The following is a 57,671-nucleotide window of genomic DNA, read 5'->3' on the forward strand; positions in this document are numbered from 1 at the left end:
ACTTCCATTCTGCTAGAGAATTAATTGTCTTTCAATCAGGAATGATTGCAAATACCTATTTTAAAATAATTGATAAATATAATAGATTATTCCTACCATAACAATAGATGGCAATAGATTACCGATTCGAATGGTCGTGATTTTCAGTAGGTTTAGACCAATTGCAAGAATAAGTAACCCACCGACAGCTGTTAATTCATTGATCATACCATTCAGAAATGACTCTGGAAGCATTCCTTCAATTTGGGTAGCTAGTAAAGCAATACTTCCTTGATAGACGACAACTGGGATTACCGATAAAATAACACCATAGCCTAATGTAGTTGTTAATACGAGGGCAACAAACCCATCAAGAATACCTTTCGTGATTAGTACCTCATGATCACCACGAATCCCACTATCTAATGCTCCAATTACTGACATCGCACCAATCACAAACACAAGTGAAGCAGTAACAAACCCTTGAGAAACACTAAAGTCACTATTTGTCGAATTTGTCGAGGTGAATTTACTACCAACCCAGTTACCTAAACGATTTAACCCGGATTCCAAATGAATTAACTCGCCTATAATGGCACCAGAGAGTAAACTTAATAAGACAACAATAATATATTCTGTTGATAATGCCATTTGAATTCCAATTAACATGACTGCTAGTCCAATCCCTTGCATAACCGTTTCTTTATATCTTTCCGGGATCTTTGTAAATAACAAACCAAATAAACTACCAATAATTATTAAAACACCATTAACTAATGTACCGTATAGTGCCATGTTATCCCATCTCCTATTATGTATCATCTAAATTCTAGTTCAAATAATCGCTATCATTTCTATTTGGTACATCTATTTGTTTCACGTGAAACAGTGGTATTATGTCTGTTTTACGTGAATTTATAGTAAAAGACTGACAACAGATTGTCAGTCTTTATAAACAAATCATATCCAGTTAGTTGCAAGCACTAGCACTGACAAACTAGCAATAGGCAGCCGTAACAAAAAAGCTTGTGATGAACACCTTTGCTTTATCGACCTAAAAATGGAATGATTACAGCGAGCTTCTATTACTCAAGTACGTCCATAATCCGCTGTAAATCGTCATCGTTATAAAACTCTATTTCAATTTTCCCTTTGCGTTTCCCTCGTTGAATAGAAACAGCAGTCCCTAAACGATTTCTTAAGTAAGATTCTCTTTCTTGAAGAAAAACATCTTTTTTGGGTTTCTCTTTTTTCTTCACTTGTTTATCATTCAGTTGAAGAATTAATTGCTCCACTTGCCTTACATTTAATTTTTCTCGCCTTATTTTTTGAATTAAAGGTTGTAATTTGCTTTTATCTTTTATTCCTAGCAATGCTCGCCCATGTCCCATGGATAATTCACCGTTATTAATATAGGCGATTACTTTCTCCGGTAATGATAATAAACGAACCATATTCGCTATATGGGAGCGGCTCTTACCGAGACGTTTAGACAATTCTTCTTGGGTAATCTTCAGCTCATTCATTAAATTAGCATAGGCATGAGCTTCCTCAATGGGGGTTAAATCTTCCCTTTGCAAATTCTCTAAAAGAGCAAGCTCCATCATTTTTTCATCGGATAATTCTTTAATTACTACTGGTATTTTTTCAAGTCCTGCCTCTTTCCCAGCACGATACCTTCTTTCACCAACTACGATTTCATATCCTTTTATACTCTTTCTTACAATAAGCGGCTGAATGATACCATATTCTAATATCGATTCCTTTAATTCTTCAATTGCATCTGCATGAAATGTTTTACGCGGCTGATATGGATTTGGCCGACATTCTGTTATGGCTATTTCCTGAACAACATCATCTTTCTCTTCCTCTATTTCTGGAAAGAAAGCGTTAATCCCTTTACCTAACCCTTTCGCCATTGGCCATCACTTCCTTTGCTAGTTCAAGATAAACTTCTGCTCCCCTTGATTTTGGATCATAAGTAATAATAGGTTGTCCATGACTAGGTGCTTCCCCTAACCTTACATTTCTTGGCACTACCGTTTGATACACCTTATCTTGAAAGTATTTCTTCACTTCTTCAATTACCTGTAAACCAAGATTTGTACGGGCATCAAGCATCGTTAACAGTACACCTTCAATCATGAGCGTCTTATTAAGATGCTTTTGAACAAGTCGAATGGTATTTAGTAGTTGACTTAGTCCTTCTAAAGCATAATATTCACATTGTACAGGGATGATCACCGTATCAGAAGCGGTTAACGCATTTAAAGTTAATAACCCTAAGGAAGGAGGACAATCAATAATAATATAATCATAGACTTCCGTTAAATTCTCTAATGATTTTTTCAAGCGTATTTCTCTAGATATTGTTGGTACAAGTTCAATTTCTGCACCGGCAAGCTGAATGGTAGCAGGTACGATATCTAAGTTGTCTACATTTGTTGGAATACAAACTTCTTCAGCTGGTAAATCTTCTACTAGAACATTATAAATACAATTCTTCACATCTGCTTTATTCACGCCTGTTCCACTTGTTGCATTACCTTGAGGATCAACATCTACAAGCAGTACTTTATTGCCAAGATGCGCAAGACAAGCACTTAAATTTACTGATGAAGTTGTTTTTCCTACGCCACCTTTTTGATTTGCGATGGACATTACTTTTCCCATGTTGACACCTACCCTAAAACTATATACTTTCTATTCTATCACTTTTTTAAAATTATGGATGCATGATTTTACATTGTAAGCTATTCGTAATTTACATCAGCGACTGTCTTTAACGAACGAATACTAACGGTGCAAAATACCCATCTTACTAATAAAGATGGGTAAAAATAGTTGTTCATTTATGCGTTCTTTTTTGGGATTTTAATTGTTATTTGATAATAATCATCTAAATCCTGTTCATCTGATTCTACTTCTACACCTGTATCCGAAACCATATTTAAGGATTGTCTTATCGTATTCATAGCAATTCGAATATCTTTATTAAACCCTTTTCGTTTTGTAACTGATTTCTTCTTTGGCGCTGAATCCTGCTCATTCATCTTCTTAATCCGATCTTCCGTCTGTTTAACGTTTAAATCATTTTCCAGGATTTCTTGCAGCAGCTTTACTTGCAATTCTGCTTCCTGCAATTTGATTAACGCACGAGCATGACGCTCCGTAATATATTTTCCTAATAACGCTTCTTGTACCGGTTGTGGGAGCTTGAGTAAACGTAACTTATTTGCTATGGTAGATTGATTTTTCCCTAAGCGTTGAGCTAACGCCTCTTGAGTTAAGGAATGAATATCAAGTAACTTCGCATAAGCTGTAGCTTCTTCAATTACCGTAAGTTCTTCACGTTGTAAATTTTCAATTAAAGCAACAGAAGCTGTTTCCGCATCTGTCATCTCTCTGAGAATCGCAGAAATATGCTCCCAACCTAAAGATTCGACAGCTCGCCATCTGCGTTCCCCGGCAATAATTTCGTACCGCGCTTCTTCCTCCCCCTCTGATTCATCTAACTTTCGAACAATAATCGGCTGTATCATACCATGTGTATGAATCGTTTGGGCAAGTTCATTTATTTTTTCTTCACTAAAAATCGATCTTGGTTGATAGCGATTGGGTTCTATATTTTTAACAGGGATCTGAATAACTTCATCCGGATGATAGGACTCTACATCAGTTTCAGTTTCATTATCAGATTTATCACCTATTCCAAAAAAACGGTTAAAGGGTTTTACCATAATCCCACACCACCTCTAATTTACTTTGAAGTTCTCATCTATGTATTAAATATAATATGTTCCACGTGAAACATATTATATGAATCTATCATTATTATAGCACAGGAAAAGGGTTTAATAAGAAAAAACGCTGCAGCAACCCATGCTACTGCGCGTATAAACGAACATTGAAACGGCTCCTCCATTTTTTGTAGAGGCTTGTTTCCGTTTTATTTTATCATATTTCTCATCGAAAGAATATGTTTATTTATTGTCCATTTCGATCAAAATAGCCACCCTCACTCAAGCGGCTCCTTATTAGGAAGACCTGCTTTTCGAGGATATTTTTTGGGGGTTTTTCTCATTTTTATAACTTCAATGATAGATCTCTCACTTGCTTCTTCCGGTAATGTAAACGTATGCATCGCAGATATTTTACCGCCTAATTCTCCTATAGCAACTTCTCCTTGCTTCACTTCCTCACTTGCTTTCGAACCTTTCATAGCAAGAAAAACGCCATTTTTTTCTGTTAAAGGTAAACATAATTCACTAAGAACGGACATACGAGCAACAGCCCTTGCAGTTACTACATCAAATGATTCTCTAAATTGACGATTCTTTCCAAAATTCTCCGCACGATCATGATAAAAAGCCACTTCTTTTAAATCTAAATCGGTTGCTAACTGATTAAGGAAGCCAATCCGTTTCTTTAATGAATCTACAATCGTTACTTGCAAGTGGGGAAAGCATATCTTTAAAGGAATACTTGGAAATCCTGCACCTGCCCCTACATCACAAATTGTCCTAGCATGAGTGAAATCATAATAAAATGCAGCACTTATAGAATCATAAAAATGTTTGAGATAAACATCATTTTCCTTTGTTAAACCCGTTAAATTTATTTTTTCGTTCCATTCAATTAACGTACGATAATAAATGGCAAACTGTTCTTGTTGCCTTTCATCCAATGATATCCCTTTTTGCTGAAGTGCTTGTACAAATTGTTCTGGATTCATATCCTATACTCCTTATGTAAGGTATTTCAGCGAAGAATACTTCCCTTCGCTGAAATGATTTTTTAATGGAATCTCATTTCTTCCTATTAATTAGCCAATCGTGCTATATTTCCTTGTTCAATATAGACAATTAGAATGGAAATATCTGCTGGATTTACCCCTGAGATCCGAGACGCTTGCCCAACTGACAATGGACGAACTTTTTTAAGTTTTTCCTTAGCTTCTGTTGCCAAACCGCCAATATCATCATAGTCAATATCACTTGGAATCTTTTTGTCTTCCATTTTTAGCATACGATCTACTTGTTCATTTGCTTTCTTAATATATCCTTCATACTTAATTTGAATCCCTACTTGGTCTGTTACTTCATTCGATAATTCTGGAGCATCTATAATTGGAGCAAGTAAGTCATAAGATAATTCTGGTCGTTTCAATAAATCATATGCTTTTAATGCTTCTTTTAATGGTGCTGCGCCTGCTTCTTCTAGAATGCCATTTACCTCTGGTGAAGGTTTAACGACGAGCTTTTGAAGTCGTTTTTTCTCTTCTTCTACTAAACGGTATTTCTCGACAAATTTAGCGTAACGTTCTTCGGAAATAAGTCCAAGTTGATGGCCTAATTCCGTCATTCGTAGATCCGCATTATCATGTCTTAATAATAAACGGTATTCTGCTCGTGATGTTAGTAAACGATAAGGTTCATTCGTACCTTTTGTCACGAGATCATCAATTAATACACCAATATAAGCTTGAGAGCGGTCAAGAATAACTGGATCCTTTCCGAGTACTTTTGCAGCAGCGTTTATTCCTGACATAATTCCTTGTGCAGCAGCTTCTTCATATCCAGAAGTTCCGTTAATTTGTCCAGCTGTAAATAATCCTGGAATGTTTTTTGTTTCCAGTGTTGGCCACAATTGTGTAGGAACAATTGCATCATATTCTATTGCATAACCAGCACGCATAATCTCAGCATTTTCTAAACCTTTTACACTTCTAACCATGCCATGTTGAATCGATTCAGGCAGTGAAGTAGACAAGCCTTGTACATATACTTCTTCCGTATCTCTTCCTTCTGGTTCAAGGAAAATTTGATGATGCGGCTTGTCGTTAAAGCGGACAATTTTATCCTCTATAGACGGGCAATACCGTGGACCTGTTCCCCTTTTCATACCTGAGTACATGGATGATAGCGATAGATTTTCATTAATTATTTCATGTGTGAACTCATTCGTATATGTTAGCCAACAAGGTATTTGATCGGTAATATATTCCGTAGTTTCATAAGAAAAACTTTGAGGTTTTTCATCCCCAGGTTGAATTTCAGTTTTAGAATAATCGATCGTATGGCTATTTACTCGTGGAGGTGTACCTGTTTTAAAACGTGTAATTTCTAAGCCGAGTTCCTCTAGGTTTTCAGACAATTTAATGGTTGGTCGTTGGTTGTTTGGTCCACTTTCATATTCTAGATCACCCATTAACACTTTTCCTCGCATAAACGTACCAGTTGTAATAATTACTGTTTCCGCACGATAAGCTGCATGTGTTTCAGTTATCACGCCTTTACATACACCATCTTCCACAATTAAACTGTCAACCATACCTTGGCGTAGTGTAAGGTTTTTTTCATTTTCGATAATATTCTTCATTTCTTTTATATACAAAGGTTTATCAGCTTGAGCACGTAAAGCTTGCACAGCTGGGCCTTTACCTGTATTTAACAAACGCATTTGAATATACGTTTTATCAATAACTTTACCCATTACGCCACCGAGAGCATCAATTTCACGAACAACGATACCCTTTGCAGGACCGCCAATTGATGGATTACAAGGCATAAAGGCTATCATATCTAAATTGAGGGTGAGCATCAATGTCTTTGCACCCATTTTCGCCGCTGCAAGTCCAGCTTCTACACCTGCATGACCTGCACCAACTACAATTACGTCATAATGACCTGCATCATACGTCATGGTTTTTCATCCTTTCTTCCTTTTTTATTATAACTATTTACCTAAGCAAAATTGTGAGAACAATTGATCAATCAAACTATCACTTGCCGTATCCCCAATAATCTCACCTAAAAATTCCCATGTTCTTGTTACATCAATTTGAACAATATCTAAAGGCATTTCCAGTTTTAGACCTTCCATTGCATCTTCAAGCGCTTGTTTTGCTTGTTTTAGCAATTGGATATGTCGCACATTGGAGACGTACGTTAAGTCCCCTGTATCAATTTCACCTTCGAAGAATGTCGTGGAAATCGCCTTTTCCAACTCATCTACTCCCGCTTCTTCAATTAAGGAAGTGGTAACTACAGGATTCCCTTCTGCCAACTCTTTCACTCGTGCAAGATCCAATTTCTGATCCAAATCCGTCTTATTAATTATTACAATATAATCAAGTCCTTGAATAGCCTTGAATAATTTTTCATCTTCTTCTGTTAGTACATCGTTATAGTTGAGTACAAATAAAATCAAATCTGACTCTTTTAGTACTTGTCTCGAACGTTCCACGCCAATTTTTTCGACTATATCTTCCGTTTCTCGAATACCAGCTGTGTCTACCAATCGTAATGGAACTCCACGCACATTCACATATTCTTCAATAATGTCCCGTGTAGTTCCAGGAACTTCAGTTACAATTGCTTTATTTTCTTGGACAAGTGTATTCATCAACGAAGACTTACCAACATTTGGCCTACCAATAATAGCCGTAGCTAAGCCTTCACGTAAGATTTTCCCTTGTTTAGCAACCTGCAAGAGGTTCTCAATTTCAGCGTGTACTTCTTTCGTTTTCTTTCGCATCATGTCATGTGACATTTCTTCTACATCATCGTATTCAGGGTAATCTATATTCACTTCTACATGAGCGACTGTCTCCAATAAATCTTGGCGCAACCGTTCAATCAGACCTGATAAACGCCCATCCATTTGTTTTAAAGCGACAGACATTGCTTTATCTGTTTTTGCTCGTATTAGATCCATTACTGCCTCTGCCTGTGATAAGTCAATTCTACCATTTAGAAAAGCACGTTTGGTAAATTCTCCTGGTTCTGCTAGCCTTGCTCCACTTCCTAAAATTATTTCTAACACACGATTAACAGCTACCATACCACCATGACAATTGATTTCAACCACATCTTCACGAGTAAATGTTTTCGGCGAACGCATCACAGAAACCATTACTTCTTCGGCAACTTCATTTGTCTGTGGATCCATTATTTTTCCATAATGAATAGTATGAGATTCTACTTTCCTTAAATTCTTTCCCTTAAATAATTTTGCTGTTATCGGAATTGCTTCCGGTCCACTTAATCGAACAATTGCTATTGCACCCTCACCAACCGGTGTGGATATCGCAGTAATTGTATCTGTTTCCATCGCTTTCACCTCCAACATTTATCCAGAAATATATATAGAAACGTAAAATTATTTTTATCGTCACTAACTTACTAGAATACCATAACCTTTCACAAAAATAAAGTTATCCACAACATATTTTTTCATCCTTTTCCAGCCAAAGTTATGCACATGTGGATAACTTTGGCTGGAAATAAGCACAATTATTTTATAATGAGAAAAAAATACCCGCCTGAATCAAAAAGACAGGCGGATATTTTTACAAACAAGTTTTATCTCTAACAGAGCTTATTATGGCACGATAACAATATGGCGATGTGGTTCTCTTCCATCTGAATGTGTGGAAACTTCATTTTTTGTTTGCAACACACTATGAATAATTTTTCGTTCAAATGCAGGCATTGGCTCCAACGCTACCTTTTTATTTAGGCGAATCGCTTTGTCTGCCATTTTCAATGCAAGTGATTCAAGCGTTTCTTTCCTCCGGCCACGATAACCTTCTGCATCCAGCGTAACCGTATAAAAATTATCACTGGATTTATTAATAGCAAGATGTAATAAATATTGCAGTGCATTTAAGGTCTGTCCACGTTTACCAATTAAAATCGCAATATTTTCACCTTGTATATCATAGGTTACATGATTCTCTTCTACTGTTGTATGAATGGTAGCATCCACACTCATATGCTGAACAATTTGCTGCAAGTAGTTTTTGGTTTCTTCAATCGGGTTTTTGGCAATTCGCACCCTAACAAAGGCACGTTTGGAGCCAAACAGGCCTAATAGTCCCTTTTTTCCTTCATCAATAACGTCAATTTCTACTTGGTCCCTGGTTGTATTTAACTGCTCTAATGCTGATTGGACCGCTTCTTCAACCGTTTGTCCACTAGCAGTTATCTCTCTCACTTTTTGTCTCCTCCATTATTTTTATCAGCCATCATTGGCTTACGGATTAATAAAGTCTGAGCAACCATAAAGATATTACCAACTACCCAATATAATGCTAATGCAGATGGGAAGAACATGGCAAACACACCAATCATAATTGGCATCACATAAAGCATAACCATCATTTGTGGATTTTGCGATGCAGGGCTACCTGCCATCATTAATTTTTGTTGCAGCCAAGTAGCTACAGCAGCAATAATTGGTAAGATAAAGAATGGATCACGGGCTCCTAATTCAAACCATAGAAAACTATGGGTTTTAATCGATTCTGTACGCATTATTGCATGGTACATAGCAATTAGAATTGGCATTTGAATAAAAATTGGCAAACATCCAGCCAATGGGTTTACTCCATTTTTTTGAAATAATTGCATCGTTTCCTGTTGCAATTTTTGCTGTGTATTGGCATCTTTTGAACTATATTTCTGTTGCAGTTCTTTCAGCTTTGGCTGAATATCCTGCATTGCTTTTGAACTTTTTAATTGTTTTACGTTTAATGGTAGTAGAACTAAACGTACAAGGACAGTAACAATTACAATTGCCAGTCCATAATTTTCATTAAATAACTCAGCAAAATAGGTGATTAGCCAAGACACTGGATAAACGAAGTAGGAATTCCAGATCCCTTCACTATCCTCTGTAATCGGCTCATTAACATCGGTACATCCAGAAAGAATTGCTAATAAACCTATTAGTGTCACTAGCAACCAAAACTTTTTACGCAACACCGTTTCCTCCTAACTAAAATATAAGCGCAAGCGCTTAACTATCAACAACTGATTCTTATAAAAAACGTATCCTAAAAGCTATTTTAACCTAAACTATCCTAAGATTCTATATCAAATTCATTGATTCTTTAATAAACGTTCTTTATATAAAAGATGCGTTAAACTTTTCTTCATTTCATAGAACTCCATATTCTTTGCTGGATTTCTAGCAATAATAACTATGTCATAGGGATAAGCAATCGTATCTTCTAATTCTTGAAAAGCTTGACGTAAATAACGTTTGATACGATTTCTTGTCACTGCATTTCCAATTTTCTTTCCCACGGAAAGCCCTATTCGAAAATGTTCTTGCCCCTTTTTTTCTACATAATAGATGACAAGCTGTCGATTAGCAAAGGATTTACCACATTTAAATGCATATTGAAATTCTTCATTCTTTTTGATCCGGAATTCTTTCTTCATCGTTATCACCTTACTACAAAACTACAAATACTTTCTTATCAGCTTGTCCTTATTTCAGTATATTTATATATGTATTCGGAAGTAATATTACTCCCTAGCTTTCCCTTTTCGTACACGCTTTCTACGTAAAGTGAAAAAAGACCACTGATTATTCAGTGGCCTATGCAGACAAGACTTTTCTACCTTTACGGCGACGGCGTGCCAAGACTTTACGTCCGTTTTTTGTGCTCATACGAGAGCGAAAGCCATGTACTTTTTTACGTTTACGATTATTTGGTTGATACGTTCTTTTCATTTATCCTGCACCTCCCTAAGGGATGAATTAATCATTTAAACTAAAACAGTCAATAGACAGTCTTTGTAATTATACGTATAAATACGTCTATCTGTCAACTTTATTCTAAAAATCCTCTATCCACAATCCCTGTATAGAATTTCCCCCGAGTATTTTTCTATCCACAGCATTTATCGACAATAAAACCACAAAATCTATCGCTGTGGACAATATTTGTCTACAAACACTGAACTTTGTGGATAAGTGTCGAAATGCCATTGCAACTACAGGATTTTTCTGATATCATATTTGTGTTTAACTTGTGAAAAAAGAAAAATAATAAATCAGTTATACACAAACTGTGGATAAGCTGTGGATACTTATAAACATGTTGGTTTATAACGTTATCAACAAGTTTGTGGACAACGTTTATAATTTTATATAAGCTTATTGTGACTATGTTTTTTTATCCACATTGAAATTATCTTATTTTTTTCTTATTCCATTCCTATTGAATGAAACATATGGATAACTGCATTTATTTCTATGTCTTCCTTGCCTTTCCATCTTCATAGATTGAGAGAGGCTTTTTATGTCATCTATATGAAGAATAAAGCTGAATGATGTCTAAAAGTAGGAAACAATCTATACTTTATTTTTCTATTGACGTTTTTCATCTATTTTTTGTAATAGATACATGGAATCCAATTACTTTGTATGAAAGGAGTGAACTTCTGCTTGGATAATATACAGGAAATATGGATCGCAACACTGGAGCGAATCGAAGAAAAAATAAGTAAGCCAAGCTTTGATACTTGGTTAAAAAATACAAAAGCAGAAACAATTGAAAATAATACTTTAATTGTTTCTGCGCCTAACGAATTTGCTAGAGATTGGCTTGAAAATCAATATACAAGGCTTATTTCAGAAATACTTACCGAAATTACAGGTTCTGAAATTGTTGCCAAATTCATTATTCCCAATACAAATACATCCATTGATGAGATTGAACAAACACCAAAACAAAAACCACCAACAAATGATAACGAAGGGCCAAAGTCGATGCTAAATTCAAAGTATACATTTGACACATTTGTTATCGGAGCCGGTAACCGTTTTGCACATGCAGCATCATTAGCTGTTGCCGAGGCGCCAGCACAAGCATATAACCCTCTATTTATTTATGGAGGAGTCGGACTGGGCAAAACACATTTAATGCATGCGATTGGTCATTATGTAAGGGATCATAATCCAAATGCAAAAGTTGTCTATCTATCTTCTGAAAAGTTCACCAATGAATTTATTAACGCCATTATGGATAATAAAACGGTTAACTTCCGTAATAAATATCGTAATGTAGATGTTTTATTAATTGATGACATTCAATTTATTGCGGGGAAAGAATCAACACAAGAAGAGTTTTTCCATACTTTTAATGCATTACATGATGATAATAAACAAATTATTATCTCTAGCGACAGGCCGCCAAAGGAAATTCCCACACTAGAGGACAGACTTCGCTCTAGGTTTGAATGGGGGCTAATTACTGATATTACACCACCAGATCTAGAAACAAGGATTGCCATTTTAACAAAGAAAGCAAAAGCAGAAGGTTTGGATATACCGAATGAAGTGATGCTTTATATCGCAAACCAAATTGATACCAATATACGTGAACTAGAAGGAGCATTAATTCGTATTGTTGCCTATTCTTCATTAGTAAATCAAGATATTGACGCATCCCTTGCAGCAGATGCATTGAAGGATATCATTCCAAGTAATAAGCCGAAAGTCATTACGATACCCAGTATCCAAGAAACAGTTGGAGCAAAGTACAATGTTCGTTTAGAAGATTTTCTTGCTAAAAAACGAACCAAATCCATTGCTTTTCCACGACAAATTGCTATGTATCTATCACGTGAGATGACAGATGCCTCTTTGCCTAAGATTGGAGAAGAATTTGGTGGAAGGGATCATACTACAGTCATACACGCACATGAAAAAGTATCAAAGCTAATGGAAAAGGATACACAATTAGCAAAAGAACTTGAAGAAATAAAAGAGCAATTAAAATCATTATAAAACAGAGCTTGTGAATACTGTGAAAAACTGAATGCTAGTTATAAACAACTTATCCACATGTGAATAACCTTTTTATTTTGATTAAAGAGGAGTTTTCCACATAATCACAATGCTTATTACTATTATTACTATATTTTTATAAAATAATATAATTAAAAGAACTTCCATTAGGAGGATTTATTTCATGAAATTTGTAATCCAACGGGATCAATTAATAGCAAGTGTACAAAATGTAATGAAGGCAATCTCTTCTCGAACGGTTATTCCTATACTGACTGGAATTAAAATAGAGGCTAGACAGGATGGCATTACATTAACAGGTAGTGATTCCGATATCTCGATTGAATCCTATATTCCAGCTGAAGAAAATGGGAATGTAAATATCGAACAAATAGAAGAAGGAAGTATTGTATTACAAGCTAAATATTTTCCAGATATTGTTCGTAAACTTCCTGAAAAGACAATTGAAATCCATTCCGATGAAAACCTAAAAGTAACGATACGTTCAGGAAAAGCTGAATTTAATTTAAATGGACAAGATGCTGGGGAATATCCACAATTACCAAAACTTCAAACAGATGATAGCTTTGAGCTTCCTATCGATCTATTAAAAAGTCTCATCAAGCAAACTGTATTTGCTGTTTCAACAATGGAAACGAGACCGATTTTGACCGGGGTAAATATGAAATTAGAAAATCAGACCCTTACCTTTTCTGCAACGGACAGTCATCGACTCGCTTCTAGAACGATTCCTGTATCAGAAGCGAATGAATTCTCAAATGTCGTCGTTCCTGGTAAAAGCTTAAATGAATTAAATAAAATTTTAGATGATACAGAGGAAAAAGTAGAAATTAGCGTAACAAGTAATCAAATTTTATTCCGTACCAAACATTTGAACTTCTTATCTCGTTTACTAGATGGGAATTATCCAGAAACTTCTAGGCTTATCCCTGACCAAAGTAAAACGGTTTTATATGTGAAAACAAAGGAATTACTTAGTACGATTGATCGTGCTTCGTTGTTAGCAAAAGAAGAGAGAAATAATGTCGTTCGATTAACTACACAAGGAAATCAACTTGTGGAAATTGCAAGTAACCACCCAGAAGTTGGAAATGTAACGGAAGAGGTTTCTATTACTTCCATGGAGGGAGAAGAATTAAAGATTTCCTTTAGTTCGAAATATATGATGGATGCACTCAAAGCAATAGAGTACGACGAGGTAAAAATCGAGTTTACCGGTGCGATGCGTCCATTTATTATCCGTCCAGCAAATGAAGACTCGATTTTACAACTTATCTTACCAGTAAGAACATATTAATAAACATAAAAGCAGGAATGAAACAATGCCATTCCTGCTTTTTCATTAAAAAAAATCTATCCACAAGTCCACAAGTGAATGAGTAAAGCTCCATTACTATATTGTTATTAGATGTTGTCCAAACGGTTTTATTTTTTGGACCTATAGAAGCAATTTAAAGCCCCATATGAGCGTTTTATTTAGAAATAAAGGGACTTACCTTTCCTTAAACACAAATCTTTAGTAAAATAGGAATTAGAGATTTAAATAGGTAGTATATAATAATTAACTATGAGAATGAGTGATAAGATGCAAGAAGAAAAAATAACCATTCAAACGGAATATATCGCATTAGGTCAGTTTATAAAATTAATCAATGTACTTGACTCTGGTGGTATGGTAAAAGCTTATTTGCAAGATGTAGGTGTGTTGGTGAATGGAGAGCGGGAACATCGACGTGGTAGAAAACTATATCCCGGTGATGTAGTAGAACTAGAAGAAGCTGGAAGATTCATCGTTGCTAGTGACTAGTGGAGACATTATTCCGGTAAAAGAGGATTAAGACATGCATATTAAGCAGCTACAATTAAAAAATTATCGCAATTACCATGATTTGGATATATCCTTTGACGATAAAATTAATGTTATCATAGGAGAAAATGCACAAGGCAAAACAAATCTAATGGAAGCTATCTATTTGCTCGCTTTTACCAAGTCACATCGTACGCCAAGAGAAAAAGAGTTGATCAAATGGGAAGAAGAATATGCTAAAATAGAAGGTAGAATTACGAAACGAAAACAATCTTTTCCGCTAGAAATCGTTATTTCTTCAAAAGGAAAAAAAGCAAAATTGAATCGATTGGAACAAAAGCGGTTAAGTGACTATATAGGGGCATTGAATGTCGTGATGTTTGCTCCAGAGGACTTGACTATCGTAAAAGGTGCTCCACAAATTCGCCGGCGCTTTATTGATATGGAACTAGGCCAAATTCAACCTCGATACATTTACCATTTAGGACAGTACCAAAAAATTCTTAAACAGCGAAATCATGTATTAAAACAATTACAACGTGGAGTGAGTAGAGATACTACCATGTTACATGTTTTAACAGAACAACTACTAGACCATGCCGCAACCTTATTGGAGAGGCGGTTTGTTTTTTTGGATTTATTGCGAAAATGGGCAAGTCCGATCCATCATGGTATCAGTCGACAGCTTGAAAAATTAGAAATCAAGTATTCTCCCACGATTGAAGTATCAGAAGAGGCAAATAAGGAGAACATAGAGACTATATATGCCAATAAATTCAATGACATCGAAGCAAAAGAGATAGAGCGTGGTACAACTTTGATTGGACCACACCGTGACGATCTTTTGTTTATTGTTAATAACAAAAATGTTCAAACATATGGATCTCAAGGACAACAGCGCACAACAGCTCTATCCGTAAAACTAGCAGAGATTGAATTGATTTATAACGAGGTCGGTGAATACCCAATCTTATTGCTCGATGATGTGCTTAGTGAACTGGATGATTATCGACAGTCTCATCTATTAAATACCATTCATGGGAAAGTTCAAACCTTTGTATCCACCACTAGTGTTGACGGAATAAATCATGAGACGTTAGAAAAAGCAGAGATCTTTCAGGTTGAAGATGGGAAGATAAAACGCTAAATATTGGGGGGATACAGAAATGTTTATTCACATTGGAAATGATAATGTCATTCATTCCAGTGATGTTATAGCTATTATCGATTATCAATTAATTTCATCATCAACGATTATGGAAGAACTAATGACAGAATCATTACAAGCCAAAAAGGTAGCTGGACCGACAGAAGATGCAAAGTCAGTCATGATCACAAAGGAAATGATCTATTATAGTACTTTATCTGTCTCCACCTTGAAAAAAAGATCCAGTATGATTTCTACCATTAGTAAACTGGATGATTTTTCAGACGAAATAAAAGAATCGGATACAGAAGAAGCATAGAAACGGAAGTGAAAACATGTCAATGGAAGATAAGATCATGAATGAACAAGCCTATGATGCAGATCAAATTCAAGTCCTTGAGGGATTAGAGGCCGTACGCAAACGCCCTGGGATGTATATTGGAACAACGAGTGAAAAAGGATTGCATCATCTAGTATGGGAGATTGTAGACAACAGTATTGATGAAGCGTTAGCAGGTTATTGTGATCGTATTGAGGTTATTATTGAAAAAGATAATAGCATTACCGTAAAGGACAATGGACGAGGTATCCCTGTCGACATCCAAAAAAAGACTGGCCGCCCAGCTTTGGAGGTCATTATGACCGTATTGCATGCTGGTGGTAAATTCGGTGGTGGCGGTTATAAGGTTTCTGGTGGGCTTCATGGTGTTGGCGCTTCTGTTGTTAATGCTCTTTCTACAAGCCTAGATGTTCATGTCCATCGAGATAACAAGATTTATTATCTTGCGTTTGAAAAGGGTGTTCCTCAAGGAGAAATTGAGGTGATTGGCGAAACTGATATAACAGGAACAATCACACATTTTGTCCCTGATCCAACGATCTTTACGGAAACAACCGAATATAATTTTGATACCTTAGCTCAACGTCTTCGAGAGCTTGCGTTTTTAAATAAAGGAATTAATATTTCGATTGAAGATAAACGTACCGATCAAGAACCAACCAGTTATCATTACGAAGGCGGTATTAAATCGTATGTTGAATTTATTAACCGAACAAAAGAAGCACTGCATGAACCTTTTTATTCAGAAGGAGAAGAACAAGGGATATCTGTAGAAGTTGCGATTCAATACAATGACGGATTTACAAGTAACCTTTATTCCTTTGCAAATAATATTCATACCTATGAAGGTGGTTCACATGAATCTGGCTTTAAAACAGGTTTGACTCGTGTCATTAATGATTATGCAAGGAAAAATAATTTATTTAAAGAAAATGATCCTAATTTATCTGGCGAAGATGTACGTGAAGGTTTAACCGCAATTGTTTCTGTGAAACATCCTGATCCGCAATTTGAAGGACAAACGAAGACGAAATTAGGAAATAGTGAAGTACGTACAGTTACCGATTCAGTGTTCAGCGAATTATTTTCTAAATTTTTATTTGAAAATCCAAATGTAGCAAAAGTGGTTGTGGAAAAAGGTTTAATGGCCTCACGTGCACGTGCTGCTGCGAAAAAAGCTCGGGAACTAACTCGTAGAAAGAGTGCGTTAGAAGTATCAAACCTACCTGGGAAACTAGCTGATTGTTCTTCAAAAGATGCGAACATTAGTGAACTCTATATTGTTGAGGGTGACTCTGCTGGAGGATCTGCAAAACAAGGACGTGACCGCCATTTTCAGGCAATATTACCACTTCGAGGAAAGATCTTAAACGTAGAAAAAGCACGTCTTGACCGGATTCTTTCTAATAATGAAGTGCGCACAATTATTACTGCATTAGGTACGGGAATTGGTGAGGATTTTGATATATCAAAGGCTCGTTATCATAAGATTGTAATGATGACCGATGCAGATGTGGATGGGGCACATATTCGTACGTTACTATTAACCTTCTTCTACCGTTATATGCGTCCATTAATTGAGCACGGTTATATATATATTGCCCAACCACCACTCTATAAAATACAGCAAGGAAAAGCTATCCATTATGCGTATAATGAGAAGGAGATGGAACGAATTCTTTCTGAACTCCCTCAGGCACCGAAACCTGGTTTGCAGCGTTATAAAGGTTTAGGAGAAATGAACGCTACACAGCTATGGGAAACAACGATGGATCCAGAGACTCGAACACTGCTTCAAGTGGAATTATCGGATGCCATTGATGCAGACCAAATCTTTGATGTGCTTATGGGAGATAAAGTGGAACCACGAAGAAACTTTATTCAAGACAATGCACAGTATGTGAAAAATTTAGATATTTAAGCTTGATAAATGTAATCACTATGTTTCCTTGCTTTTAAACCTATAAAAGGGTTTAAAAGTTTTGTTTCCTAGTGAATGGAGGTAGTAAGTCAATGGCGGATCAGCAACGTCCCAATGTACAGGAAATAAATCTCGGTCAGGAAATGCGTACATCCTTTCTGGATTATGCAATGAGTGTTATTGTGTCAAGAGCGCTCCCGGATGCCCGTGATGGAATGAAGCCTGTTCATCGTAGAATATTATATGCAATGAATGATTTAGGTATGCATGCAGATAAAGCGTATAAAAAATCTGCACGTATTGTTGGAGAAGTAATTGGTAAATATCATCCCCATGGTGACTCTGCAGTATACGAAGCGATGGTAAGAATGGCACAGGATTTTAGTTATCGAAATATGCTTGTTGATGGCCATGGTAATTTTGGCTCGGTTGATGGTGATTCAGCAGCAGCAATGCGGTATACGGAAGCAAGAATGTCAAAGATTTCAATGGAATTATTGCGTGATATCAATAAAGATACCATTGATTATACCGATAACTATGATGGAACAGAGAGGGAACCTATTGTTTTCCCTGCTCGATTCCCTAATTTACTCGTAAATGGTGCATCAGGTATTGCCGTAGGGATGGCTACGAATATCCCGCCACATAACTTAGGAGAAACGATTGATGCAGTGCTTGCCCTAAGTAAAGATCCAGAAATTACAATAGATGAACTAATGGAAGATTACATTCATGGTCCTGATTTCCCAACGGCTGGACAAATTTTAGGAAGAAGCGGGATTCGTAAAGCATATGAAACTGGAAAAGGCTCGATAACGATCCGTGCAAAGGTGCATATAGAAGAGAAATCGAACGGAAAATCAACGATTATTGCGACCGAGTTACCATATCAAGTAAATAAGGCAAAACTCATTGAGAAGATTGCAGAACTTGTTCGTGATAAACGTATAGATGGAATTACGGATTTACGAGATGAGTCAGACCGTAATGGTTTACGGGTAGTAATAGAACTACGTCGCGATGTAAATGCGAATGTAGTTTTAAATAATCTGTATAAACACACTGCTCTTCAAACTACTTTTGGTATTAATACCCTAGCATTGGTAGATGGGCAGCCAAAAGTATTATCTATTAAACAATGTTTAATCCATTATCTTGAGCATCAAAAAGTAATTATCAAACGACGTACTGCTTTTGAGTTACGTAAGGCAGAAGCTCGCGCACATATTCTAGAAGGTTTAAGAATTGCATTAGATCATTTAGATGAAGTAATCGAGTTAATCCGTGCATCAAAAACAGCAGATGTTGCTCGTACAGAGCTAATGGAGCGTTTTTCATTAAGTGAGAAACAAGCACAAGCTATTTTAGATATGCGTTTACAACGTCTAACAGGATTAGAACGGGAAAAAATTGAAAATGAATATAATGACCTGAAGAAATTAATTGCTGAGCTGAAAGCCATTTTAGCTGATGAAGAAAAAGTATTGGAAATTATTCGTGAAGAGCTGACAGAAATAAAAGAACGTTATAATGATGATCGTCGTACAGAAATAGTTATCGGTGGAAGTGATTTCTTTGAAGATGAAGATCTCATCCCACAAGAAAATATTGTTATTACGTTAACGCATCAAGGCTATATCAAACGTCTACCATCATCAACTTATCGAACGCAAAAACGTGGTGGTCGTGGAATTCAAGGAATGGGAACGAATGAAGATGACTTTGTAGAGCATCTTGTTTCTACCTCGACACATGATACAGTGCTTTTCTTTACGAATAAAGGGAAAGTATATAAGGCAAAAGGATATGAAGTACCTGAGTTCAATCGAACTGCAAAAGGAATTCCAATTATTAATCTTTTGCAAATTGAAAAAGGGGAATGGGTGAATGCAGTAATATCTGTTAAAGATTATCGTGAAGATCACTTCTTGTTCTTTACAACAAAGTATGGTATTTCAAAACGCACATCACTTGCTCAGTTTGCTAATATTCGTAAGGGCGGGTTAATTGCTGTCGGATTACGTGAAGAAGATGAGCTTATTTCCGTTCGGTTAACGGATGGTACAAAAGATATGATGATAGCTACGAAGAATGGTTATCTTATCCGTTTTCCTGAAGATCAAATTCGATCGATGGGACGTACAGCAGCTGGTGTAAAAGGAATATCTTTACGTGAAGATGATGAAGTTGTGTCTATGGAAATTGTCCAAAAGGATGCTAAAATTTTACATGTCACGAGCAAAGGTTATGGTAAACAGACACCAGAATCTGAATACCGTGTTACCAATCGAGGTGGTAAAGGTATCTTCACTTGTAATTTGACGGATAAGACAGGACATGTAACAGCCGTTAAAGCAGTATCTGGAGAAGAAGACCTAATGGTAATCACAGTAGACGGAGTACTCATCCGTATACCTGTGGTTGATATTTCTGAAACTGGCCGTAATACCATGGGGGTACGCTTAATTCGTTTGCGGGATGATGAAGCAGTTGCAACGGTTACTCGTATTGATAATGATGAGGAATCAGAAGAAGTTGAGGCAACTGATATGGAAACACAAGAATCTACTACAGAAGAGCAAGATACAACAGAAAATCCTGAGCAGTAATTGAAAAGATGGCTTTTATTTGAAAGCCATCTTTTTTTAAAAGATAAAATTAGAGCCAAAGGGTGATCTCTGTACGACCATCCTTGAGAATACAAAGGGCTGACAAAAAAGTAACGATAAGTAAGAAACAATAGTAATAGGAGGAAAAACATATGCTAGTTAATTCAGAACAGTTAATACCAGGTTGTATTTTGATTCGTGATGTAAAGGGAAAAACAAATCAACCGCTTATTCCTAGGCATACTGTTTTAACTACAGAACACATCGTTATTCTGCAAAAGTTTCTTATCCAAAAAGTAGATGTTTCAAAAAAGCTGTCTAATGGTAATTTGTACGAACCAAAAACAATGATGCAAGACACTAAAAAACAAGTTGATAATCCCATCGACCTTTCGTTTCAAGAACATTATCACTATGTTGTCCAGCAATACAAACAGTTATTTGAAGGCTGGCAGAATGGGTTAGCTATTGATATTCCAACAGTTCGGGACACATTGGTTCCTTTATTAGAGCGCATGGAGGATATTTCCGATGCGATCTATACCTTACATCATTTCGCGACTAAAGAAGATTATTTCTTTCATCATAATGTGGCTATTGCTATCCTTTCTGCTTATCTTGGTTATAAGACAGGTTATGTTAAAGGAGAATGGCTGCAAATTGGTTTTGCAGGTTTTTTAGCGGATTGTGGAATGGCTCGAATTGAATCATCCATTATACAAACAAACCGTTCCCTTACACCAGAAGAAGTAGTTGAAATTAAAAAGCATCCCACGTACTCTTATCGTTTAACAGAAAAATTACCAACGCTTAAACAAGCGGTAAAGCAAGCAATTTTACAACATCATGAACGAATGGATGGTAGCGGCTATCCCCTTGGATTGTCGAAGGGAAAAATTCATCGTTATGCAAGAATTATTGCTGTTTGTGATATGTATCATGCCATAATCTGTGAACGAGTATATAAAGAAAAACAATCGCCATTTAAAGCTATCGAAATTTTACAGCAAGAACAATTTACTAAATTAGATCCAGATGTTGTCTATACGTTTATACAAGGCATGACTAATTTTCCTATTGGTACAAGGATAAAACTATCGAATAATCAATTAGGTGAAATTGTATACACCGATATAAAGAAGCCTACACGTCCGATGATTCGATTAAGCGAGCAACAAGAAGAAATTGTAGCCTTACAAAATCATCCTGAATTATTTATCGTCGACGTATTAAAATAGCATCTACGTGTATCTATTTATATGTATGGAAGGAGAAACGCTCGAATCTGTTAGGATTTGTATCGCATGGGTGCTGCTTGATTGTCATGCTAATCCGTATTCCTTTCATATAAATTACTTCCTAGTAACAATGGTACTTTGTTTGCTGTTAACTCTAGGAAATGGATAATAAATGGAAAATCAATATCTGCCTTTGAAACAAATAAGTCTCCCCACCATTCTGTTTCATAGCGGCAAAGCATACTTAAATTATATAACAGCAAATAATGAACCATTACTTCATGGATTGGTAAGTAATCTTCTCGATTTGTAGGGAAATAAAGTTCCTTTGTTTGTCCATGGATAAAAAACGGTCCGTTAATTTTTGTTATTGGTTCAACTACTTCCATACGCAATATCTCTTGGTCACAGTCATAGTATTTAATCTTTGGTAAGAATGGCTGAATACGTTGAATAAATGCCTTATCTGTTAAGTGAAAGCTGTCAAGTATCCGAATCGGGAACGTCAATAATGGTGAGTTCCATTTTCCAACAGGCACTACCCTCTGCTGTTGATGGAACTGGAATAGCGCATTCATTTCTGGAAGGGTAGCAAGTAATGATTCCATGCTTTGTTTTTCAAAGGGAATAGCTTGATGATAAAGGTGCTCAGAGAAATAAGGAAACAATCCATTATGCTGTACTTTTACTTCATCTTTCAAAAACGTATAATCCTTTTTTTTTCGTTTTCTAGCAGTGACTCCATGGGCGAGTAAATTGGTCGATTCAGGATAATTTGGACGTTGTGTCAATAAGCAAGCCTTTATTAAATGAACCATTCCATAGAAATAAAGAATAGGCTGCATAAATGGTTCTGATTGTTTTCCTTGTTGATAAAATTTGTTACCATGATTTAAATAATAGATAAATGCATTACAATTTTCATAACTCTTCGTTTCAGCGTCTGGGCAATTTATTTTTTTATAACAATGCAATAAATACGCTTGGGAAGTTTGCTGAGATTGTAGGTAATTAACAAAGGTTTGTATGTTTTCCATGATAAATACTCCATAACTATTTATAAAATTTAGAATCTATTTATTTTTTTATTTCCAATAATCTCTTGTTGAAAAAGCTAACATGTTGGCGTATTGTATATAAAAATAGCAGTACTATTAGTGTATGCAAGTTCGGTTCTTGCATACATCAGAGAACATAGGAGCAGGATAAATCAAAAGGAGGATACGCATGCGACAAGATAAATTTACTAAAGAAGGTCTAACGTTTGATGATGTGTTGTTAATGCCAGCAAAGTCTGATGTACTACCTAAGGATGTAGATGTTAGTACAAAGCTTACAGCAACCATTAAACTAAATACCCCATTAATTGCAGCTGGAATGGATACTGTTACTGAAGCTTCGATGGCAATTGCGATGGCTCGACAAGGTGGAATAGGAATCATTCATAAAAATATGTCGATTGAAGAACAAGCCGAGCAAGTGGATCGGGTAAAGCGTTCGGAAAGTGGCGTTATTACGAATCCATTCTTTTTAACCCCAGAGCATCAAGTATATGATGCCGAGCATCTCATGGGTAAATTTCGCATCTCTGGTGTCCCAATTGTGAATAATGTGGAAGAGCAAAAGCTAGTTGGTATCATTACTAATCGTGACCTTCGCTTTATTCAAGATTATTCCACATCTATTTCGGATGTTATGACAAGCGATAATGTAGTGACAGCACCAGTTGGCACGACATTACAAGAAGCAGAGCAAATCCTTCAACAATACAAAATTGAGAAACTGCCACTAGTCGATAATGATGGCATTTTAAAAGGGCTAATAACGATCAAGGATATTGAGAAAGTAATTGAGTTTCCCTATGCCGCTAAAGATGCACAGGGGAGACTATTGGCTGGAGCTGCAGTTGGCGTAACTGGCGATGCTATGAAGCGAATTGAAAAACTGGTAGAAGCCGGTGTAGATGTAATTGTAATTGATACGGCACATGGACATTCGGAAGGTGTTATTGAACAAGTTAAATTCGTACGCAAGGCTTATCCAGACCTTGATATTATTGCAGGGAATGTGGCTACTGCAGAGGCAACGAAAGAATTAATTGAAGCTGGTGCATCCATTATTAAAGTAGGTATTGGTCCAGGATCAATTTGTACCACGCGTGTTGTAGCTGGTGTCGGTGTCCCACAAATCACCGCTGTACATGACTGTGCTTCCATAGCTGAAGAGTATGGGGTACCTGTTATTGCGGACGGTGGAATAAAATATTCAGGCGATATTGTAAAAGCATTAGCATCTGGAGCACATGCTGTTATGTTGGGAAGTATGTTTGCTGGAGTGACGGAAAGTCCTGGTGAAACAGAAATTTTTCAAGGAAGACAATATAAAGTATATCGAGGAATGGGTTCAGTGGGAGCAATGAAAGCCGGTTCAAAAGACCGTTATTTCCAGGAAGAATCCGATTCGAAAAAATTAGTGCCTGAAGGAATAGAAGGGCGAGTGGCATATAAAGGCCCATTAGCAGATACCGTACATCAATTAATGGGTGGTCTTCGTTCAGGAATGGGCTATTGTGGAACAGCAACGGTTGATGCGCTTCGTAATGATGCACGGTTTATCCGAATTACGAATGCAGGTCTTAGGGAAAGTCATCCACATGATGTACAAATTACCAAAGAGGCGCCAAATTATTCTGTTTAACGATCGTGTTGCAACACGTTAACTTTTTCACAAAATTTTATAGATGGGGATGCTTCCCCATCTATTTTTTTGTAATATTATGTGGTAAAATAACAAAGTGCATCCTTAGACGAAGTATGCATTAATACATAGAGGTTAAACCACAGGTTGGAGGTACAGAAAGTTGAAACATAATGTAAAACAAGGTTTCGTAATATTCTTAGCAGCAATGGTGATGATCGTATCTGTTATGGTACAACCATTTACTGCACAGGCTCAAGAGGTAGAAGTTGAAGCCGAATCTGCTATTCTAGTAGATGCAAATACTGGGAAAATATTATATGCCAAAAATGCGGATCAAGCACTTCCTCCAGCTAGTATGACCAAAATGATGACCGAATACCTGGTATGGGAAGCTGTCGAAAGTGGTCAAATCAGCTGGGACACAACAACACAGATTAGTGACTATCCATACAGTATTTCTGCGAATGCTTCGTTCTCAGGAGTAGGATTGCAACAATCAAAGGACTATACCGTACAAGACTTATATAATGCGATGGCAATCAACTCTGATAATGCAACGTCCATTGCATTAGCTGAACTGATTGCAGGATCAGAAGGCGAATTTGTGAAAATGATGAATGAAAAGGGAAAGGAAATGGGGCTCCCTGATTTTAAATTTGTCAATTCTACTGGATTAGATAATGAGTCTTTAGGAGATAATTATCCAGAAGGTACAGATCCGAACGCAACAAACCTGTTATCTGCAGAGTCTTCTGCATTACTTGCATACCATCTAATTAAAGATTATCCAGGGGCACTAGATGTCTCTAGTAAGCCAGTTGAGAATTTTGATGGTCAACAAATTCGTAATTGGAATCATATGCTTAAACACGATACAACCTTTTTAGATCAGTTCTACTATGAAGGTGTAGACGGATTGAAAACAGGGTTTACGGATTTAGCAGGGTATAGTTTTACTGGTACTGCTCAAAAAGGAGATCAACGTTTAATAGCTGTAGTTATGAAAACAGACAGTGAGGAAAAACGCTTTGAAGAGACAGCGAAATTATTTGATTATGGCTTTAAACAATTTGAATATACGGAGGTTTTTCCAAAAGGTTATCAAGTAGACGATAAATCTTCGCTTCCGGTTGCAAAAGGGAAAGCAGATGAACTTGGTATTTCTATTAGTGAAGGAATTACTATTCCAATTAAGCCAGATGAAAAAGATTTATATAGTATTGAATATACAATCGATAAAGATAAGTTGAATAAAGAAGGTGAATTGACTGCACCAATTGAAAAAGGAGAAAAAATCGGTACAGCACAACTAAAATACGAAGGCGAAAATGACTATGGCTATATTATTAAAGATAGCAATAGTACAGTAGATGTAGTAGCAAATGAAACAGTAGAAAAATCGAACTGGTTCATGTTAACACTTGGAGCTATAGGAGATTTCTTTGTAGATCTATTTACAACAGTTGTTGATTGGGTTAAAGGACTATTCTAGCCGACATTTATAACAAGGGGGATTTTAATATGACGAATACAGGTACAGAACGTGTAAAACGTGGAATGGCAGAAATGCAAAAAGGCGGCGTCATTATGGACGTTGTTAATGCTGAACAGGCGAAAATTGCTGAAGAGGCTGGGGCTGTTGCTGTAATGGCTTTAGAACGTGTTCCATCTGATATTAGGGCAGCAGGTGGAGTGGCGCGTATGGCTGATCCAACGATTACAGAAGAAGTATTAAATGCGGTTTCCATTCCTGTAATGGCTAAGGCACGTATTGGTCATATTACAGAAGCGCGTGTATTAGAGGCAATGGGTGTAGATTATATCGACGAAAGTGAAGTTTTAACACCTGCTGATGATATTTACCATATAAATAAATCCGATTATACCGTACCATTTGTCTGCGGCTGTCGAAATCTTGGTGAAGCAGCACGTCGTATTGGAGAAGGTGCTTCCATGTTACGTACGAAAGGGGAGCCTGGAACAGGGAATATCGTAGAAGCTGTTCGTCATATGCGTCAAGTGCAATCAGAAATCCGCAAACTAACTGCAATGTCTAGAGACGAAGTAATGACGTATGCAAAAGAAATTGGTGCGCCATTTGAATTATTAATTGAAATTCGTGAAGAAGGCCGTTTACCTGTTGTTAATTTTGCTGCTGGTGGGGTTGCGACACCAAGTGATGCGGCATTGATGATGGAACTAGGTGCAGATGGCGTATTTGTTGGTTCAGGTATTTTTAAATCTTCTAACCCTGCTAAATATGCCAAAGCGATCGTGGAAGCAACAACACATTATCAAGATTATCAATTAATTGCAGAGCTTTCAAAAGAATTAGGAGAGGCTATGCAAGGGCTTGAAATGGGCACATTAGAAGCTCATGATCGTATGCAAGATCGTAGCGAATAGAAGGAAGGATTCGATATGACAACAATTGGAGTGCTTGCATTACAAGGTGCAGTACGTGAACATCTTCGCGCTGTGAAAGCATGTGGTGCAACAGGAGTAGAAGTTAAGCGTAAAGAACAGCTAGCGGAAATCGATGGATTAATTCTGCCAGGCGGTGAAAGCACGACAATCAGAAGGCTAATTGACAGTTATGGCTTCTCTGATGCTATTCAAGCATTCGGGAAACAAGGAAAACCGATCTTTGGTACATGTGCTGGAATGATCTTAATGGCTACTGCCATTCAAGGTCAAAACCAACCGCATCTTGGATTAATCGATATGGAAGTTGCCCGTAATGCATTTGGGCGACAAGTTGCAAGCTTTGAGGCGAACTTAGAAATTAACGGCATAGCAGATGATTTTAAAGCCGTCTTTATTCGAGCACCTTATGCTACTAAGGTAGGTGCAGATGTAACGATATTATCTACGTATCATGAACAGATTGTTACCGTTCAGCAAGGCAACTTTTTAGCTACAGCTTTTCATCCTGAACTGACTGATGATAATCGAATGATCGGTTATTTTGTTGAAATGGTGGAGCATGCTATAGGAACCAATTCATCATTCAGAGAGCCAAATAAAATATAATCATACAATAACCCAAACGGTCATCTGCGAATAGGATCAGGTAATCGTTTGGGTTTTTTGTTCGACTTTATTTAACTGGTGGGAACCATTGAAGACAATGATACTTGTTCTTAATATAGCCAATGAAATAGTCTGCGAAATTTTCCTGTAGTAGCAAAAGGAATGTGAGCTCTATTTGTTAATGACCATTATGCTTGTCTGTTGTTGCTTCTTGTTCAATTTCATTAGATTCTACATGCTGAGCAATATGATCTTCGGCTGCCGTAGCAAAGAAAGTACCTCCTGAGACATCTTTTACGTTATGAACGACTACAAATGCATCTGGATCAATTTGCCGAATTAATTTCTTCAAAAATAGTAGTCGCTGCGATCGGACAACAACATAAATGATCTTTTGATCTTTCTCCATGTAACCACCAGTGCCATTAAATACAGTCGCAGCTGATCCCATCACTTTGGTGATTTGTTTTGAAATATCCAAACTGCGAGGAGAAATAATATTGACGGCTTTCTTTGCATCGAAGCCTCCAAGAATATAATCGCTCGCTACTTTCCCTATAAATAATGCAATGATCGTGTACATTGTATAAAGTGGCCCGATAACGAATATCCCCATTAAAACTATAAATGAATCTAAAATAAAGGTAGTACGAATAATACTAAATTCAAATTTTTCATAGAGAATCCTGCCAATAATAGAGGTTCCTCCTATCGAACTGCCTGCTTGGATAATTAGTCCAAAACCAATCCCCATCACCAGACCTGCAAAAATAGCAGCAACTAATGGATCTTTGATTGGCTGACCAAGATCTTCCGTGAGATAAATAAATAAAGATAATAACGGTACGTTAATCATCGTTTTGTAAACAATATGTTTAGGAAGGTATTTAAAACTAATCCCAAGTAATAGGATAAAACTAACAAAGGTTATAATGCCTGGTGAGAATTCAAATGCATAGTAAAGGAGCAAGGATAAACCAAGGATACCACCATCAGCGATTTGATTGGGCATGGCTAATAATGTTGTTGAGAGGGCGCATAACAATGTCCCTATGAAAATATAACTAATTTGCTTCATCATTCCACCTCTTTCGAATAAGCATCTAGCGTACAACATTCCCGTAAAAGAAGAAAATAATTCAACTTTTGCTGGTATATTTTTTAGGAAAGAATCTAAATCAATGATAGTTGCATACACATAAAAAATCGGCTATGATATATTATAATAATGAAAATGAACTGTATTGACAGGAAATAGTAATAGTATGGCCTTACTTTAGAGAGTCGATGGTTGGTGCAAATCGATGTAAGCTTGCTATGAATCCATCCTTGAACAGGTTTATCGAATTCCTCGGATAGTAAATAAACCCGGTTACGTACCGTTATCGCGATAAGCCGGAAGAGGTTTCTCTTCAACAAGGGTGGCAACGCGGGAAATATATACTCTCGTCCCTATTTATTAGGGGCGGGAGTTTTTTGATGTTAACTGTTCATTTAGTAAAGGAGGAAATACAGATGCTAGATATGAGGTTTTTACGTAATAACTTCCAAGAAGTGAAGGAAAAGTTAAATCATCGTGGGGAAGATTTATCTGAATTAGATCATTTTGAAGATCTTGATGAAAAGCGCCGTAAGCTAATAGCGGAAACAGAACAGCTGAAAGCAGAGCGAAATGAAGCTTCGAAACAAATATCTGTTTTAAAGAGAGAAAAGAAGGATGCAGAGCCTGCAATTAAAGAAATGCGTGAAGTAGGTGAAAAGATTGCTGCATTAGATAAAGAATTGAAGGAAACAGAAGAACAATTAGAGCAAATAATGCTATCGATTCCTAACATTCCACATGAGAGTGTCCCTGTTGGAGAGGATGAAGATGATAATATTGAAGTACGTCAATGGGGGGAAATGCCGACCTTCTCTTACGATGTTCAGGCTCATTGGGATATCGCATCGAATCTAGATATATTAGATTTTGAGCGAGCGGGTAAAGTTACGGGAAGTCGCTTTGTATTCTATAAAGGACTTGGTGCACGTTTGGAACGTGCTTTATTGAACTTTATGATGGACCTACATGCCGATGAACATGGGTACGAGGAGATGCTACCTCCTGCAATTGTAAACCGTACAAGTATGACTGGTACAGGGCAGCTCCCTAAATTTGAAGAAGATGCCTTTAAATTGGTGGATTGGGACTATTTCATGGCACCGACTGCAGAGGTTCCTGTAACCAATTACTATCGTGAAGAAATTTTGAAAGTCGATGATTTACCAAAGAAATATGTGGCCTTTAGTAATTGTTTCCGTTCAGAAGCAGGTTCTGCTGGACGTGACACCCGAGGTTTAATTCGTCAACATCAATTTAATAAGGTAGAGCTTGTTCATTTTGCAAAACCTGAGGATTCTTATGCTACACTTGAGGAATTAACCGGCCATGCAGAAAAGGTGTTACAAAAATTAGAACTCCCTTATCGAGTAATGAGCATGTGTACAGGTGATTTAGGTTTTACAGCAGCAAAGAAATACGATATTGAAGTTTGGATTCCGAGTCAACATACGTATAGAGAGATTTCTTCTTGCTCTAATTTTGAAGACTTTCAAGCAAGACGTGCTGGAATTCGTTTCCGTAGAGAAGCAAAAGCAAAACCGGAATTCGTGCATACATTGAACGGTTCAGGTTTAGCAATTGGTCGTACCGTTGCTGCTATTTTAGAAAATTATCAGCAAGCAGATGGTTCCGTTGTCGTACCACATGCATTACGTTCTTACATGGGTGGGAAAGAAGTAATAAAATAAGGTATTACATCCCCTTCTCTTAAGAGTGGGGGATTTTTATTTCATTTGATTTTCAAAAAATATAGACAAAGTACATAAGGATTGCTACTATATTAATGATAATGATTATCAATATCATTAATATAGTTAAGGTTCTCCTAAAGGAAGTGGATCGTATATGGCAGAAGAAAATCGCTCCTCAGATATACATAAACCACATATAAAAACAAGGCCATTGCCAGCTACGATCATTTTAGTAGGTGGTATCTTAGCAACATGCATTAGTTTAGTGGTATCTATATCTGTCGGAGCAGCGGATATAACATTTATGACCGTTTTGGAAGCGATTTTTCGATATGATGCTACGAATACTTCTCATTCGATTATTCAAGAACTTCGTTTGCCTAGGTCTTTGGCAGGTGTATTAGTTGGGGCATCATTTGCTGTTGCCGGTGCGATGATGCAAGGGATGACAAGGAATCCATTGGCTGATCCAGGAATTCTTGGGATTAACGCTGGGGCTGTTTTTATGGTAGCTGTTTGTTTTGCGCTTTTCCCAAGCTTATCCTATAATGGACTAATTTTGTTCGCATTTATTGGTGCAGGAATAAGTGTCGTACTTGTATTTGGTATCAGTTCAATGGGAAAAGGATCAGTAACACCGATCAAAATTGTGCTTGCGGGGGCTGCCGTAACTGCACTATTTACTGCACTCAGCGAAGGTATTGGTATTTATTTTAATTTAAGTCAGGATCTAGCTTTCTGGTTTGCAGGCGGAATTGCCGGTGTAAAGTGGACTCAATTAAAGTTGATGTTTACGTGGGTTTTGGGGGCACTCATTGTTGCTATGTTTTTATCCAAATCCATTACGATTTTAAGCCTTGGCGATGATGTAGCAAGAGGTCTCGGGCAAAAGATAAAACAAATACGTGCATTGGGTTTTATTGTTGTGCTATTGATTGCAGGAGTGGCTGTTGCTGTGGCGGGGCCAATTGGTTTTGTTGGATTGATTGTTCCGCATCTTGCTCGATATTTTGTTGGAGTAGATTATCGACTTATTATTCCTTGCTCTGCTGTCATTGGAGGATTGCTAACTTGTTTAGCAGATATAGGTGCTCGTATGATTAATGCACCACAAGAAACTCCGATTGGGGCTTTATTTGCTTTAATTGGCGTTCCTTTCTTCCTTTATGTTGCTAGAAAAGAAGGGAGGAATTTATAGTGCGTTTTCTAATGCGAGACAAGGCTGATCAGCATCGAACAAAAAAGCGTGTCGCTATTATTTTACTATTTATCTTGTTAATCGCAATCACATTTGTTATTAGCGTAAATGTTGGTGCTATACATCTCTCTCCTGCAGAGCTATTTCAAACCATTCTAGGCAATGGAACCGACCAGCAGGAACTTATCTTATTTGAATTTCGTCTGCCGCGTATTATTATAGCTATGCTGGTTGGGGCAGGATTAGCTGTATCTGGCTGTATCCTGCAAGGTGTAGCTCGTAATCCATTAGCAGAACCGGGCATATTAGGGATCACAACTGGAGCAGGCTTAATGGTTGTCTTAGCGCTTGCCTATATTCCACCTGATCAAAGTCTTCCAGTTGGAGTCATGCCATTTTTATCTCTAGCTGGCGGAATTGTAACTGCGATTATTATTTATCTGCTTTCGTTTGATAAACATAATGGATTAATGCCCAACCGTTTAGTACTTAATGGGATTGCTGTAGCAGCAGGTTTAAATGCTCTTTTAATTGTAGTATCTTTACAACTGCCTGAACAACAATATGATGTGTTGGCAGTATGGATGGCTGGTCGTATATGGGGGGCTGATTGGCGATTTGTTCTTACCTTATTACCATGGGTACTTGTATTATTACCATATATTAGTTTGAAAGCACGTACATTAGATGCCCTTACATTTGGAGATGAAGTAGCAACGGGATTAGGAGTAACGGTAGAAAAAGAGCGATTAAAGGTGGTAGCTGCCTCAGTAGGCTTAGCTTCTGCTTGTATTTCAGTTAGTGGCGGAATCGCCTTTGTAGGATTGATTGGTCCACATTTAGCTAGGAAGTTAATTGGTCCCACACATCGTTTTCTTATCCCATTATCGGCGATTGCTGGAGGATTGTTACTATTGGCTGCAGATACAATTGGTAAGGCGATCCTTCAACCATCAGAAATACCAGCTGGCATTGTTGTAGCTATTATTGGTGCACCTTATTTCTTGTATTTATTAACTCGTTCGTAGTACGAATAGTGTTTTAAAAAAATGGATAGGAAAAGGAGTTATGTGGATGAAGCAGTTACGTATTAGCTTCGTTTGTCTGTTTGTTTTAGTATCCCTTGTAGCTTGTGGATCTAGTAATGAAGAGGGAAAAGTCAATCAAGAAGGAGAAAGTGACACAGCAAATAAACAGGAAATATCTGATGAAACCCGTGTTTATAAAGGACCACAGGGGGAGGTAGAGATTCCTGCTAACCCAAAGCGTGTAGTGATAGCTGATCAAGATTATGTTGGTTATGCTTTGGCATTAGGTGTTACGCCAATCGCAACGACAGGTTGGATTTTTGAAACACCTTACTTCAAAGACCAGTTACAGGATACAAAAAAAGTAGGTGATAAAACATCCATTAACATGGAAGAGGTTATTGCTCTTGACCCAGATTTAATTGTCACTTATTCAGAAGATAAAAATGAGGAATTATCAAAAATCGCACCTACTGTCTTAATACCTTATGCAACTTATGGTTATCGCGATATGTTAACGGAGTTTGGGAAGATTCTAAATAAAGAAGAAGAAACCAAAGATTATTTTACGGCGTTTGATAAGAAGATCGAAGAAAAGGAAACAGAATTAGATGATGTCATTAAAAATGATGAAAAAGTAGTTATCTTAGAATTAGCTGAAAAAGAAATGTATCTATTTGGTGAGTCTTACGGTAGAGGTGGAGAAATCATTTACAATGAACTCGGTTTAAACGCACCAGAGAAGGTTATTGAAGTTACAAAAGAAGAAGGCTGGGCTTCGATCTCATTGGAAGCTGTGCCAGAATATTTAGAGGAAGCAGATCATATCTTTATGGGTGTCCGTGAGACGGAAAATGGGGACACAGAGGAAAGAAAATCCGATGTTACCTCATTAACCATTTGGGAGAACTTGCCTGCGGTTAAAGACGGAAATGTATATGAATATGAGGTTAACAATATGTATTTTACGGATCCAATAGCTTTAGAACATCAATTAGATTTTATTGTTGATAGTCTAAAATCAGAGTAAACGTATGATCATAAAAAACCCCTTCCACAAAAAGCGAAGGGGGTTTTTACTACTCTTCTTGTTCTTTTCGTTCAATAATTTTATCAACAAGCAAACCAATTTGTTCTTTTACTGCGATTGGGTCGTATCGATAGAAGGTATCAAAATCATTATAAAAGATTTGATCTTGCTTATTAGCATTTAAATTTTGCCATACAGCTGAGTCTTTTAAATCTTTAAGAGCAGTTCCTTCATTTTCTGGATCGTAGGAAGTTAAAAACATATAATCAGCAGCGTATTCTGGAAGTACTTCTAACGATATTTGTTTCGTACTTTCACCACCTGCGTTCTTTTCAGGCATTTTTAATCCAAGGGCATTGTATAAGGCTTGCCCACCTCTGCCAGCATTTTCACCAAATGTCCATAGTTCACCTTTATTGGTCAGCTCATATATCCCAAATGTATCATCTGAGTCAATAATACCCTCTAATTTTTTTCTACCTTCTTCGGCTTCTTGATTAAATTCCGTCATAAATTCTTCAGCTTTTTCAGGTGAACCGACGATATCACCAAATAGATTAACTGTTTCCTCAATATCAGATGTTGTACCGTAAGGGATATGAATCGTTGGTGCAATTTTAGATAATGCCTCATAATTATCATCATACATGACAACAATTAAATCTGGATCTAATTCTAATACCTTTTCCTCATTTAATGGATAGCCGACATCTGTAGCATCTTTTAGAAGATCTGCGATAAATGGATTATCAAACGCGGTCGGTTCCACTCCGACTACATTTGCTCCTACAGAAAGTAATTCTCCACCATAGTAATCGGTAACAATTCGTTCCGGATTCGATGGAATTTCAACGGTACCTTTGGCGGTTTCGAATTCACGCGTGCTATCTTCTTTTTCTTGGTTACTCTCATTTTCTTCGGCGTTATTGCTCCCACTACATGCTGCTAGGAAGGTTAATAGAATAATGAGCAATACATAGATAAATTGTTTCTTATTCATTCGTGTACTCCTTTTTAAACATCGTTTAAGATGATGATTGGTATAAATGCTTCAAAAGTTCTTTGTTTTTCGCATTAAATTTAGCGTTATGAGAAGATACTCTTGCTTTGGCAGCTGCATCTGGCTCTAGTAATAATTTGGCTTGGTTAACTGCATTAGCTGCGTCTACAAAAGCCCCTGCAATTAAATGAACTTTACCATCAAAGGCTAGTATATCGCCAGCAGCATAAAGCCCTTCAACGGATGATGCAGATTTAGATGTGCCTTTTACAAAGAAATCGTTTTCTATTTCAATATGAAGGGGGCTTTCTTTAATAAAGGTTAGTTCCCTTTCATAACCGTAATTAATAATTAGATCATCTGTTTCTAATCTTATTGACTCGTTGATTTCATGGTTATGAATACTTACCGCGTCAATTAGATTTCCTTCTTGATTTGCATGCAACTTCTCTATCGTTGAATTGAGATGAACATGGACGGATGAATTCATTAATTGCTGAATTTGGGCCTCATGACCTTTAAATTCATTTTTGCGATGTACAATATGTACTTGATTAGCAATAGGCTCAAATTCATTTGCCCAATCAATTGCAGAATTGCCTCCACCAGAAATAATAATGTTCTTTCCTTTAAAATGTTCAAGGCTTTGTACCGTATAGTGGAGATTGGTTACTTCAAATCGATCTGCTCCTTCAATATCGATTTTAATCGGATTTAAAATACCACCACCAACAGCGAGGATAACGGTTCTACTTACATATTGATTCCCAGAGTTAGACGTAAGGACAAATAACTGATCTTCATTCTTTTCGATTTTTGTGACTTTCTCATTTAGAACGATTTCTGGATCAAAAGTCACAGCTTGTTCCGCCATTTGATCAATTAATGTTGCTCCAGTTACTGGGGTTAATCCGCCAACATCCCAGATCATTTTTTCAGGATATACATGTACTTTACCACCTAGTTTCGGTTGATATTCTATGATGCGAGTGGATAAGTCCCGCATGCCGCTATAAAAAGATGCATATAATCCTGCTGGTCCGCCACCAACGATCGTTACATCTGTTATATCTGAATTTCGCATATAAGTACCTCCTCCATTTATGATAATGAGAATCATTATCACTAATTTTATTATACAGAAATTTTAGAGGAACGCAATAAACGATAGGTAAAATTACATAAAGGAAAGCGGAAAATTTTAAAATTTTTTCAAAATAGTGATTGACAGAATGAAAGAAGCGTAGTAATCTAATAATCATCATAATTATATTAACGAATACTTCTTATTCAGAGAGGTGGAGGGAATTGGCCCTAAGAAACCTCGGCAGCGGACTGTTAAAAGTACTGTGCCAAATCCAACAAGCTACTGTGCTTGGAAAATAAGAAGAGAGCGCCACATATGGAATCTCTTCTTGATTAAAAGGAGGGATTTTTCTTTTGTAAACACCTTTAAAACCGATTCATCAAGGATTGTATGATCGATCGTGAACACAAAATGTTTACATGTTCATAAAATTTTAATACTTCTTATCCAGAGAGGTGGAGGGACTGGCCCTAAGAAACCTCGGCAGCGGACGATTAAGTACTGTGCCAAATCCAGCAAGCGAATGATGCTTGAAAGATAAGAAGAGGGTAATGGATAGCCTCTTCTTTGATGAAGAGGCTTTTTTATTTAGAAGGGGAGTGACAGCATGATTACGTTTGATCAAGTAACAAAAATATATAACGGCAAAGAACAGCAAGTAAAAGCATTGGATCAGGTGAATTTACAAATTGAAAAGGGAGAAATATATGGTGTGATTGGTTTTAGTGGCGCAGGAAAAAGTTCTCTCATCCGCTGTGTAAACCTATTGGAGCGACCAACTTCTGGGAAAGTAATCGTAGATGGTCAGGACATACTCAACCTTTCAGCAAAGGAATTAAGGGAAGCAAAACGAAGCATTGGAATGATATTTCAACATTTCAATCTATTAAACTCGAAAACGGTGTATACCAATGTGGCTATGCCTTTATTATTAGCTAATATCCCAAAAAATGAAGTGAAAAAGCGAGTTGACGATTTATTGGCATTTGTAGGACTAGCGGATAAGGCAAATAGTTATCCTGATCAGTTATCAGGAGGGCAAAAACAGCGTGTTGGAATTGCACGTGCATTAGCCACAAAGCCAAAGGTGTTGTTATGTGATGAAGCAACGTCAGCACTCGATCCAGAAACAACCAAGTCGATATTGCAATTATTAAAGAAAGTAAATGAAGAATATAATTTAACGATTTTAATCATTACTCATGAAATGGGTGTAATTAGGGAAATTTGCGATAAAGTGGCCGTTTTGGATAGTGGAAAAGTGGTGGAAGCTGGTTCTGTATTTGACGTATTTTCCCAACCTCGAACAGAGATAGCCAAAAATTTTGTACGTTCCGTGATGCATGATGAGATACCGGAATCGGTTTATCAACTCGTAAAAGCACAAGACGAACGACATCAGATATACCGTATTGTATTCGTTGGATCTTCAGCAGGCGCTCCGTTACTATCGCAAATAGCTAAGCAGTATGCTGTCGAAGTGAATGTTTTATTTGGGAGTATTACGGAGTTACAAGGTATTCCTTTTGGCAATTTAATTGTCAAATTTGATGGAGACGAAAAGGAAATTAACCGAGTGATCATGCATATTCACCAACAAGATGTCACGATAAAGGAAGTGTTAGCAGATGTTAGTTGATAACCAACAAATTGTAGCAGCATTATGGGAGACAATCCTAATGGTTGGTATTTCTTTACTTTTCTCCTTTGTGATAGGACTTATATTAGGAATTCTATTAGTGGTAACAAGGAAAGGACATTTATGGGAGAATAAAGTGGTTTTTACGGTTTTGAACGCATTTATAAACATCTTTCGATCAATTCCATTCATTATACTTATGGTCGCTGTCATTCCGTTTACCAGATTAGTGGTTGGCACATCAATTGGTACTGCGGCAGCAATTGTCCCAATGATTTTGTATGCAGGTCCCTATATTGCTAGATTAATTGAAAACTCTCTATTGGAAGTTGACCCAGGAGTAATGGAAGCAGCTCAAGCAATGGGGGCAACACCGTGGCAAATTATTATTCGTTTCCTTATTCCAGAAGCGTTAAGTTCTTTATTATTAGGTATCACTATTGCAACCATTGGGCTAGTAGGCGCATCTGCGATGGCAGGAGCTGTTGGCGGTGGTGGTCTTGGTGATCTAGCAATCACCTATGGATACCAACGCTTTGATACAACGGTGATGCTGATTACAGTTGGTATTCTTGTCGTTATGGTTCAAGGACTGCAATCAACCGGTAATTTCATTTCTAAGAAAATAAGAAGAAGATAAGATAAAAAGGAGCGAACAGCATGAAAAAATTATTTGTGTTTTTAGCACTTATTCTATCAACAATCGTTATTACTGCTTGTTCTAGTAGTGATGCAGCTACAACAGTAAAGGTAGGGATAAGCGGATCCGACACAACCATTTGGGAATATGTAGCCAAAAAAGCAAAAGAGGAAGGGATAAATGTAGAGATCGTCCGATTCTCTGATTATGTGCAGCCAAATCTAGCTTTAGCTGAAGGTGAAATTGATGCAAATGCTTTTCAAACGGTATCTTATTTTGATGCCTTTATAAAGGAGCATAATCTAGATTTAACACCAATTGCCACGACCGTTATTGCGCCAATGGGATTGTATTCTGAAAAACATGATCAACCAGAGGATATTCCAGAAGGTGGAACGATTGCCTTAGCGAAAGAAGCGACAAACATGGGAAGAGGTCTCCTTCTTTTAGAAGAAGCTGGTTTAATTAAGTTAGAAGAGGGATTTGATGGCAATGGGTCACTAGACAAAATTGTTGAGAACCCAAAAAACCTTCAGTTTGAATTATTAGTTGCTGGTCAAACCCCTCGTGTATTACCAGATGTGGATGCTTCGATAATTAATAATGGTATTGCTGTTGATGCAGGATTTAGTCCGTTAGATGACGCTATCTACCATGAAGATGAAACAGCAACCCCTTATATAAATATCATTGCCGTCCAAGAGAAAGATAAAAACAATGAGGTATTAAAGCAATTAGCGGAAATTTATCAAACAGAGGATGTTGCCAACTTTATAGAAGAAGAACGAAATGGAAATTCTATTCCTACATTTGTTCCGTTAAGTGAAATCGGTCATTAATTAACAAAAAACGAGGTGAGCAAGGATGACAGTTGCAATTGATCGAACAACAAAATTAAAGAAACAAATTGCTGCGTATATTGATGCAAATTCAGAAAGATATATAGGAATAAGCCATGCAATCCATGAAAATCCAGAAATCGGAAATCAGGAAGTTTACGCAGCAAAAACACTAACTGATATTTTGGTAGAGGAAGGCTTTGAGGTAGAAAAGGATATCGCAGGACATCCAACTGCCTTTATTGCCAGAAAAACGGGGAAAAACAAAGGACGTACAATCGGTTTTTTAGCAGAATACGATGCATTGCCGGGTATAGGTCATGCTTGTGGCCATAATATGATTGGCAGCCTTAGTATTGCTGCTGCCATTGGTCTTAGCAAAGTCATTGATGAGATTGGTGGTGAATTGGTAGTACTTGGGACACCGGCTGAGGAAGGTGGGCCAAATGGCAGTGCGAAAGGAAGCTTTGTAAAAACAGGCCGAATAGATGATATAGACGCTGCGATTATTGTTCACCCAGGTGCTGAAACAAATACTACTCGACCAACGTTGGCTGTTGATCCATTGGATTTTGAATTCTTTGGGAAGCCTGCGCACGCATCTGCCTATCCTGAACAAGGGATTAATGCGCTGGACGGAGTAATCCAATTATTTAATGGAATTAATGCACTACGTCAACACCTTCCAAGTGATGTACGTATTCATGGAATTATAACAGATGGTGGAGATGCGCCTAATATTGTACCGGAATATGCTAAGGCACGCTTCTTCATCAGAGCAGCCTCACGAACCGTCTTAGATGATGTAACAGCTCGTATTAAGTCAATAGCAGAAGGAGCAGCATTGGCAACGGGGTCCAAGGTGAACGTTTCTGCATTCCAAAATCAAGTAGATAATTTTATTATAAATCGTTGTTTTGATGATGTATTTACCCAAGTAGTGGAGGAGTTAGGAGGGACTGTTCATACAACGGATCATACTGCACTTGGCTCGACGGACGCAGGAAATATAAGTCAGGTTATTCCAACCATTCATCCACATATTAAAATTGGTCCAAGTGATCTAATAGGGCATACGGAAGCATTTCGGGATGCTGCTAAATCAGAAAAAGCGGATCAAGCTTTGATTATTGGAGCAAAAGCAGCAGCATATACTGCTTTTCAATTAATTACGGATAAAACAGTATATAAACGAATACAACGTGAGTTTCAAGAAAGAATAAAGGAAAGGTAAGAGTTAGGTTTGAAGAAATCTTGCGAAACCAGGATTTCTTCTTTTCTTTTTACGTAATATTTATCTGCTAATCAAAAGAAAATTATGAAATCTGATTTTCTAATTGACAAGCTTATCCGACCGTGATATAGTATATTCTGTTGCCACGGAGGTATACCCAAGTCTGGCTGAAGGGAGCGGTCTTGAAAACCGCCAGGGGTGTAACAGCCCGCGGGGGTTCGAATCCCTCTACCTCCTCCATTTAAAAATTAGCGCATAAAATTTTGGAGATAAGAAAACCGTTACTGTGTAGCGGTTTTTTTCGTATTTTATAAGAAAATGCTCTTTCATTTCTTATAGAAAAGCTTTCATTGTAAACATATAATTACTATAACCTTATTATACTTAATTATAGATGAACTTGACATTTCACGTATTTCAGCATATAGTACATATCTAAGCCAATACTATAAAAAGGCAGTGAAGAGGCTAGTAGTACCATGTACGTACGAAAGAGAATGGGATTCATCGGCTGAAAGATCCCAACGTCAACGACGGGTATGAACCTACCTCTGAGCCGTTAGTTAAAAACTGACCGCAGATAAGACTGTGTTAAAAATAAAAGCTGGACATAGGAAATCTATGTCAATTTAGGTGGTACCGCGGAAAACCCTTTTCGTCCTTCATATTGGATGAAAAGGGTTTTTTTGATTCTTAATTCTAATTTAGTAGCAATAACCTAGAGGAGGTTTTGATAATGAATAAAAAAATAGCTTTTATTGGTGCAGGATCCATGGCTGAAGCAATCATTTCAGGTATGGTACGTGCTGAAATTGTAGATAATGAAAAGATCATCGTTACAAATCGGAGCAACCGAGAACGTATTACGCGGTTAGAACAGCGCTATCAAATTAATAGCATGATGGATAAGGAAAAATTGACAACGGATACGGATATCATCATTCTTGCTACGAAACCATACGATATGGAGCAGGCAATTGATTCAATTAAGGCTTATGTTACAACAGATCAATTAATTATTTCTGTTACAGCAGGCATTTCTACGGAATCCATTCAAGAATTATTTGGCATTGAGATTCCAATTATACGGGCAATGCCCAATACTTCCGCATCCATTGGCTATTCTGCTACGGCACTTGCAGCAGGAATCCATGCTAGTGAAAACCATATGAAGGAAGCAAGGGTACTTTTTGAAACAATAGGAACAACAGAAATTGTAGATGAATCCGATATGCATATCGTTACAGGTATTTCTGGAAGTGGGCCTGCTTATATATATTACCTCGTAGAAGCAATGGAAGCAGCAGCCATATCATCTGGACTAGATAGGGATACGGCCAAATCGTTGATTGCTCAAACGATCCTAGGTGCTGGCGAGATGTTACAGCAGTCAGAAGATACTGCTGCGGCATTAAGGGAAAAGATTACAAGTCCAGCAGGAACCACACAAGCGGGTATCGAATCCTTAAAAAGAAACGATTTCCAAAAGATTATTATGGAATGTGTGCAAGCTGCCCGTGATCGGTCCATTGAATTAGGGAATGAAAAATAAGGAGGCGGATCCATGCCAATTTGTGCTCATTGTGAGAAGCAGTGGGAGTATGTAGATACATTGAAACGTTGTTTTCGAATAAAAATGCCATGTCCTTATTGTGGTGAAGCAAATTATCATTCTGCACAGAGTCGGAAAAAAGAGGCGATGAATTCCATTATTATGCTTCCTTTTATCTTTCTAATGAATATGATTTTCGACTTTTCCGTTTCTGGATTATTTATTATGGCGGGGATTTTACTAATGTTTATTCTAGCAATCGTGCCATTTTCAATCGAATTGAGCGAAGAAGAGGAAGCACTATGGTAGAGGTATTCTTTTGTTAACAAAAATGCGCCCTGGTATGGGCGCATATTATTTGATTAATTCTCTTGATTTCCAACGTCTCGATTGTTGAATAAAGTGTCCAACCTTTTCTAGGATTGGTTCGATTGATTCCTCTTGTTTCAAGAGATCATAATCGGAAATATTAATTCTTAGTATTGGGCAGGCGTTAAAATTATTAATCCAATCTTCGTATCGTTTATACATTTCTTTCCAATAAGAAATAGGTGTGTTTTTTTCCATTTCACGGCCTCGAGATTGAATTCGATTAATAACATCGTCAAGAGAGCCTTCTAGATAAATTAACAGGTCTGGATGTGGGAAGTATGGTGTCATTACCATTGCATCGAATAAGCTTTTATAGGTCTCATAATCGGTTTTTGACATGGTCCCATTATCGTAATGCATTTTCGCAAAAATCCCTGTATCCTCATAAATGGAACGATCTTGTATAAAACCTCCACCATATTCAAATATCTTTTTCTGTTCTTTAAATCGTTCCGCTAGGAAGTAAATCTGTAAATGAAAGCTCCAGCGCTCAAAATCATGATAGAATTTTTCTAAATATGGGTTCGTATCCACTTTCTCTAGTGAAGTTTTAAATCGTAGTGCTTTTGCTAAAGCATGAGTCATGGTTGATTTACCTACTCCAACTGTGCCTGCTATGGTAATGATACTATCATTTGGAATATGGTATTTTTCTCTTAAATTCATGATTGTTTCCCCTTTTTTAACCTTTTCTTACTTCTGAAGTAACCTTTTGTAGCTGTTCATCCACTTGGTTAATAATTTGTTCTAAATGTTTTTGGTATCGAACAAAATCAATTTCATCTCCATTCACTCGAATAACAGGAATATCAGGATGCATGATTTCGAATTCATTCATATAATTTTCATAGTCCTGTGAAAGTTGAGCGAGATAAGAAGTTTTAATATGTTGTTCGATTTCCCTGCCACGTTGATGAATTCGATTTATAATCGTATCCAAACTACCATGTAAATAGATCATCATATTTGGTACAGGCATATCCTTTGTTAAGATATGATAAATTTGCTCGTATTTCTCAAATTTATCCGCTGGAAGGGTACGTTTTGCAAAGATCATATTTTTCGATATATGGTAATCAGCGACCACTGCTTTATTGTCGCTGAGATATTTTGTCTCAATGTCTTCCAATTGTTTAAAACGATTGCAAAGGAAGAACATTTCTGTTTGAAAACTCCATTCCTCGATATTTTCATAAAATTTTCCTAGAAATGGGTTTTCCTCCACAATTTCCTTTAACAAATGATAGTCAAAATGCGAGGAAATCTTTTTGGCCAATGATGTTTTTCCTATACCTATTGGCCCTTCAATGGCGATAAAAGGAGCTCTTGCCATTACTTCATCCTCCAATCCATATCTACCTAAACACATGTATTATATTTTATCATACAAGCAAATCGAGTACCATGTATAATTAGATCTGATACTTTTCAAGTCTGCCACAATTTTGTATAATGAATATTGCTTGGTAAAAAAGCCTGTAGATCAGATAGGGTCAAAACGATTGTCTTTCTATATCATGCCCCCGTAGCTCAGGGGATAGAGCATCGGTTTCCTAAACCGTGTGTCGCAGGTTCGAATCCTGCCGGGGGCGTCTCTAGAAACCTAATTATAACAGTAGTTGGAGGCTTATTACAGCCTCCTTCTTTTTTGTCTAAAATGTCTAAGTGGTCACAGAATGATAACCTTTAGTTTGTTAAAGCGAATTCTTGTTTTTATTTTCTTCATCAAAATCTGAAGAAATAAAGTTAAGCCCTGCCTTTTTGGGCGATGAGAGTTTTTAAATTTAAATGTGACTCCGAGTAGTAGGTATATGAGAGTGAGGTAATTAAAAATAGTCCCATCCTTAGTTGGCTAGGGCTATTTATTTTTCTATAATTTCTATTTTAACGGCATGTCCACTAGGTGGCTAACCTTCCCATATACTATCAAACCATACTCGTATCGGCTGACCTACTTCTATCTCATCTAAATTAATATCAACATCTGATAAATTCACAGACATTGCATCTGGATAGCTTATTCCCAATTTACTCTCTTCATATTTTTCCAACAATTCCTCTTGCCAAGTAGGTGCAAATAAAAAAGTAGTTTCGTTTTTTTGTATTACATAACCTTCTTTTCCTGCATCTCTAGGTAGATTTTTTGGCGGGAAATCTTGATTTAGGTCCTTTTGTTGATTTTTCCATTGTTAGTACAACCTACAACAAAAATTAATAATATGATTAAATAACAAAGAGATATGCTTGTTCTTAACAAACTTCATAACCTCCATAATATTGTTTTATACATATCAAACATGATCCCGCAGGAGTCTACGTATTTTCCTGCATGTGTATCGGTATTTATTTCATTCCTATTTTACCGCTCGGCTGTTACCAGTTTTTTGAAATTGGACAATCCTTTTTGATTAACCTAATGTAATAGGTGAAATGCGGTAAAATGCTCTTATAGGTTTCCTCGCAAGTTCGAATCCTGCCGGGGGCGTAATAAAACCAATTTATGTTTAGATCCCTTTATAAACAAAAAATAAGTAGGCAGCTACCTACTTATTTTTTTATATAATGTTTTTTAACTTCCCATTGTAAGTTTGTTTGTGTGTTCATGTTGAGTTTCTTTGCTAATAAATTAGCAGCATTAAAATCAGTGAAAGTTTTACACGAGTGGCTGTTAGAGTCCTTCAACATTTCAGTTGTCCCATTAATAGTTCTGGAAAGAACAAAGATATGGATCAACTCCTTTCGACTTAACCAAAGCCTAATTATATTATCTCATAGATTAATTAATGTGTATAGTTTGGATGTTTAATTTCACTACCAATTGGGAAAGTAAGAAGAAGATGTGTATTTTTAACGACGGAAAGTAGGCTGAATGACATGAATAATTTATTTGAACAAGCATATTTAGGAATGCAAATCTTAAAAAATCGTTATATCGTGGCACCGATGACAAGAGTAAGTTCAGAAAAGGACGGTACGCCAAATGAGCGCGTAAGTGAATATTATGAACGCTTTGCTAAGGGTGGATTTGCCGCAGTTATCACTGAAGGAGTGTATCCAGATACAAAATATAGCCAAGGTTATGAAAATCAAGGGGGACTAGCAACCGAAAAGCATGCAACCCATTGGAAACCAATCGTAGATCGTGTTAAATCGCATGGTTCACTCATGATTGCTCAATTAATGCATGCAGGAGCACAATCGCAAGGGAGTTATTATTCAGATGTAACGGTTGCTCCTTCCCCGTTTTCACCTCCTCAAGATAAAGTGGAAGTTTATGGTGGCAGTGGTCCATTTCCTACTGCCAAAGAGCTATCGGTAGAAGAAATGACTGAAATCAAGCAAAGCTTTGCACAATCCGCTATCTATGCCAAGCAAGCTGGATTCGATGGGGTTGAGCTGCACGGCGCAAATGGTTATTTACTAGATGAATTTCTATCGGAAATTAGCAATCATCGTACAGATCAATATGGTGGAAGTGTGGAAAATCGTCTTCGCTTCTTAAAAGAATTAATTGAAGAAGTTCGAGCAGCTATCGGTGGAAACATGATCCTTGGCATTCGGATTTCTCAATTGAAAGCGACAAATGGCAGTTATAAATGGCCAGGAGGAGAAGCAGATGCTGAGATTATCTTCTCTGAATTAGGTAAAACCGATATTGATTATATTCATATTTCGGATGATGACGCAGCCACATCAGGATTCGGTGAAGGTACGATGACGATGTCTGAAGCTGCCAAAGCATTCTCTGGGAAACCAGTTATTGCTTGTGGTCAATTAGGTGATCCAGAAAAAGCTTCAACTGTGATCGAAAAAGGCCAAGCGGATTTTATTGGTGTTGCCCGCCAAGCCCTTGCTAATCCTGATACCCCAAACCGCGTAAAAGAAGGCAGACCGTTAGATAAGTGGGATGGGAAAGCAATTATGACACCAAAAGCCTATATTAAAGATTTCGAGTTAGAAATGTAACGTAACAATGAAATCCCAGTGGGAGCAATTGCTCTCACTGGGATTTTTTCATAAATGTATTTTCCAATTATTTACCGTTATAAGGTAACGGCTGCTGTTGAGTAATACAGTGGATGTTACCACCACCGACGGATATTTCCCGGGTGTTGATTGGAATTATTTTTCGATCTGGATACATTTCTTTAAACTTTTCAATCGCATAAACATCTTGAGGATCATCAAATGTTGGTAAAATCACTCCACCATTACATAAATAACAATTAATATATGTTGCTATAAAGGTTTTCTTGGATGTTCGTTCAAAACTGTGATTGGAAAAATCGATTTCTAGGCTTTCTGATTCACTCAAAGTCACTTGTTGGGGCAGATGCAATTTATGAATCTTCAACTTCCGCCCCTTGGCATCCGTAGCCTCTTGGAGTATCGTAATGGCTTCTTGAAGCACTGGATATTGTGGGTGATCTGGATCGTCTGTCCAACCAATGGCAACTTCACCTGGTCGGACGAAAAACACCACTTCATCCACGTGGCCATCTGTTTCATCGCCGATTAAACCACCTTTTAACCAAATGACTTTCTCAATACCTAAGTATTGGCGTAACTTTTCTTCGGTTTCTTCTTTTGTCAACTGCGGGTTTCGATTCGGATTTAGGAGACATTGTTCAGTCGTAATAAGTGTTCCTTGCCCATCTACGGTAATTGCTCCACCTTCTAGTATGAAGTCATTCGCATCATATCTATTGATTTGTTCAATTTCCAACACTTTTTGTTTTACAAGAAGGTCTTTATCCCATGGATAATAAAGACCTTCCTCTATACCGCCCCAGGCATTAAACCCCCAGTCTATGCCTCGAATGTTGCCCTTATCATTAGTAACAAACGTTGGTCCAATATCGCGCATCCAGGCATCATTAGATGATAGTTCCACTATACGGATATCGTCCGGTAAAAGTGCACGAGCATTTTCAAATTGTTCTGCCCCTACACACATTGTAACTTGCTCAAACATTGAGATTGCCTTAGCTACCTTACTATAAACTCTCTGAGCAGGTTTAGCTCCTGATCTCCAAGTGTCTGTTCTGGTCGGCCAAAGCATCCATGTACCTTTATGATTTTCAAATTCCCCAGGCATTCTATATCCGTCTTGTTTAGGTGTACTATATAGGTCAACTACCATGTCCATCCCCCTTAAAATAAGTATCTTTAACATCTATGCAAATTTAATGCCATTTTCAATGCCTTCCAATTGATTTAGATTGTTATTCTTATCAGCATCCTTTCTATTTGAAAATAATCGTTATAGACTTAATTATAGGATTGAGTTAATTTCGGTTCACTCCGTTAGGAACGGGGGAAGCTTATATTAAATGTTGTATTTTTTTAATCTTCGCATGAAAGAAGATTGGGTTATTCCTAGAGATTGAGCAGCTTTTCTTGTTGATTGGTGCTCCATTTGTGCTTCCTGAATGACTTTCTTTTCAATTTGACCTAAAAAACTGGGGAGGCTTTGCCCATTTAAACTAAAAGCAGTTTTTTTCTTATGGTGAAATTCCTCCAGCACTTCTTCTGATAGGTCTGTTTTTTCAATTGTAGTTGATTTTGCGGTAACTACTAATCTTTCTACCATGTTTTCCAACTCACGAATATTGCCTGGCCAACTGTAATTTTTTAGGTATGATAACAAGTCTTTGCTCAGGTAAGATGTTGTTTTATACTTGGTTTTAAACAAGTCAAAGTAATGGTAAACCAGAGGAAGGATATCATCTTTCCGTTCTCTTAACGCTGGAATATGGATCGAAACAACATTAAGTCGATAATATAAATCCTCTCGAAATTGTTTATCCTCTACCATTTTTAAAAGGTTTTGGTTGGTGGCAGTTATAATTCGCACATCTACCTTCTTCAGATCTGTTGAACCAATTGGAATAAATGATTTATTTTGTAATAGTTGAAGCAGCTTTGGTTGTAGAGCCAATGGCAGTTCTGCAATTTCATCAAGAAAAAGAGTTCCCCCATTTGCCTTCTCTACCAAACCAACTTTTCCTCCACTATTTGCGCCTGTAAATGCCCCTTTCTTATAACCAAATAACTCCGATTCCAGCAATGTTTCTGGTATTGCTCCACAATTGATTTCTACAAACGGCTTGTCAGGTCGGTTACTTCTTTTATGAATTTCCTCAGCTATCATACTCTTTCCGACACCTGTCTCCCCATTTAGGAGAATGGTTGCATCGACTTTGGATACCCTGCTTATTAAATCCAACATTTCCTCATGCTTCTTACTTTTTCCGATGACTACTTGCTTTTTATTTACTTCGTTTTGTTTTTCCTTCATTAATTGTAATTCTTCCCAATATTTTTGCAAAAGTGTTTCTGCTTTTTCTAATTTAAATGAAGCTCTCACTGTTTCTGTGATGTCTTTAACCTGTACTAGGATATATTTCGTATTATCGGTTTTGATGTTGACTAAATATCCAGTTGCTAAATATTGCCGCCCTTTCGAGGTTTGAACCTTTGTGACGGTCTCTTTTTTTTCTAAGACAATTTTTGTGACAGATGGCGTAAATAGTCCGTTATTTTCCAACTCCTTCACATTTCTGCCTATCACCTGAGAGCGCGGCGCCCCCATTTGTTTCGTACTTGTATCATTAATCCATAGTGCAACCCCATTGCAGTCAGCAATAAAGATGCCATCCTTTAAATGGTTAAAAATATGATGAAAGTGACTATCTTCAAAAAATTTTTTGTCCATATCCCTCTCCCCTTTATAGGATGAACCGAAATTGATTCGATTCGATCCAAAATCAACTCGAATTTAAACTATATCGTATCAATTCTCAAACTAAAAATCTAATTTCTCACGTTTTTTGCAATTTTATTTTTGGCATGAAAATTGCATGATTAATAATGAGGAGGTAAGATATGGAGTCATTGATGTTGAGAATTAATAGAAATCGTTTACTAGAAACAATAAAAGTAAGCTCCTCAATTGGTGCTACTAAGAATGGAGGGTTAAATCGGCTTGCCCTAACAAAAGAAGATCAAGCGATGCGTAATAAATATGTTACATGGCTGCGCCAAGAAGATTTGCAAGTGAGATATGACGATTTCGGCAATATTTATGGAAGAAGAGAAGGTAAAATCCATGATGGACCCGCTGTAGCTGTTGGTTCTCATCTAGATACACAGCCTTGCGGAGGGCGTTTTGATGGAGTTTTAGGTGTTTTAACAGCGTTGGAGGTGATCAGGGTATTAAATGAGCATAATATTGAAACCGATTACCCAATAGAAATTATCAATTTCACTAATGAAGAGGGCGCAAGGTTTGAGCCTCCTATGCTTGGTTCTGGAGGGTTAACCGAAAGTTTAGCAAAGGAATTCATCTACAATATAAAAGATGACGATAATGTATCCTTTGAAAAAGCGCTAATAGACAGTGGGTACTTAGGAAAAGAGAAAAATCGAATAAAAAATATAAAAAATTTTATAGAACTTCATATTGAACAAGGACCAATTCTCGAAAATCAAAATAAGTCGATAGGTATTGTTCAAGGTATTCAGGGGATGAGCTGGCTAAATGTATCTGTTACAGGTGAAACAAATCACGCCGGACCTACACCTATGAGTAACCGAAGAGACGCGCTTGTTCCTTCCTCCAAAATGATTACAAAAGTAAACGAGTTAACGAAAGAAATGGAAGGATTAAAAACAACAATTGGTAAATTGCATGTCAAACCTAATGTTACAAATGTAATACCAGGCGAAGTCGAATTTATGATCGATATTCGTCATGAAGATGATGAAATAAGATCCTATGCTATTGAAAGGTTGAAGGAACAGCTAAGTACCATTGCTTTAATGAATAATGTCGAGGTAACGATTACTACAGACTGGCACTCGGATGCCGTTAGATTTTCTTCAACTGTAACCGAAGCTATTAATGAGGCAGCCCAAAAATGGGGGTATTCCTCTTTAAAACTATTCAGTGGTCCAGGTCATGACGCTAAGTATATGACCCGATTAGCTAATAGCGGCATGATTTTTCTGCCTAGTATTCACGGGATCAGTCATAATGAGCAAGAACTTACTTTAGATGATGATATAGAAAAAGGGGCAAATACCCTTCTGTATGTTATACAAAAACTAGCTAACACGGTGTAAATTTATCTTTATTAAGGAGTGGTTATATGAGTAAAAGCAAACTAGCCCAACATTCAAATCCTGAAAAATTAGCAAGTGAATTATCAATCTTAGATCGGAAGCATCTTCTGCATCCATCTACGAATCCTAAGGCACAGGTTCAACATGGTCCAAAACTTATTTTTTCTGGAGGTGAAGGTATTCATCTTCATGATATGAAAGGCAACACTTATATCGACGGAGTGTCGATGTTGTGGAATGTTAACTTAGGTCATGGACAAAAAGAATTGGCAGATGCTTCTTATCAACAAATGACCAATATTGCTTACGCTTCTACTTTCTATGGTTATGCCAATGAGCCAACTGTCCGTTTAGCTGAAAAGATAGCAGCTTTAGCACCAGGAGACCTAAATACAATATTTTTTACTTCTGGTGGTTCAGAATCCAATGATACGGCATTCAAACTATCCAGATTTTACTGGCAATTACGGGGCTATACGGAAAAAAGAAAGATTATCTCTTTAAGAAGAGGCTACCATGGTGTAACCGTTGCAGCACAAAGAGCAACAGGAATCGATGCTTACCGCAACTTTTCCGGGTCCATCGATCCGGATATCGATAATGCCAAAGCCCATCTTACTGAATGTGAGCTTGGTGCCAAAGATCATCCTGAGTATGAAGGGAGTATTAGAAGCATCATTGAAAAGGAAGGTAAAGATAGGATCGCTGCTGTCATTGTCGAGCCTATTCAAGGTGCTGGAGGAGTCCATATCCCTCCTGAAGGATATCTCAAAGCGGTAAGAAAACTCTGTGATGAATTTGATATTCATCTCATCGCTGATGAAGTTATCTGTGGATTTGGACGAACTGGAAAAATGTTTGGTGTTGATCACTGGGAGATTGTTCCTGATTTTATGTCAATTGCAAAAGGAATAACTAGCGGATATGCCCAACTAGGCGGTGTAATCATGAAAGAACACATCCGCGATACGATTACCGAGTATGACGACATGTTAGCACACGGATTCACATACAGCGGACACCCAACAGCTTGTGCCGTTGGATTAAAAAATATTGAAATTATAGAACGTGATGGTCTTGTTAGTAATGCAAGTCTAATGGGGCAAGAGCTTGAGAAAGGACTTCACTATCTGGAGGATAAGTATCATTTTGTAACAAATGGAAGAACCAAAGGCTTATTAGCTGGGTTTGATTTAATGGAGGATCCAAAAGCTGATATTCCCTTTGATGGTTCTGTAAAAGCAGCTACTACGCTTGTAGAAAATTGCTATGAAAGAGGGCTGTTAATTAGACCATTTGATTTTGAACCAGGAATGAATATTGTAGCTATTGCTCCTCCTCTGATCGTCAATAAAAATGATGTAGAGAAGATCATCCAAATTTTGGACGATGCATTAACTGCTTTCTCACAAAAACTTAAAAACTAGGCATACTCTAATCTTTGGTAAACAGGAGGTCTACTTGTGATTAAACATGAATTAGAATTGCACCCAAAAGTAACAGCATTTTTAAACGAACCGAAAAGATTATTTATCAATGGGGAATGGCATGAATCCATAGACGGCAATTTGTTTGAAACGATTAATCCAGCAACAGGAGAAGTATTAGCAACTGTTCATGAAGCTGGCGAACTCGATGTTAATATGGCTGTTCATGCCGCGTCTACAGCCTTTGAAGAAGGGGATTGGCCGGCAATTAGTTCTTATGAAAGATCGAAATTAATGCATACATTAGCTGATTTGATGGAACGCGATTTTGAGGTTCTAGCACAGATAGATAGTTTAGACAATGGGAAATCGATCAAAGAAATGACCCAAAGTGATTTACCCAATGCTATTGAACAGCTTCGATATTATGCTGGCTGGACGACTAAAATGACTGGACAAACGATTCCTATTTCACAATCATATTTTAATTATACGCACCATGAGCCTGTAGGTGTGGTTGGCCAAATAATACCTTGGAATTTCCCTATTATGATGGCTTTATGGAAAATAGCCCCGGCTCTAGCAACAGGGTGTACGATTATATTGAAGCCTGCGGAGCAAACCCCGTTGTCCGCTTTGTACTTGGCTAAGCTGATTGAAGAAGCCGGGTTCCCTAAAGGCGTCATAAATATTATTAATGGCTTTGGCAAAACGGCTGGCGAAGCACTTGTGAAACATCCGAAGGTAAATAAAATTGCTTTCACAGGCTCTACCCCCGTCGGCCAATCTATCATGAAGGAAGCTGCTAATACGTTAAAACGGGTTACATTGGAACTCGGTGGAAAATCACCAAATATCATTTTGCCTGATGCAGATCTGAATAAAGCAATACCAGGTGTATTTAGCGGAATTATGGCTAATCAGGGGCAAATATGTTGTGCAGGATCTAGAGTGTTTATACCAGACCATCTTTACGATGAGGTTGTTAATAAGTTAGTAGATTATGCTCATAACGTTAAGCTAGGTCATGGCTTAGACGAAAATACAGCCATGGGGCCACTAGTATCCGCCAGGCAGCAAGAAGTAGTTATTTCTTATATAAATAAAGGTGTTGAGGAAGGGGCGAATCTGTTAACTGGTGGAGAAAAGTCAGAAAAAGGATACTTTGTTATACCAACCGTGTTTTCAGATGTAGAAGATCATATGACCATAGCAAAAGAAGAAATATTTGGACCTGTTGTTGTAGCGATGCCGTATAGTACAGTTGATGAGGCAATTGAACGTGCCAATTGTAGTTCTTATGGTTTGGCAGCAGGTCTCTGGACGGAAGATTTAAGAAATGCACACAAGTTATCTAGGAAGTTAAAGGCTGGAACGGTATGGGTGAATTGCTACAATCTCACAAATGCTGCTGCGCCTTTTGGAGGTTATAAGGAATCCGGTATCGGTCGTGAAATGGGATCCTATGCATTAGATAATTATACAGAGGTTAAGAGCGTATGGATTAACTTGGAGTAAAAACCCCTTACCTGACAATTCTCTATTGTTATTTATAGAGGTTGTTAGGTAAGTCCTTAAGATAGAAATGGTTTTGGTTCAGTTTTCATCAAGATACTACTCTATGCCGGAATCAGATTGTAGCAATGATTAAGCAGCTAATGGATGTCTTTTATATCATTTGTTGTTCATCACTTTCTGAATGTCCGTACATTTATATTTGTGAAAGGGTGGGGGAATGGGAGAAAAAAGTACCGCGGACCTAAAGCGAGTATTATCCTTTAGACATGTAGTTTTTTTTGGATTAGCTTTTATGGCGCCTAGTACAGTATTTGGAACGTATGGTGTTGCTGCCTTTCAAAGCGATGGAATGATAGCTACAGGGTATATTATAGCGCTATTTGTAATGCTATTCACTGCATATAGTTACGCACAATTAGTAAAGGCATATCCCTCTGCTGGAGCTGCCTATACATTTACAAAAAAAGCCATTCATCCCCATTTAGGTTTTTTAGTTGGTTGGGCTATTTTGTTAGATTATATGTTAAGTCCGATGATAAGCTCCTTACTTTTAGGAATAGCTTTAAAAGCATTTTTTCCTAGTATCCCAATGTTTGTTTGGATCATTCTTTTCGTAATCATTTTCACGGCAGTTAATATTCTTGGTATCAAATTTGCGGCAAATTTCAATACGTATGTGTTTCTTATATCTCTGTTGGTGTTTGTTCTCTTTGTGGTTTTCGCTTTACATTATTTACTTAAAGGTGAAGGAGCAGGAACAGCTTTCTCCATTTTGCCTTTTTATGATCAGGAAGTTCCATTGTCGGGTTTGATTGGAGTAATTCCGATCCTTTGTTTCACCTATTTAGGATTTGATGCAGTTACAGCTTTATCAGAAGAAACAAAGAATCCTACAAAGACAATCCCAAAGGCTATTTTCATTATTCCAATAGTCGGCAGCATTCTCTATGTTATCGTCACCTATTTACTGCAGTTGGTATATCCAAATATAAGTTCGTTTACGGACCCGCAGTCTGTTCAGTACGAAATCGCCTACTTAATAGGTGGCATCTTTTTTAAAACGTTTTTTGTAGTCACGGGAATTATTCCAAGTCTAACCTCTGCAATTGCATCCAGCTCCAGCGCTTCTCGAATTATGTACGCGATGGGGAGAGAAAACATTTTGCCTAAGAAAATTTTTGGTTATATCTCGCCAAAATTCCATACGCCAGTCTATAATATTTTGATTGTTGCCTTCGTTGCACTATCATCTTTGTTGTTTAACTTAACTACTGCGACATCACTTATTAACTTTGGCGCTTTTTTCACGTTTATTTTCGTTAATATCTCTGTAATCAGCCATTATTTTATTAAGAAAAGAAACCGCTCATTTAAAGGGACAATAAAATATCTGATCATTCCGTCAATTGGGGCTGTCTTTATTTTGTGTTTATGGCTGAATTTAGGGTGGTATTCTTTTTTCTTAGGCGGACTTTGGCTAGTTGTGGGATTTATATATCTTTTAAAACAAATAAAAGAATCGAAACAATCTACTTCCGATATCTTTTTAGATAATGAATACGAGTCTAACCATTAATAAACTATAGATGAAATTGGAGGAATTAGTTATGTGTTTACAAAACGAAGCGGATATTATCCTGTCAAGTGACGCTGTTTTTACGGGGATTTTAGATAAACCAATCTCCGCATATATTGCAATTGTTGATAATAAGATTGCAGCGATCGGCTCAAAGACAGAAGTGGATCCGTTTTTGGGACCAAATACGAAAGTATATCACTATGGAGATCAATTAATTTTACCAGGTTTTCATGACTTTCACTTACATCTGATGATGGGGACGATATTTGAGAACGGTGTGGATCTATCGGAAGCTCGGTCTGAAGATGAGGCTGTACAAATGGTCAAGAGGTATGCGGATGACCACCCAGATGAAGAATGGATTATAGGATTCGGTTGGGATGCTAGTTACTGGGATGGTAAGCAATTGCCAAATCGCTATTCATTGGATCACGTCATTGGAGATCGGCTAGTTTTACTCAATCATGCAGAAATGCATTATGCGTGGGTTAATAGCAAAACATTAGCGTTTTGCAACATCCATCGTGATACAGAGAACCCACCTTATGGGTTTATTAACAAAGACGAGAATGGTGAACCAACTGGTATATTATACGAAAAAGCAACTAAATTGGTTGATCGAAAGGCATTTAATTATTCAAAAGACAAGGAAAAGCAACTATTGGAGAAATTTCTTACTCTCTCTGCCAGGGTGGGAGTGACATCAGTCAATGATATGTACGGAGATAATAATGAGAAATATTATGAGCTTTTTAAGGAATTTGATGAAAAAGATCAATTAACAACGAGGATACATATTTTTCCGTCTATTGATTTTGACCTGGAAATGCTCAAACAATTACATCGGGAATATGCATCGAGTAAACTTCAATTTTCAGGCTTAAAAGGATTTATTGACGGGGTAATAACAAGTCGTACAGCCTATTTGGTTGGCCCTTATGCAGACGATCCAGAGACGTGCGGAGAATTAGTCTATTCACCGGAAGAAATCAAGCAAAAAGTCATTAAAGCGGATAAAGAAGGATTTCGAATTCGATTTCATGCGATCGGTGATGGGGCTGTCCGTTTAGCTCTAGATGCATTCGAAGAGGCACAAAAAGTTAATGGGGAAAGAGACTCCAGACATACGATTGAACATGTAGAGGTTATTCAGAAGGACGACATTTCACGTTTTCATGAGTTGGGTGTTATCGCTTCTATGCAGCCGGAATTGATGGCTCAAAGTGAAAGAGAAACATATACTTCCCTTATTGGTCAAGAGCGAGAGCCATACGTCTTTCCAATTAATACATTAAAAAGCAGCGGAGTAACTGTAGGGCTCGGCACCGATTTTCCTGTTGCAACATTAAACCCTCTATTGGAAATTTATCGAGCAGTAACAAGGATCTCAAGTGATGGGACGCCATGGCATGAGCATGAACGCATTTCTCTAGCAGAAGCATTGAAAGATTATACCAAAAGCCCTGCTTATGGAACCTTTAGAGAAAATGAATTAGGAACCTTGGAGGTTGGAAAGCTTGCGGATCTTGTTATTCTAGATAGAAATCTTTTCGAGGTTCCTGCCGAAGAAATGTTGGTATCTAAGGTAAAACTTACAATTGTTGATGGCCAAGTTGTTTACGATTGTAATCATACGTCTAACAAAACAAAATCATAGACTAGGTAATTAGGATAGTTTTATAGCAGGGATAAAGGTAAAAAAGGCGATAAAAAAGTATGACACCTCCCTGCATCCTATCCATAATCCCATTATTTGAAAGCGCATCCAATAAGGGGAGACCCTGATTAGTTAGCATTTTAGTTAATGGAAAACCATCTAGAAAGGATGTTTTTATGAGTAAGACAGCACAACTTCAACGAAATCTAAAATTAATTCATGTGGTAGCGATAGGAATAGCTTATATGTCACCTTTTGCTGTATTTGATACCTTTGGAATTGCCTCTGATGTATCCTCAGGGCATGTGCCTATGGCTTACATTATCGTATTTATTGCCATTCTCTTTACGGCATTAAGTTATGGAAAATTAGTCAAAAAATACCCAACCGCTGGTTCTGTCTATACCTACACAAAAAATACAATAAATCCATATGTCGGAATTATTGTAGGATGGGTGACTTTTATAGCTTATTTAGCACTTCCTATGATCAATTCCTTACTTGCCAAAATTTATCTTTCAACGGGAGTCCCAGGGGTTCCTGGGTGGGTTTGGATCGTTGGCTTGATTACGATTATTAGTATTTTAAATACCTTTGGCGTGAAGATCGCTGCTTCTATCAATGTCTTGCTTGTTGTATTTCAGTTTTTAATGGGTGCTATTTTTATTTACCTTAATGTTCGTGCCATTGTAGAAGGGCCGAAACACTTTATTTCATTAAATGAATTATTCCCTGCCAACATGGAATTTTCAGGTGTATTTGCTGGAGCAGCCCTCCTCGCCTTATCATTTATAGGGTTTGATGCAATAACTACACTTTCTGAAGAAACAATGAAACCTAAAAAGACGATTCCTAAAGCTATTTTGCTGGTTGCTTCAATTGGTGGGGTGTTTTTCTTTTCTGTTACATACTTTATGCAATCCCTATTCCCTGATGTTTCCGTATTACAGAATATCGAAGGCGCTTCTCCCGAAATAGCTTCTATAATAGGTGGAAATCTATTTCTCTCGTTTTTTCTTGCGGGAGCTTTATTCTCCGTATTTGCATCAGGCTTGGCAGCACAGTTAAGTGCTTCAAGATTATTATATGCGTTAGGGAGGGACGAGGTAATACCTAAACGGTTTTTTGGCTATTTACATCCCAAATTTAACTCACCAATACCAAACATTTTACTAGTTGGAGTGTTAGCTTTATCTGCACTTTTTCTAGATTTACGGACAGCTACATCCCTTATTAATGTGGGGGCCTTTACTGCTTTTTCTTTTGTAAATATATGTGTAATCAAAAATTACTTTAAATATAAAAAGGAAGGTTCTTTAAACTTTGCTTTAAGTAATTTAATAGGGCCGCTTATTGGTTTGGGCTTTGTTCTGTATCTTTGGAGTAATCTAGATTGGTACTCAATTATCATTGGTCTGATTTGGGCTTTACTTGGTGTATTGTATTTAGGTGTATCGACAGGCTTATTTAAAAAAGAGCCACCACAAATTGAATTTGATGAACTAGAAGGATGATTAGCTACATACTTGATATCATTTATTTGTTTACTAACGTCAACATGGCAT

49 protein-coding genes, 2 tRNA genes, 2 riboswitches and 1 other annotated feature are annotated in these 57,671 nt (G+C 37.2%); of the genes, 31 read left to right on the plus strand and 20 right to left on the minus strand.

Annotated elements, in window-relative coordinates; genetic code table 11:
* Positions 1 to 60: 60 nt before the first annotated feature.
* The 11 genes from M948_RS30565 to rpmH form a co-directional block, all read right to left on the minus strand.
* Positions 61 to 774 carry a DUF554 domain-containing protein gene (locus M948_RS30565; protein ID WP_021290264.1) on the minus strand — a complete coding sequence of 238 codons (714 nt, stop codon included), beginning with the start codon at positions 772 to 774 and terminating at the stop codon, positions 61 to 63.
* A 290-nt stretch (positions 775 to 1,064) separates the two neighbouring features.
* A complete protein-coding gene (locus M948_RS30570; RefSeq protein WP_021290265.1) occupies positions 1,065 to 1,898 on the minus strand; it encodes a ParB/RepB/Spo0J family partition protein in 834 nt (277 codons plus the stop codon).
* Entirely contained in the window at positions 1,879 to 2,652 is a 774-nt protein-coding gene (locus M948_RS30575) for a ParA family protein (RefSeq protein ID WP_021290266.1), read from the minus strand. Before M948_RS30575 ends, M948_RS30570 begins: the two co-directional genes overlap by 20 nt.
* Before the next feature lie 179 nt (positions 2,653 to 2,831).
* A complete protein-coding gene (noc, locus tag M948_RS30580; protein ID WP_021290267.1) occupies positions 2,832 to 3,719 on the minus strand; it encodes a nucleoid occlusion protein in 888 nt (295 codons plus the stop codon).
* A gap of 278 nt (positions 3,720 to 3,997) precedes the next feature.
* Positions 3,998 to 4,714, minus strand: coding sequence for a 16S rRNA (guanine(527)-N(7))-methyltransferase RsmG (rsmG, locus tag M948_RS30585; protein ID WP_021290268.1), 717 nt, complete (start codon positions 4,712 to 4,714; stop codon positions 3,998 to 4,000).
* An 86-nt stretch (positions 4,715 to 4,800) separates the two neighbouring features.
* Entirely contained in the window at positions 4,801 to 6,684 is a 1,884-nt protein-coding gene (gene mnmG / locus M948_RS30590; RefSeq protein ID WP_021290269.1) for a tRNA uridine-5-carboxymethylaminomethyl(34) synthesis enzyme MnmG, read from the minus strand.
* A gap of 33 nt (positions 6,685 to 6,717) precedes the next feature.
* The gene (gene mnmE, locus M948_RS30595) at positions 6,718 to 8,094 is read right to left on the minus strand and encodes a tRNA uridine-5-carboxymethylaminomethyl(34) synthesis GTPase MnmE (RefSeq protein WP_021290270.1); all 1,377 of its coding nucleotides are present in this window, start codon (positions 8,092 to 8,094) and stop codon (positions 6,718 to 6,720) included.
* 270 nt (positions 8,095 to 8,364) lie between these two features.
* Positions 8,365 to 8,979 carry an RNA-binding cell elongation regulator Jag/EloR gene (jag, locus tag M948_RS30600; RefSeq protein WP_021290271.1) on the minus strand — a complete coding sequence of 205 codons (615 nt, stop codon included), beginning with the start codon at positions 8,977 to 8,979 and terminating at the stop codon, positions 8,365 to 8,367.
* Positions 8,976 to 9,746, minus strand: coding sequence for a YidC family membrane integrase SpoIIIJ (gene spoIIIJ, locus M948_RS30605; RefSeq protein WP_021290272.1), 771 nt, complete (start codon positions 9,744 to 9,746; stop codon positions 8,976 to 8,978). The genes jag and spoIIIJ overlap by 4 nt, the downstream gene beginning before the upstream one ends.
* A 120-nt stretch (positions 9,747 to 9,866) precedes the next feature.
* Positions 9,867 to 10,211, minus strand: a complete 345-nt coding sequence (gene rnpA, locus M948_RS30610; protein ID WP_021290273.1) for a ribonuclease P protein component — start codon at positions 10,209 to 10,211, stop codon at positions 9,867 to 9,869.
* Between the two features lie 160 nt (positions 10,212 to 10,371).
* Positions 10,372 to 10,506 carry a 50S ribosomal protein L34 gene (gene rpmH / locus M948_RS30615; protein ID WP_021290274.1) on the minus strand — a complete coding sequence of 45 codons (135 nt, stop codon included), beginning with the start codon at positions 10,504 to 10,506 and terminating at the stop codon, positions 10,372 to 10,374.
* Between the two features lie 717 nt (positions 10,507 to 11,223).
* Here rpmH and dnaA point away from each other — a divergent pair.
* From dnaA to M948_RS30655, 8 genes are all read left to right on the plus strand, one after another.
* On the plus strand, positions 11,224 to 12,567 hold the full coding sequence (gene dnaA / locus M948_RS30620; protein WP_021290275.1) for a chromosomal replication initiator protein DnaA: 1,344 nt from the start codon (positions 11,224 to 11,226) through the stop codon (positions 12,565 to 12,567).
* 184 nt (positions 12,568 to 12,751) lie between these two features.
* The gene (dnaN, locus tag M948_RS30625; RefSeq protein WP_021290276.1) at positions 12,752 to 13,885 is read left to right on the plus strand and encodes a DNA polymerase III subunit beta; all 1,134 of its coding nucleotides are present in this window, start codon (positions 12,752 to 12,754) and stop codon (positions 13,883 to 13,885) included.
* A gap of 276 nt (positions 13,886 to 14,161) precedes the next feature.
* Positions 14,162 to 14,395, plus strand: coding sequence for a S4 domain-containing protein YaaA (yaaA, locus tag M948_RS30630; RefSeq protein WP_081674691.1), 234 nt, complete (start codon positions 14,162 to 14,164; stop codon positions 14,393 to 14,395).
* A gap of 34 nt (positions 14,396 to 14,429) precedes the next feature.
* Positions 14,430 to 15,542, plus strand: a complete 1,113-nt coding sequence (gene recF / locus M948_RS30635) for a DNA replication/repair protein RecF (RefSeq protein WP_021290278.1) — start codon at positions 14,430 to 14,432, stop codon at positions 15,540 to 15,542.
* Between the two features lie 19 nt (positions 15,543 to 15,561).
* Positions 15,562 to 15,861 carry an extracellular matrix regulator RemB gene (gene remB / locus M948_RS30640; protein WP_021290279.1) on the plus strand — a complete coding sequence of 100 codons (300 nt, stop codon included), beginning with the start codon at positions 15,562 to 15,564 and terminating at the stop codon, positions 15,859 to 15,861.
* Positions 15,862 to 15,877: 16 nt separating this feature from the next.
* A complete protein-coding gene (gene gyrB, locus M948_RS30645; RefSeq protein ID WP_021290280.1) occupies positions 15,878 to 17,803 on the plus strand; it encodes a DNA topoisomerase (ATP-hydrolyzing) subunit B in 1,926 nt (641 codons plus the stop codon).
* A 92-nt stretch (positions 17,804 to 17,895) separates the two neighbouring features.
* Positions 17,896 to 20,415, plus strand: coding sequence for a DNA gyrase subunit A (gene gyrA, locus M948_RS30650; RefSeq protein ID WP_021290281.1), 2,520 nt, complete (start codon positions 17,896 to 17,898; stop codon positions 20,413 to 20,415).
* A 152-nt stretch (positions 20,416 to 20,567) separates the two neighbouring features.
* Positions 20,568 to 21,653, plus strand: coding sequence for an HD-GYP domain-containing protein (locus tag M948_RS30655; protein WP_021290282.1), 1,086 nt, complete (start codon positions 20,568 to 20,570; stop codon positions 21,651 to 21,653).
* A gap of 89 nt (positions 21,654 to 21,742) precedes the next feature.
* Here the strand turns inward: M948_RS30655 and M948_RS30660 are convergent, their stop codons facing one another.
* A complete protein-coding gene (locus M948_RS30660) occupies positions 21,743 to 22,690 on the minus strand; it encodes a YaaC family protein (RefSeq protein ID WP_021290283.1) in 948 nt (315 codons plus the stop codon).
* Positions 22,691 to 22,880: 190 nt separating this feature from the next.
* Here M948_RS30660 and guaB point away from each other — a divergent pair, with 190 nt between their 5' ends.
* From guaB to pdxT, 4 genes are all read left to right on the plus strand, one after another.
* A complete protein-coding gene (gene guaB / locus M948_RS30665) occupies positions 22,881 to 24,350 on the plus strand; it encodes an IMP dehydrogenase (RefSeq protein ID WP_021290284.1) in 1,470 nt (489 codons plus the stop codon).
* A 163-nt stretch (positions 24,351 to 24,513) separates the two neighbouring features.
* Positions 24,514 to 25,845, plus strand: a complete 1,332-nt coding sequence (locus tag M948_RS30670) for a serine hydrolase (RefSeq protein ID WP_021290285.1) — start codon at positions 24,514 to 24,516, stop codon at positions 25,843 to 25,845.
* Positions 25,846 to 25,874: 29 nt separating this feature from the next.
* Entirely contained in the window at positions 25,875 to 26,759 is an 885-nt protein-coding gene (gene pdxS / locus M948_RS30675) for a pyridoxal 5'-phosphate synthase lyase subunit PdxS (protein WP_021290286.1), read from the plus strand.
* A 15-nt stretch (positions 26,760 to 26,774) separates the two neighbouring features.
* Positions 26,775 to 27,386 (plus strand): pyridoxal 5'-phosphate synthase glutaminase subunit PdxT, encoded by a 612-nt coding sequence (gene pdxT, locus M948_RS30680; protein WP_021290287.1) that lies wholly within the window; start codon positions 26,775 to 26,777, stop codon positions 27,384 to 27,386.
* A gap of 178 nt (positions 27,387 to 27,564) precedes the next feature.
* Here pdxT and M948_RS30685 read toward each other — a convergent pair whose 3' ends face one another.
* Entirely contained in the window at positions 27,565 to 28,467 is a 903-nt protein-coding gene (locus tag M948_RS30685; protein WP_160806941.1) for a YitT family protein, read from the minus strand.
* A 154-nt stretch (positions 28,468 to 28,621) separates the two neighbouring features.
* Positions 28,622 to 28,843 (plus strand) — a binding site (T-box leader).
* Positions 28,844 to 28,901: 58 nt separating this feature from the next.
* Here M948_RS30685 and serS point away from each other — a divergent pair.
* The 4 genes from serS (at position 28,902) to M948_RS30705 (ending at position 33,435) form a co-directional block, all read left to right on the plus strand.
* On the plus strand, positions 28,902 to 30,176 hold the full coding sequence (gene serS, locus M948_RS30690; RefSeq protein ID WP_021290289.1) for a serine--tRNA ligase: 1,275 nt from the start codon (positions 28,902 to 28,904) through the stop codon (positions 30,174 to 30,176).
* A 157-nt stretch (positions 30,177 to 30,333) separates the two neighbouring features.
* Positions 30,334 to 31,377 (plus strand): FecCD family ABC transporter permease, encoded by a 1,044-nt coding sequence (locus tag M948_RS30695; RefSeq protein WP_021290290.1) that lies wholly within the window; start codon positions 30,334 to 30,336, stop codon positions 31,375 to 31,377.
* An 11-nt stretch (positions 31,378 to 31,388) separates the two neighbouring features.
* On the plus strand, positions 31,389 to 32,405 hold the full coding sequence (locus tag M948_RS30700; protein ID WP_031335301.1) for a FecCD family ABC transporter permease: 1,017 nt from the start codon (positions 31,389 to 31,391) through the stop codon (positions 32,403 to 32,405).
* Between the two features lie 46 nt (positions 32,406 to 32,451).
* On the plus strand, positions 32,452 to 33,435 hold the full coding sequence (locus M948_RS30705) for an iron-hydroxamate ABC transporter substrate-binding protein (protein ID WP_021290292.1): 984 nt from the start codon (positions 32,452 to 32,454) through the stop codon (positions 33,433 to 33,435).
* A 49-nt stretch (positions 33,436 to 33,484) separates the two neighbouring features.
* Here M948_RS30705 and M948_RS30710 read toward each other — a convergent pair whose 3' ends face one another.
* Both M948_RS30710 and M948_RS30715 read right to left on the minus strand, forming a co-directional pair.
* A complete protein-coding gene (locus M948_RS30710; protein ID WP_021290293.1) occupies positions 33,485 to 34,435 on the minus strand; it encodes an ABC transporter substrate-binding protein in 951 nt (316 codons plus the stop codon).
* A gap of 25 nt (positions 34,436 to 34,460) precedes the next feature.
* On the minus strand, positions 34,461 to 35,519 hold the full coding sequence (locus tag M948_RS30715; protein WP_021290294.1) for an NAD(P)/FAD-dependent oxidoreductase: 1,059 nt from the start codon (positions 35,517 to 35,519) through the stop codon (positions 34,461 to 34,463).
* 199 nt (positions 35,520 to 35,718) lie between these two features.
* Positions 35,719 to 35,824: riboswitch (SAM riboswitch) on the plus strand.
* Positions 35,825 to 35,962: 138 nt separating this feature from the next.
* Positions 35,963 to 36,066, plus strand: a riboswitch (SAM riboswitch).
* Between the two features lie 63 nt (positions 36,067 to 36,129).
* On the opposite strand from M948_RS30715, the gene M948_RS30720 reads away from it, so the two are divergent.
* From M948_RS30720 to M948_RS30750, 7 genes are all read left to right on the plus strand, one after another.
* Positions 36,130 to 37,161 carry a methionine ABC transporter ATP-binding protein gene (locus M948_RS30720; RefSeq protein WP_021290295.1) on the plus strand — a complete coding sequence of 344 codons (1,032 nt, stop codon included), beginning with the start codon at positions 36,130 to 36,132 and terminating at the stop codon, positions 37,159 to 37,161.
* Positions 37,151 to 37,801: a methionine ABC transporter permease gene (locus M948_RS30725; protein WP_021290296.1), complete on the plus strand. Its 651-nt coding sequence runs from the start codon at positions 37,151 to 37,153 to the stop codon at positions 37,799 to 37,801. The genes M948_RS30720 and M948_RS30725 overlap by 11 nt, the downstream gene beginning before the upstream one ends.
* Before the next feature lie 20 nt (positions 37,802 to 37,821).
* Positions 37,822 to 38,640, plus strand: coding sequence for a MetQ/NlpA family ABC transporter substrate-binding protein (locus tag M948_RS30730; RefSeq protein ID WP_021290297.1), 819 nt, complete (start codon positions 37,822 to 37,824; stop codon positions 38,638 to 38,640).
* 25 nt (positions 38,641 to 38,665) lie between these two features.
* Positions 38,666 to 39,874 carry a M20 family metallopeptidase gene (locus M948_RS30735; RefSeq protein WP_021290298.1) on the plus strand — a complete coding sequence of 403 codons (1,209 nt, stop codon included), beginning with the start codon at positions 38,666 to 38,668 and terminating at the stop codon, positions 39,872 to 39,874.
* A 147-nt stretch (positions 39,875 to 40,021) separates the two neighbouring features.
* Positions 40,022 to 40,114: transfer RNA gene (locus M948_RS30740), tRNA-Ser, on the plus strand.
* Positions 40,115 to 40,607: 493 nt separating this feature from the next.
* Positions 40,608 to 41,426, plus strand: a complete 819-nt coding sequence (proC, locus tag M948_RS30745) for a pyrroline-5-carboxylate reductase (RefSeq protein WP_187370457.1) — start codon at positions 40,608 to 40,610, stop codon at positions 41,424 to 41,426.
* A 12-nt stretch (positions 41,427 to 41,438) separates the two neighbouring features.
* Entirely contained in the window at positions 41,439 to 41,735 is a 297-nt protein-coding gene (locus tag M948_RS30750) for a TIGR04104 family putative zinc finger protein (protein WP_021290300.1), read from the plus strand.
* A gap of 45 nt (positions 41,736 to 41,780) precedes the next feature.
* Here M948_RS30750 and M948_RS30755 read toward each other — a convergent pair whose 3' ends face one another.
* Positions 41,781 to 42,464, minus strand: coding sequence for a deoxynucleoside kinase (locus tag M948_RS30755; RefSeq protein ID WP_021290301.1), 684 nt, complete (start codon positions 42,462 to 42,464; stop codon positions 41,781 to 41,783).
* A 16-nt stretch (positions 42,465 to 42,480) separates the two neighbouring features.
* The gene (locus M948_RS30760) at positions 42,481 to 43,131 is read right to left on the minus strand and encodes a deoxynucleoside kinase (protein WP_021290302.1); all 651 of its coding nucleotides are present in this window, start codon (positions 43,129 to 43,131) and stop codon (positions 42,481 to 42,483) included.
* A 186-nt stretch (positions 43,132 to 43,317) separates the two neighbouring features.
* Here M948_RS30760 and M948_RS30765 point away from each other — a divergent pair.
* Positions 43,318 to 43,390 (plus strand) — tRNA-Arg (locus M948_RS30765).
* Between the two features lie 315 nt (positions 43,391 to 43,705).
* Here M948_RS30765 and M948_RS42785 read toward each other — a convergent pair.
* A complete protein-coding gene (locus M948_RS42785; protein WP_081674651.1) occupies positions 43,706 to 43,903 on the minus strand; it encodes a DUF3221 domain-containing protein in 198 nt (65 codons plus the stop codon).
* A 769-nt stretch (positions 43,904 to 44,672) separates the two neighbouring features.
* Between M948_RS42785 and M948_RS30770 the strand changes: the two genes are divergently transcribed.
* Entirely contained in the window at positions 44,673 to 45,764 is a 1,092-nt protein-coding gene (locus tag M948_RS30770) for an oxidoreductase (RefSeq protein WP_021290304.1), read from the plus strand.
* A gap of 67 nt (positions 45,765 to 45,831) precedes the next feature.
* Here the strand turns inward: M948_RS30770 and aguA are convergent, their stop codons facing one another.
* A complete protein-coding gene (aguA, locus tag M948_RS30775; RefSeq protein WP_021290305.1) occupies positions 45,832 to 46,941 on the minus strand; it encodes an agmatine deiminase in 1,110 nt (369 codons plus the stop codon).
* Positions 46,942 to 47,127: 186 nt separating this feature from the next.
* Positions 47,128 to 48,516, minus strand: coding sequence for a sigma-54 interaction domain-containing protein (locus M948_RS30780; RefSeq protein WP_021290306.1), 1,389 nt, complete (start codon positions 48,514 to 48,516; stop codon positions 47,128 to 47,130).
* Positions 48,517 to 48,686: 170 nt separating this feature from the next.
* Here M948_RS30780 and M948_RS30785 point away from each other — a divergent pair, with 170 nt between their 5' ends.
* From M948_RS30785 to M948_RS30810, 6 genes are all read left to right on the plus strand, one after another.
* Complete coding sequence (locus M948_RS30785) at positions 48,687 to 49,925, plus strand: M20 family metallo-hydrolase (protein ID WP_021290307.1); 1,239 nt, start codon at positions 48,687 to 48,689, stop codon at positions 49,923 to 49,925.
* Between the two features lie 26 nt (positions 49,926 to 49,951).
* Positions 49,952 to 51,352, plus strand: coding sequence for an aminotransferase family protein (locus M948_RS30790; RefSeq protein ID WP_021290308.1), 1,401 nt, complete (start codon positions 49,952 to 49,954; stop codon positions 51,350 to 51,352).
* A gap of 39 nt (positions 51,353 to 51,391) precedes the next feature.
* On the plus strand, positions 51,392 to 52,870 hold the full coding sequence (locus M948_RS30795; protein WP_369759840.1) for an aldehyde dehydrogenase family protein: 1,479 nt from the start codon (positions 51,392 to 51,394) through the stop codon (positions 52,868 to 52,870).
* A 217-nt stretch (positions 52,871 to 53,087) separates the two neighbouring features.
* The gene (locus M948_RS30800; protein ID WP_021290310.1) at positions 53,088 to 54,446 is read left to right on the plus strand and encodes an APC family permease; all 1,359 of its coding nucleotides are present in this window, start codon (positions 53,088 to 53,090) and stop codon (positions 54,444 to 54,446) included.
* A 31-nt stretch (positions 54,447 to 54,477) separates the two neighbouring features.
* Positions 54,478 to 56,106, plus strand: coding sequence for an amidohydrolase (locus M948_RS30805; protein ID WP_021290311.1), 1,629 nt, complete (start codon positions 54,478 to 54,480; stop codon positions 56,104 to 56,106).
* Positions 56,107 to 56,282: 176 nt separating this feature from the next.
* Positions 56,283 to 57,620, plus strand: coding sequence for an APC family permease (locus tag M948_RS30810; RefSeq protein ID WP_021290312.1), 1,338 nt, complete (start codon positions 56,283 to 56,285; stop codon positions 57,618 to 57,620).
* Positions 57,621 to 57,671 lie beyond the last annotated feature (51 nt).

It is taken from the genome of Virgibacillus sp. CM-4 (genome assembly GCF_000445495.1).
Lineage (GTDB): Bacteria > Bacillota > Bacilli > Bacillales > Amphibacillaceae > Virgibacillus > Virgibacillus salexigens.

Excerpts from the sequence above, each read along its gene's own strand:
- M948_RS30565 (WP_021290264.1), bottom strand. The coding sequence starts at position 774 with ATGGCACTATACGGTACATTAGTTAATGGTGTTTTAATAATTATTGGT.
- M948_RS30570 (WP_021290265.1), bottom strand. The coding sequence starts at position 1,898 with ATGGCGAAAGGGTTAGGTAAAGGGATTAACGCTTTCTTTCCAGAAATA.
- M948_RS30575 (WP_021290266.1), bottom strand. The coding sequence starts at position 2,652 with ATGGGAAAAGTAATGTCCATCGCAAATCAAAAAGGTGGCGTAGGAAAA.
- noc (WP_021290267.1), bottom strand. The coding sequence starts at position 3,719 with ATGGTAAAACCCTTTAACCGTTTTTTTGGAATAGGTGATAAATCTGAT.
- rsmG (WP_021290268.1), bottom strand. The coding sequence starts at position 4,714 with ATGAATCCAGAACAATTTGTACAAGCACTTCAGCAAAAAGGGATATCA.
- mnmG (WP_021290269.1), bottom strand. The coding sequence starts at position 6,684 with ATGACGTATGATGCAGGTCATTATGACGTAATTGTAGTTGGTGCAGGT.
- mnmE (WP_021290270.1), bottom strand. The coding sequence starts at position 8,094 with ATGGAAACAGATACAATTACTGCGATATCCACACCGGTTGGTGAGGGT.
- rnpA (WP_021290273.1), bottom strand. The coding sequence starts at position 10,211 with ATGAAGAAAGAATTCCGGATCAAAAAGAATGAAGAATTTCAATATGCA.
- rpmH (WP_021290274.1), bottom strand. The coding sequence starts at position 10,506 with ATGAAAAGAACGTATCAACCAAATAATCGTAAACGTAAAAAAGTACAT.
- dnaN (WP_021290276.1), top strand. The coding sequence starts at position 12,752 with ATGAAATTTGTAATCCAACGGGATCAATTAATAGCAAGTGTACAAAAT.
- yaaA (WP_081674691.1), top strand. The coding sequence starts at position 14,162 with ATGAGTGATAAGATGCAAGAAGAAAAAATAACCATTCAAACGGAATAT.
- recF (WP_021290278.1), top strand. The coding sequence starts at position 14,430 with ATGCATATTAAGCAGCTACAATTAAAAAATTATCGCAATTACCATGAT.
- remB (WP_021290279.1), top strand. The coding sequence starts at position 15,562 with ATGTTTATTCACATTGGAAATGATAATGTCATTCATTCCAGTGATGTT.
- gyrB (WP_021290280.1), top strand. The coding sequence starts at position 15,878 with ATGTCAATGGAAGATAAGATCATGAATGAACAAGCCTATGATGCAGAT.
- gyrA (WP_021290281.1), top strand. The coding sequence starts at position 17,896 with ATGGCGGATCAGCAACGTCCCAATGTACAGGAAATAAATCTCGGTCAG.
- M948_RS30655 (WP_021290282.1), top strand. The coding sequence starts at position 20,568 with ATGCTAGTTAATTCAGAACAGTTAATACCAGGTTGTATTTTGATTCGT.
- M948_RS30660 (WP_021290283.1), bottom strand. The coding sequence starts at position 22,690 with ATGGAAAACATACAAACCTTTGTTAATTACCTACAATCTCAGCAAACT.
- guaB (WP_021290284.1), top strand. The coding sequence starts at position 22,881 with ATGCGACAAGATAAATTTACTAAAGAAGGTCTAACGTTTGATGATGTG.
- pdxS (WP_021290286.1), top strand. The coding sequence starts at position 25,875 with ATGACGAATACAGGTACAGAACGTGTAAAACGTGGAATGGCAGAAATG.
- pdxT (WP_021290287.1), top strand. The coding sequence starts at position 26,775 with ATGACAACAATTGGAGTGCTTGCATTACAAGGTGCAGTACGTGAACAT.
- M948_RS30685 (WP_160806941.1), bottom strand. The coding sequence starts at position 28,467 with ATGATGAAGCAAATTAGTTATATTTTCATAGGGACATTGTTATGCGCC.
- serS (WP_021290289.1), top strand. The coding sequence starts at position 28,902 with ATGCTAGATATGAGGTTTTTACGTAATAACTTCCAAGAAGTGAAGGAA.
- M948_RS30695 (WP_021290290.1), top strand. The coding sequence starts at position 30,334 with ATGGCAGAAGAAAATCGCTCCTCAGATATACATAAACCACATATAAAA.
- M948_RS30700 (WP_031335301.1), top strand. The coding sequence starts at position 31,389 with ATGCGAGACAAGGCTGATCAGCATCGAACAAAAAAGCGTGTCGCTATT.
- M948_RS30705 (WP_021290292.1), top strand. The coding sequence starts at position 32,452 with ATGAAGCAGTTACGTATTAGCTTCGTTTGTCTGTTTGTTTTAGTATCC.
- M948_RS30710 (WP_021290293.1), bottom strand. The coding sequence starts at position 34,435 with ATGAATAAGAAACAATTTATCTATGTATTGCTCATTATTCTATTAACC.
- M948_RS30715 (WP_021290294.1), bottom strand. The coding sequence starts at position 35,519 with ATGCGAAATTCAGATATAACAGATGTAACGATCGTTGGTGGCGGACCA.
- M948_RS30720 (WP_021290295.1), top strand. The coding sequence starts at position 36,130 with ATGATTACGTTTGATCAAGTAACAAAAATATATAACGGCAAAGAACAG.
- M948_RS30725 (WP_021290296.1), top strand. The coding sequence starts at position 37,151 with ATGTTAGTTGATAACCAACAAATTGTAGCAGCATTATGGGAGACAATC.
- M948_RS30730 (WP_021290297.1), top strand. The coding sequence starts at position 37,822 with ATGAAAAAATTATTTGTGTTTTTAGCACTTATTCTATCAACAATCGTT.
- M948_RS30735 (WP_021290298.1), top strand. The coding sequence starts at position 38,666 with ATGACAGTTGCAATTGATCGAACAACAAAATTAAAGAAACAAATTGCT.
- M948_RS30750 (WP_021290300.1), top strand. The coding sequence starts at position 41,439 with ATGCCAATTTGTGCTCATTGTGAGAAGCAGTGGGAGTATGTAGATACA.
- M948_RS30755 (WP_021290301.1), bottom strand. The coding sequence starts at position 42,464 with ATGAATTTAAGAGAAAAATACCATATTCCAAATGATAGTATCATTACC.
- M948_RS30760 (WP_021290302.1), bottom strand. The coding sequence starts at position 43,131 with ATGGCAAGAGCTCCTTTTATCGCCATTGAAGGGCCAATAGGTATAGGA.
- M948_RS30770 (WP_021290304.1), top strand. The coding sequence starts at position 44,673 with ATGAATAATTTATTTGAACAAGCATATTTAGGAATGCAAATCTTAAAA.
- aguA (WP_021290305.1), bottom strand. The coding sequence starts at position 46,941 with ATGGTAGTTGACCTATATAGTACACCTAAACAAGACGGATATAGAATG.
- M948_RS30780 (WP_021290306.1), bottom strand. The coding sequence starts at position 48,516 with ATGGACAAAAAATTTTTTGAAGATAGTCACTTTCATCATATTTTTAAC.
- M948_RS30785 (WP_021290307.1), top strand. The coding sequence starts at position 48,687 with ATGGAGTCATTGATGTTGAGAATTAATAGAAATCGTTTACTAGAAACA.
- M948_RS30790 (WP_021290308.1), top strand. The coding sequence starts at position 49,952 with ATGAGTAAAAGCAAACTAGCCCAACATTCAAATCCTGAAAAATTAGCA.
- M948_RS30800 (WP_021290310.1), top strand. The coding sequence starts at position 53,088 with ATGGGAGAAAAAAGTACCGCGGACCTAAAGCGAGTATTATCCTTTAGA.
- M948_RS30805 (WP_021290311.1), top strand. The coding sequence starts at position 54,478 with ATGTGTTTACAAAACGAAGCGGATATTATCCTGTCAAGTGACGCTGTT.
- M948_RS30810 (WP_021290312.1), top strand. The coding sequence starts at position 56,283 with ATGAGTAAGACAGCACAACTTCAACGAAATCTAAAATTAATTCATGTG.